The following is a 57,671-nucleotide window of genomic DNA, read 5'->3' as shown; positions in this document are numbered from 1 at the left end:
CGATTTTACATAAAATCGACAAGGTTATTGGCCATTGCCGGAATCAGAACGTTGGCGCCTTGGCAAAATATCAATTAATGGAGCGGTGCGTGGCGGATCTTACAGCCCATTTCACAGCGGAATATGAGAAGTTCTCAAAATTGCTGGCAAAAAGAAGCAATGACGAAAGTATAAAATATACTGTGCTTGGTCAATTTCCACAAAAAATTGTGGTTACCAACCCTCTTGCAATGAGTCTTACTGAATTTTTCAGTGTTTATGATAAACTGATCAGTATAATAAAATGGTTGTATCAGATAGATTGTTTTGAAACAAATTCCGCTTATTTTGCGAATGTTCGGCGGTATCAAAAAATAGCTAACAAGGAGTTGAGCGGGCTTTTGTTGTTTTTTTTTACTGAAAAAGTATAGATATATAGCCAATCAGTGGTTAAGCTGTCTTGATTAACACACGCTGACGTTCAAACTTGTTTTGGCCGCTACTGAGTAATCGCGTCTCCAACACCAGTTGGTGAAACATTTGCCAACGTTCGTGATTTTGGTTATATTACTGCCCATGATTTAACTTGTTAGAAAACAACTGTTTTATCATCAGTCCTTTCTTAAAGAAGGACTACCTACAGATTTTCCACTTGATAGTAAAAGGCGGCAAGATGATGTTTTATTGAATATGGCTTTAGTATCACAAGAAATAATTGGGGATTTTCCAGTGCCTGGAAAAAATAATTTTAACAACAGCCCCCCCCTAAAACTACTAAATTGCCACAGCCAGCGTCTTAAGGATTTAGAGTCAACAAAGACTCATTGAGAATAAAAATGCAAAAATCAGATACATTACATAAGCCTCAATATAAAGCATTAACATTTTTATCAATGATCTATATAACCCTAATACTCGCCGCAGATGTTTTAATATATAAATTAGCGCATGTGGGCTCACTCACTTTGACAGTAGGCTCTTTAGTCACACCGTTCTGGTTTGTGATGACAGATATTATAGCCGAAGTATATGGTTATCAAATAGCTAGAAGATTAATATGGTCCGGAATAGCCTGCGGTTTTTTATTCACAATGATTTGCGTAACGCTTATTCAATTTCCCTCACCTGAAACGTGGCCGTATCAACCAGCTTATGATCAGGTTTTAGGGAAACTGGTGCGTGTATTTATTGGTAGTCTTGCGGGTGTAATCATAGGAGCATTTGCTAATACTTACTTAATTACAAAGTGGAAAATATTGGTTCATGGGAAGTATTTTTGGTTAAGAACTATTGGTTCAAGTGCAATAGGTCAATTAGCGTTTACAATAATCACGCTTACCTATGATTTATTTGGTGTGTTACCACTCCATCAAATAGCCCAATTAATTTTCATTTCGTTTACTATTAAATTAATTTTGACAGCATTATTTGCCATTCCTTCATCTATTTTTGTTTATTACCTAAAAAAATTAGAAAACATTGATATTTATGATTACAAAACTAATTTCAATCCTTTTAAGCTGGAGTTAAAAACGGGCAGCAGGCTTCCATCTGTCGAATAATATATCAAAAACCTGTTTTGCCATACCCGAAAATCCACCGCACAAGCAATATTCGATGATATTGACTATATATTGATCGCCAATCATTTTTAGATATATTTTATGTGTTATTGATTTTGAGGTACCACCTCATAAAAACACTTGTTTATATAAATAATATTTGACAAGCATAGAATGATTGTGACAAATTACACGCCCAGTTGGCTCGGTTTTTTTATCTTACAAAATATGGAGTAAAGCTATGCATAATAATAATCCCAAAAGATATAGATCTAAATTTAACCCAGCAGGTTCAACTTACATTTCCAATTAATACTTAACCATTTTGCAGACCATTGCATAGTTTACATACGTGGTACAAGGTCGATGTCATTTCAAAAAAAAATACTTGGTTTTTATCTGATTACATCTCTTGGATTATCAATAATCGGTCTTGCAACATTTTTAAACATAGGGACCATTTTTCATAGTATCAGTTATTTAGGAATTGCACTTAGTTTGAGAACACTCTCATCTTGCATCTTGGGATACAAAGCCAATTATTTAATACAAAAAATAAATATACATAATTCATTTATTTTATCGTTTATATTGGGAGGTATTGCAATATTTAGTATTTATCTTGGATTTTACTATCATAATTTTATAATTCTTTTACTGGGCGTGATATTAATTGGTTTACCTACAACATTAACCGTCATTCTCTTAACTATCACTTTGAGAATATCATCTGAAAGTGGAGATATATTTCGAAAATATTCTGGAAGTAGAGAACTAATCTTTGGTTTTTCTCGACTTCTGGCATGTTTATTAGCACCTGTCCTTTTACTTAAAATGGGGATGAATAGACTCATTTTAATCAATTTAACAATCTATTTGATAGGGTTGAGTCTCTTTTTTGGCCTAGACCTAAAGCGATTTTCAAATGAAAAAATTTGCGATTCTCTTATAAAAATAAACCATCTTATATTAAAATCTAAAGATACTTGGATTTTTATTTGCCAAACAATAGCATCATTATCGTTGATTGCATTAATTCCATTGCTGGCATCTTCTGATCAAATCTCATTAACAAAGGAATTCCCACCTTTATTGCGACAATCGCTATGGTCTCTGGAAGCGATAACAATGATTCTCGGTAGTATCATTTATATCGTAGCAAGATGGTCTAGAAAAAGTGAAATAATTAAAGCCACATTAATGTTAAATAGCGTATTTCTCTTTTTAATTTTATATTTCAGACAACCTTTTATGATTGTTACCGTTGTCTTGCTAATCAGCATGACAATAATGCTTTCATTTTATATATTTAGGGATGATTATGTAATAACAGCAGGCAGTGATACCAGGCTGATAGAAGCCCATGCCGCATTTTCATCCGTGATGAAAGATTTAATTTGCACTATTTCACCCATAGTGCTTTCTTATGTGTTGATCAATTTCAGGCTTGATGTGGCAATTCTATCGATTTTAATAATTCAATTAGCTCTGTATCTCGGATATATATTACTGGCAAAAAACAAGGATAATCAATTACAGTCCGAAGTGACTTCCAATATTTGACAATTATAACTTATCAAGTTGTGCTTCAAATTGACTTATCTCATCGGCTTCGAGTTGACTTCGATACGTTGGATTTTTCAAAATACTTGTAATAATCTCTTTTGCTTTATCGATAGCTTTAATTTCTAAATAATACTCTATTAAATCTAGCCAAGGGCTAACTGCATCCTTATCAATTTTTGTAACTTCATATAATGAACTAACAGCCGCCTCATTATTTCCTAATAATTGCAAAGACTTCGCATAGTAGTAGGTGTGCATGCCAACTGCTGGTGGCCCTAATTCAGCTGCTCGTGCAAAATTAACGGAGGCTTCGTTGATACAATTTTGCTCTAAAAAGAAAAAGCCTAGTTCTCCATAACCAGTGGAGTCATAAGGATCTAACTTTATTATTTCTGTTAAATTGGATTTTGCCGCTTCGAAATGGTTAAATTGCCTATTCCATTTAAACTGCGATTGCAAGCAAGTATATAAGTTTTCTTTTGCTATCAATTCATCGCAACTATTACTTACATTTATATTTCTGGCAACAAATTCCGCCTGATCTAAAAATTGGCTCCTTAAATTAGTATCGAATTCTTCTACCATTGCTAAACCGCGATAAGCTACTGATTTACGAATTAACGTCCCAAAATCATTTTCCAGATCATTCTTTAATAAATCAATCAGTTTTTCACAACATATTTTTAGACATTCCTCATAAGACAATTTAAAGCGAAATCGATATGCTGCAACGATCACATAATTTAGTACTAATACCTGAACTCTTTTGCTTAAATTCGTGCCAGATAAAACTGCATTTGCGAGATTATTTAAATATCCATTTAAAGTTTCATCAGACTCAGCGATTCTAAAGTAAGCATTTAACCTTATTAATTCAAACTCAATAAAATCGCTTGGATTCATAAGTGACTGTATGTGATTTGTATCTAATGCATATATCTCACTGAATAAACCATATCTTAATAAGATATTGAGCCAGTTCAAAAAAAATCTTTGCTTGGATTTATTCTCATTAAGTAAATTAAAAGCATTATGCATACTTTCCACCAGCATATTTCGATGGGTGATTAAAAGTTCAGCAGCAGTATTTTCTTCGAGCAACAATAGCTCATCAAACAATTCTTTTTTCGGTACTCTTTGAGGAAGAATAATTTGTCTGTCAATATCAGAGTTCCCCCCAAATAGTTCAGCATAAAAAGTTGAATTTAGAGTTAGTTGACTATGTTTGATGCCTAAATATCCAGCCGTTATATTGGGATATCGAAATTTTATCATATTATAATTCATCTCTTATTTTATTGCTGTAATGATAGAATAGTATCCAAATGTTTTTTCCATCTGCGGATCTTTGAAACCAATGGTTTTTAATAAATCAAATAATTCATTTTTTGTGAATTGCTGTGATTTGTGATTTACAAACATTAATAAGTCAAAGCATGCGGTAGTTAATGGCGATATTTTATCATCATTTAATAACATTTCGTGTATATAAATTTTTGCCCCTACTGGCATTGAATTATAAGCATTCTTGAGAATTTCCTTACAGTGCTCTATAGGCCAATCGTGAAGGATTTGACTTAATAGCACCCCGTCAAAGCCAATAGGCCAGTGTTCTAAATTGAAAAAATTTCCGGGATGAATGACTATTTTATCTAATAAATCAACTTCTGCTATATATTTTTTAGTTTCACTACAAACAGCAGGAAGTTCAAAAACTGTGGCTGCACATTCAGGATACTCTTGAATAAATGCGATGCTAAAACATCCTGAACCACCACCAACATCCAAGAGTCTTTTTATGGATTTAAACAAACCACATTTTATTGCTCCTATAGATGGTGCAAAAATTGTAGCGTGCATTTTCTTTGTAAAGTTACTCGCTGCTTCAGGTGTGATTGAACCTTCTTTCCACATATCCGTGATTGCTTTTCCATCAAACAGCAATTGGTTTGATCCTGCGCGTATTGCTCCAATAATTTTTTTATATTCTTCACGATTGCGTTGAGCTTCTAATATCGCCCCCCAGTAAAATGGGCTTTCTGGAAGGAGATAAGTTTTTGAGGTTGGGGTTAGGTGAAATGTATTATTACTTTGATAAAGCAAGCCAAAACACACTAATGGCTTAACTATAATTTCTATCGACCGACTGTTTAGCTGTAGTGTCTGGGCTAATTCTGTTAGACTTCGGCTCTTATTGCTTAAGTTTACAAATAAGGCTAACTCATCAGCAACAGCTAGAGCAGATAGATGATATATCGACATCCATATATCCCACATAAAATTATCTTTGACATCAGGAAGGTTTATTTTTTTCATATCTTCTCTAATTTTTTTAAATTCAGGCACTGGTTTGTAGATTGAAATGGATTACATTTACATGCAAATTTCAATCTCATATATTATTTCTTTTATTTTCTCGTTTAGCTAATAACAATAATGCCCTTTCCTTTAGAATCGATTCAGCACCTTGTGTAAACTTAATATCATAAATATCTTTGATATCGATCTTTGAAAGTAATTTTTCATCATTAGCAAGTTCTTCGGCGGTTTTCATAAATTGAGTGCCTATCTTTAGATCTTCTATCGTAAAAAGATATTGTTGTAGCTTTTTATCGTAACGCTTTCCTGAAATTTTATATAAAGGTTCAACCTCAGATAATTTTAAAAATTCAAACAACTTTCCTTCGCCAGCTCTTCGTATCATCTCTGCATGGAACTTACTGAAATCATTAAGATCATAATTTTTTTGGAGTATGTCAGCTGCTGATAACTGTAATAAAACATTTTTATGAGAAATTTGTATGTTAAAGACTGTTTCACCAGGAATTGGAGATAAGGTTAAAATATCAACAATTTTAAAAGGTTTCATATGAAAATGATTCAGCAATGCTTTGTATTCATGCATTAATTTATTAATTATTGACATCAAAAAATTTTCACGAAGATTAACTTTATTGGAAGAAATGGGTTTATTACTCATAAGTATTTCCATCAATTAGCTCAAGAGGTCGTTTTCTTAACAGTTTTTTATATTCGACAACTACCCCTAGGATTTTATGTTCAGAAGTAAATATTGCGATATTATATTTTTGTGTCACAGGTTTTAAATACATTTGGCCCTCATCAAAAAGCACCTGTTTGAGCGTAGGTATTTTTTGCCCATCTTTGTGGATAATAATAAAATCACGATGTTCTACTTCAAGTTTCGGATCTACAAGCAAAGCTGTATCTTTTGAAAGACTCTCCCAATCATCTTCATCAACAATAAGTGCATAAGCATCTTTGCTGTAATCAAACTCTGTGGTGATAGTTGGACGAACTTTGCTGTCATTGAGAGGCCAAGTAATTGCTTCTTCCCAAGATATTACAGAAATATGGTGCAAAGTATTTGGGTTGATTTTATATGACCCAGATATTCGAGACTCTGGAAAGGGTTCATCACCCACAAGTTGGCTGATTGATAGGGAAAAATATTTAGCCAAAGGTGTAAGTGTAGAAAGCGTTGGGTTCGGGTCATTATTATTGCGAATTTTTTTTATGGTACTTGCAGGCAGCCCGATTCTCCTTGAAAGCTCCTCAGCATTTAGACGGGCTTCTTTCATTAGTAAATCTAAATTCGTCTTTAACTTTTCGGACATGAAAATTTGTAAGCCTTCGTTGTATTTTTAGCATTTTATAGTTTATTGCATAAATTGTCTACTAAGGATTGATAAATAAAGGTCGTTTTATTTTAAAAAACTATTGAAACGATATTATAATATCGTTATTATGCGATCCGGTAGTTAAGTGTCAATTGCCAGATACTACTGAGACAATTAACTATTTCTATCTCTTCTTATAGCTAAGGAAAAAAAATGAAGGATTTAAAACCTATATATATTGTGGGGAATAGACTGAAGAACTTTGCATGCTTTGACAATGTATATACTTTTGACGAATTTAAACAGTTTTACATTGACGTAGTCTCTGCAGAAACAAAAAGTATTGTTTATGAGGTAAGAGTAGGTCAGGGACTTAGTGATAGATGTATAAATAAAGTTATACAACTTTTAAATAGACCTGAAGCCAAAAATATATTTTTAATAAATTCATTCTTAATGAATTTATCCAGAGGAAGCAAATTAGAAACACATAAACACTTTGATAAAAATATAATGATCACAAGTCCATTATTGGATAACGACAAATATATCAGCTATTTGCACTTAGATGACGCCGCTGCTGAGATGAGTGATCACATTACAGGTCAGCACATACAAGGCATGGTTTTAATTGAATCAGCGAGACAGATGATTAATGCCGTAGCTGAAAAATTTCTAATTCCATCACATATTTCCAGTTTAAAAGGTTTTGTTTTAAATAGAATTGAATCAAATTTTAAACAATATGTTTTTCCTGTTGAAGTGAAATTATGTTTAGAAATACTAAATATAAAAAATGGTTTAAATGGTGATTTTAAAGCTGATGCTAAGCTAAAAGTTTATCAAAACAATATAGAGATGTGTTGTATTGAAATTTCATTTAGCGTTGTAGATAAAAAAATTCTTTCTGCAATCGAGCACAGCATGGCAGAAAAATCAATTTATCTAAACAGAGAGTGTTGTTCCAAAAATACGAGCGACGCTCTTTATGTAGCATAAAATTTGAATTTAAAAAATGGTAGGTTTAATTATGAATGGTAATAACAAATTAGCAACAAAATGGTTTTTAGTCTTTGTAGCTTTATTTGATTTTATGGGACTAGGTATTGTAGTAACAATCTTTCCACACTTAATGCTTAGCAAATCATCATCATTTTTGTCCACTTCCTGGTCATATAATGAACGTCTAGGGTTGCTTGGATTGTTTTTATCAGTATACCCATTGGGACAATTTTTTGGCGCAGCAATTCTTGGTAAGTTATCTGATATTTATGGACGAAGAAATATACTTTTTTCGACAGTTTTAGGAACTACGTTAGCCTTTATCGCAAGTGCGTTCTCTATATATATTGGCTCGGCAACTTTGTTGTTTTTGAGCAGAATAACTGCCGGGGTTTTTGCTGGAAATATAGCAATCGTACAAGCAAGTATGTCTGATATTAGTACGAAAGAAACAAAAACAAAAAATATAACTTTAATACAGGTATCTTTGGGTCTTGCTTGGGTTATCGGTCCACCATTAGGTGGCTGGTTGACTGAAATATCTATAGTTGGCTTTTCTGGATTCATGACACCATTTATATTGATGTCTTTAATTCTGGGTCTACTGTCAATATATACATTTTTTGGTTTTCAGGAAACTCTAAATGTTAAAAGCAACGATAAAGTATATATATTATCTGGTGTTAAACAAATTGTAGAAGCGTTTACTAATAAAAGAATGCGTGTTCCTTTTATAATGTGGACTGTATTTGTCGCTGGCTGGTGGTTATTTGAAGCATTTCTTCCAGCTTATCTATTGAAAGTTTTCAACTTTACACCGGGTCAAATAGGCAAGTTTTTGGCATCAATGGGTGCAACATATGCCTTTTTCCAGTTTTTAATAGTTCGTCCAGCCAGCAAATGGTTGAAGCCTGAGGTCATGGTTAAATACTCATTAATTATTTCAGGCCTGTCTGTTATTAGCATTTATTTTGCTCAAAACATAATAATGCTTCACGTTACAATTTCCTTATTTGTAGGCTCAATGGCATTTGCACTACCAGGCCTGATCAGCAGTATCTCTAATCTGGTTGATGAAAACGAACAAGGAAAAATTATGGGTACAATTAGCTCCATACAAGCAATGTCAACTGTCTTTGTAATGAGTTTGGGAGGACTAGTAGATAGTTTCGGTATCACTTCAACAGTAGTTGGAGGAGGTGTTTTATTATTAATTAGTTGGGCACTCTTTATTATTAGATTTCAATCACCAGCAGATAGTGATCCAATACATTGTAATCAAAAGGAATTAACTAATGAATGCTAACCAACAAGTACTTATCGCTGGAGCAGGGCCTGTCGGACTATTATTAGCTTGTAACTTAATGAAAGCTGGAATTAATGTGACGTTGATTGACAAAAACAAACAATGCTCAACCCAATCAAAAGCTTTAACACTTAACGCTGCGTCATTAAAGATACTGCGTTCTATAGGAATAGATAAAGAATTTTTAGCAAAAGGAAAAATCGTTAAAGATATTACAGTTTACTGGAATAATAAAAGGCTGATGCATATTGATTATCGGCATTTGCCATCAATTTATAAGTGCATTTTAAGTTTACCACAACCAGATACTGAATTTTTGTTATGCAAATATCTGGAAGAATTAGGTGGTTCTGTTTTAAGAGAAACAGAGCTTGTAAATGCTATAAATAATAAGTCATCAGTATCTGTTGAATTATCTAATGGCACTAAAAGTGAATTTGCTTATGTTGTTGGTTGTGACGGTGGCTCAAGCACAGTACGAAAGTTAGCTGGCCAAACATTTGAAGGTCATAATTACGGAATAGAATTTTTACTAATTGATGCAAAAATACAATGGGATGGCTTTATAAATGAAGTTCATTATTTTGTTAAAAAAAATGGATTTATAATCATTATTCCACTTGAAAATGGTTGCCATAGAATTGTTATAAAAGAAGATAGAAATTATAGCAAAGAAAAACTTCATATCAGATCCCAAAAAGAGTACCAGGAATTATTGGATACCTATGGGCCAGGGGATATTATTATTAAACAAATAGACTGGAGGTCAAGCGCTCCCTTTTATAACCGCATTACAAATAGTTTCCAGAACAACAGATTATTTTTAGCCGGCGACTCATGTCATTTATTTAGTCCTATAGGTGGGATGGGAATGAATACAGGTTTTCAAGATGCGTTCAACTTAGGTTGGAAATTAGCCGGAGTCATAAATAAGAAGTTAAACAGAACTATTCTCGGCACATATCATACTGAACGTAATAAGATTGCCAATGAACTTTTGGTTAGTACCGATATTACCACCTGTTTAATAACAGGAACAGGTGGCGAAAAGACACACGGAAAAAATTGGCTTCCAATAATGAGCAACCGTAACAGGATGAGGAGCTTATTGCCAATGGATTTTTCAGGGCTTTCACAACAGTATGATAATAATCTTATAAATATTGGAAGCAATCACCTTATTGGCAGCCATGTTCCATATATTGAATTTAATAATAATGGAATAAAAACATCAAGTTATGATTTAGCAGATGGTGTAACTGGAGTTCTGCTTGTTTTTGGTGATAAAAAAAATACGTTAATGCAGCGCCTTAATCAATACCCTTTAAATATTTATTTCTTGGAGCAATCAGAATATCCAAAATTCAAAGACTACAGTCTTATTGTTAAATGGAATGATGCTGTATTCATTAGACCGGATGGCTATATAGGCTGGCAAGGCTCAGTTGCTGATCCTGATTCAATTAATAATTATTTAAAAGTATTATACATTCAATTTAATGGAGAAAACCGTGCGTAGTAAAATACAAAAAATTATAATAGATGCAGTTGAGGACCTTAATCAATATTTAGAGGACAAACTGCCAGCTAAAGATGCAGATGAGTGCCAACTCTATGGTCAAAGTTCATCGATGGATTCCATTTCATTAGTAACATTAATTGCAAGCGTAGAGCAAAAAATTGAAGATAAATTTGGCGTATCCATAATTCTCGCCAGTGAAAAAGCAATGTCTATGCGCAACAGTCCTTTCCTGTCTATTGGTAAGCTTACTGATTTTACTTTAAGGCTAGTGCAGGAGAACACTAATGACTAAACCGATAACATTAGTCACAGGATCTCGTAAAGGGATCGGGAAACATTTAGCAGAGCATTATATTAAAAATGGTCACATTGTTATTGGTTGTAGTCGTTCTCCTGTGGACTGGGAACTTGAAAACTATCATCATTTTATAGCAGATGTGACAAACGAAAATGAAGTAAAAGCACTATTTAAATTTATAAGAAATAAATTTAGCAGGCTAGATAATCTGATAAACAACGCAGGAATTGCATCGATGAATCATGTGATGTTAACACCGTTAAAAACAGTTTACGACATATTAAATACGAACGTTATTGGGACATTCTTATTTTGCAGAGAGGCAGCCAAGTTAATGTCAAGAAAAAAGTATGGACGGATTGTGAACTTTACTACTGTAGCAACACCATTGAAGTTAGAGGGTGAAGCTATTTACGCTGCATCAAAAGCAGCAATTTATTCACTTACTGAGGTTATGGCTAGAGAGTTTGCAGAATTGAACATAACCGTGAATGCTATTGGTCCAACGCCCATCGATACAGATCTTATTCGCTCAGTTGCAAAAGATAAAATGGATAAACTGATTTCCAGACAAGCGATTATACGTAAAGGTACCGTTGAAGATGTTTCAAACGTAACAGATTTTTTCTTGAAAAAATCTAGCGATTTTATAACTGGGCAAAATATTTATCTTGGTGGTGTATAGAATGAATATTAAAGAACTAATTGACAATATGTTAAAAGCCAAAAGCATGCCAGCACTGATACACAATAAAAATTGTTATAATTATTCATGGCTTTTAGGTGAGGTAAAGAAACAACAACAATATCTGTATGCTAAAGGTATAACTAAAGGAGATGTAATTTTTTTAGAAGCAGATTATTCACCAAAATCCATAGTAATATTTTTAGCACTAATAACAATTAATGTAATTATTGTACCACTGACTAAAATAAAAATTTCAAAATACGATGAGTATAAAAATGATATCCAACCTGATTATGAAATAAAAATAGATGAAAATGATGTTCCTAATATAATAAAAACCAACCTGCGCTCAACCAATTCTCTGATTAACACAATTAGAAAAAGGAATAATCCGGGATTGATTATTATGTCCTCAGGGACAACTGGAAAAAGTAAAGCGATTGTTCATGACTTTATTCCTTTACTGGAAAACATTAAGCCCGCTTTAAGACCAGTACGCGTAATCTCCTTTCTACTCTTTGACCATATAGGTGGGATTAATACTATTTTAAATGCTTTTGCCAGTGGTAATTGTTTGATTATTCCTAAAGAAAGAACGCCTATGTGTGTTGCTGAACACATAGATGAATTTGATGTGAATGTATTGATTACCTCGCCGTCATTTTTAACTCTTATGCATTTAAATGGAATTTTTGATAAATATAAATTTAATAATTTAAGCCAGATTAATTATGGTAGTGAAGTAATGGCGGAGTCTCTGCTTAAAAAGTTAATTACTAAATTACCTAATACTAAGCTTAATCAAGCATATGGATTATCTGAACTTGGAGTAATAAAGACGCGGTCTATTAATAATAGCTCTACTTTAATTAAAATTGTTGACGATAACGTTCAATACCGAGTCAGGGACTCGAAACTTGAGATCAAGTCAAAATCATCAATGCTTGGTTATATTAATATGCCAAGCCCGTTCACATCAGATGGTTGGTTTATGACAGGGGATATGGTCAGCACTGATGAAGATGGTATGCGAATACTGGGCCGAGAATCAGATATTATAAATGTGGGTGGCGAGAAGGTTTATCCTTCAGAAGTCGAAGATGTTCTGCTTGAACTTTCTGACGTTGATGATGTTGTTGTGATCGCTGAAGAGAACCCTATCCTTGGTAACATAGTTGTTGCGAATATAAAGCTTAAAGAAAATGTTGATGAAGTTATATTTAAAAAAACTGCCAAAGGATTATGCCTTAAAAAACTAGCGAGGTACCAATTACCACACAAATACTGTTTTGTGAAATCAATTGAATATGGCGCTAGATATAAGAAACAAAGAAAAGCTATTTTTAAGGGGGTAAAATGAATAAGTTATTATTATTAAATGATCTATCTAAATTACTGATGTTAAATACTTGCGATTTACATGATGGGTATGACCTTGATGCAGATGGTAACTGGGATTCTTTATGCGTTGTTTCTACCGTTGGTGCTATCAGTATACATTATCAAGTAGCTGTCACAGGAGTAGAAATTATGGGATGCAAAAAATTGGTTGATATATTCAACCTTATACAAAAGAAGCTAGGACATAAATCATGAATGTTGTTTTAGAAGGATTAAAAATATCAGCCATTGCTGCAGTCATTCCCCAAGATCTACTTAAGATAGAAGACTTATACGATAAGTTTGGTCAAAATAATGTTGATAGAATATCTGCTAGTACAGGAATAGAATCAATAGGCATTGTTAAACGAGAAACGAATACATCAGAACTCTGTATTCAAGCGGCAAAAAAAATATTTTCATCATCCATCAAATCAGACAATATCGACGCAGTTGTTTTTGTATCACAAACTCCTGATTATGTTATGCCATCAACAGCATGCATCATACAAAACAAACTTAATCTTAAAAATGATATTGTAGCGTTTGATATAAATTATGGATGCTCAGGCTACATATATGGCTTGTATCAAGCCGCACTTTTAATATCATCAACCAGCTGTAGGAAAGTATTGCTTTGTGCTGGCGATACAATTTCCCGTTATATTGATCCTGATGATCATAAAGTAAGGATGCTTTTAGGGGATGCCGGAACTGCAACAATTATAGAAGAAGGTAATGATAGCTGGGCATTTGATATTCATACTGATGGCAGTGGATTTGATAAATTAATTATACCTAAAAATTCTGATTATACTGATGGAAATATTAATATGGATGGAGTGGCAGTGATGGAGTTTGCACTGCGTGTTGTACCTTCTTCAATTGATTCCGTTCTTAATATGAAATCTTGGAAAAAGGAAAAAATAAATAATTATTTTCTGCATCAACCAAATGAATTCATGCTTAAATATCTGCAAAAAAAAATGAAATTAAGCGAGCCGCAAGTACCTATAGCTGTTAAAAATTATGGCAATACAGGCCCAGCATCAATTCCATTAACAATATGTCACTATTATTCGAATTCAAATAAAAACTTAGGTGATTCAATACTTTCTGGCTTTGGGGTTGGATTATCTTGGGGATCAATTGCTTTAAACTTGAGTAATACTACTGTTTATAAACCATTTGCATATGAATTATAATGGGATTTAGAATGAGTTATAGCGTATTTTTTGACTTAGATGACACCATATTAAACTGCAAAAGCTTATGCGAGGTTCTAAAATATTACTATATTGAAACTTCACCTGATTTTCTAGCTGGCGAACAAGCTTACAAAAAATTTTTTGAACGTTTGAAATACTATGAGCTACAAACGAAATCCAGTCGAGCACAAATGAATAGATATTTTTACCAACAGTTTTCTTCTTTTAATGTATGCCAAATGCAACAAGTTAGTGTGGAATGGTTTTATAAAAACAGAAAGCACATAATTAATAAAAAGGTACACTCTGAAATGATCAAGCATCAAAGTAATGGTGCTAATATTGTAATCGTTACTGGCTCATTTGAGGATTGTGTTAGAACTATCGCTGACTTCTTTGAGATTCCCGATATCATTTGTAGTAAACTTGAGGTGGAAAACGGTTGCTATACAGGAAATATTACTGGTGATCCAGTTATCGGTAAAGGCAAACAAAGAGGTATTATTAATTATTCTGAATTACATCGACTTGATTTATCTGGGAGTTATGCATACGGTGATCATATCAGTGACATTCATATGTTATCACTTGTTGATAATCCAGTTGTTGTAGGTACCTCCAAATTACTGTTTCAAATCGCCGAGCAATTAGCATGGGAGCGAATATTGCCGGATTAGTAGCGACTACTGAGCCGGAAGATTAATGCCATAAAATCTTACATAATTACGAGTTATACACACTCGGCAACTAACTTATCTTTTCATCGGCGTCTGCGTCACTGAGGTTTTACCGCAGTGACGCAGACGAATGTATGCAAATTTTTCACATATAATCAATACATTAACACTGTTTGTTCAAGCGCGTCTCACGCGCTTGAACAAAAAATATCAATAAACTCTCTTGTCTGATACAGCCCTCTTTGCTACGCTGCACCAAAGCATAACTGATGAGCCTGTGCGATTCAGGTGAAACCAAACGGTCTTATGCGAAAGTCATCATCATTCCCTAATCTCATGGCGGAACGTTAGTCGGGAACTTCACCTCACCTGATTTATTTTAGGATCCTCTGCGGTACTTGCAGTACAACTCCCTCTCGGGATTTGAACCACACAATACACGTTTGTATTGACCTTCAATGCTCATTTATTTCGTCTGAAATTTGAGTCCCTTCAATCAATAAATACAAGGAGAAAACAATATAAGGAAAATGCAAGGTATTTTGAAGTTTAACTACTGATTTGCCCCTGAACTGAGCCTTGTGGCTTTATGCCAAGCATCACTTTTTAGTGAGCTGCTCTACCAACACTAAACTAAAAATCTGGGCAAATAGTGTTTCATGAGTTTAAAAATGAGAAAAAGTCAGTTACGCCAACAAGCCGATTGCTTCCTTAAATTGGATAATCGCGGATCTCATCGTGATAAATTATTCCGTCATTTTGTTATTCATAACATGATTGACTCGCTTTTCTCGATAGGCGATATCCCGCCAAAATGGCATGCGCTGACCAAAGATCACATTCATCACCTGGTTGCTCACTGGCACCGAAAAAAAATCAAGACTGCCACCATTATGAAATACATGACTGTAATACGATATTTCTTGCAAAGCATTGAGCACATCTTACCGGAAATTGACAACAAAAATCTGGGTCTGTCACGAAAAAATACATTACAAATTAATCGTAAAATAATGCTCGATGATTTGCAAAAAATATCTGACCCTATTGCCCGAACCCTGATCTGCCTCCAGGCTCAATTTGGCTTGACATTCAGCGAGGCTATACACCTCATACCCGAAATTCATATTCAAGAAAATGCGATTTGGCTAACTCGGGAAATTACATCAAACAGTCAGGATCGGATTGTACCGTTTCGAACGGATTTTCAGAAAACTATAATCAGGGATCTTTCTTCATTAACAAACAGTACCAAAAATTTGATATATGCATTCGGATACGATACTGTTCGTCACGCTTATAAATATGCGTTAAAAACAGAAAAACTATCCGTAAAAAAATGCTACCGTTACCTATACGCCCGCATGCTTCACGCGCAGCTCTCCCCTACCCTGAATCATTACCAATTGACGCTACTGATTATGCGCGAAATGGGCTTACGTTCCAGAACAACGTTATGGGGGTATTTGCGTGAGTAACTCGAAATTACGAAGTGCTAAATTTTCTATTAATGAGCTGATCAAATTATCGGCTCGGCAATCTTTCGCCAGTCAGGCGGACATGCGCCATATGTTGTATCGCTGCATCAAAGATCTACACGAATTAGGCTTTAAACTCAGCCATGTTAAAGGGTTAAAAGCCAAGCATATCTATGCTTTGGTGGAACACTGGAAACGCCAGGACAAAAACCCTGCGACAATTAAAAACTACATGTCCAAGCTCCGAAAAACGGCTATCTTGCTCGGCAATCCCAATCTGGTTAAACCATGCAATGATGATTATCAGATTGACAAAAGAACCTATATTCCGAGCCATAACAAGGCTATTCATAATCTGGATCTGACAAAATGTCAGGATCCGTATATTCGCCTCTCATTGGAGGGACAGGTGTTGTTTGGCCTGAGACGGGAAGAGTCTTTAAAATTTACGCTCAGTGAAGCGTGGCAAGGTAATACTCTGAAAATAATGCCCAGTTGGACAAAAGGTGGAATCGGTAGAACATTAACCATCATGAGTCAGGAGCAACGCCAGTGGCTGGAAAAAGTCTCTCGTCTGGTTGCAAGTGGCGAATCGCTAATCCCGAAAGAAAGGACATACAAACAACATCTGAGCCACTATCAGACCCAGACCAAGGCCATGGGAGTATGTAAACTACACGGTCTACGTCATGCCTACGCGCAACGCAGGTTTAAAGAACTAACCCTGTCCTTCGACCCTTACAGACAAGGCCTGGTCCCCCCCATTGCAGGTGGGAAAAAATACGCTGAAATGACTGCTATTGAAAAAGCAATGGACAGAAAGGCCCGACATATCATCAGTAGAGAGCTGGGACACTCCAGAATAGCGATTACCAAAATTTACTGTGGCTAATCTTGTTGAAGAGTAATTATAAATAACCGCATTGTGTTATAAAAAATATTTAAAACACGATTTGTTGTTTTTATTGAAAACAATAGTATAATACAAGCAACACAACTGACGAACCTGTGAAACTCAGGTGAAACCGCAAGGTCTTGTGAATAGCCATCATCATTCCCCAATCTTATGGCAGAACGTTAGTCGGGAATTCTGGTTTACCAATACCAACCATCCCTCAAGATGGAACCTCATTAAAACACCATGTTTTAAACCTGTTTGACATCATTTACTGACATATCTTGTTTGTGAAACCTGTGCAGCAACAACGTTCTTTAAAAATCAGGCGATTCAACCAGGTTTGTGGTGAAAAAGCATGTTCAATGCTGGAGAAACCGCCAGTATTGGGCGTTTATCTGGCTTTTTTCAAGGAGAAATACCCCATGCGGATACAGTGTGATAGTTTGAAATATGCTAGACTACTGGAAAAGAAAGGTGTTAAATCAAGCGAAGCGGATGGTTTTATGTCAACGCTGACCAAGATTGAAATCCTTAATATCTATAGTAAACATGAGGTCAATGGCATGTTAAGTGAAGCGGTTGAAAAAGTGTTTTCCAAGCAAGATGAAAAACTTGCTGAACAAAAACGCGAGTTCGATGCCCGAATGAAAGATATCTCGAAATATCATGAGCAACAGCTTCGTGATAATAAAGTCGAGCTATTGGCATCCCGGCGCTGGATGGTGGGTACGGTGATAACCGTTGGGTTCTCATTGGCTGCCTATTTGTCTGCGCTACTGCACTTCAATCACTAAACAAGACTATTTCATTTAATCAACCCACCTCGGGGAATTACTTTCCCCGTCCGGGTCGGTATTTCCCAGCTTTCAGGAGAACATACCATGCAACAAACACCCTCTGTTATCTTAAGAAAAGAACAAGCTCTTTTTGACCTGCTCTGCTGTGTGAACGAACTTCGTCAAATGAGAAGTGAATTATCCTCGCAGGATTGTGACCAAATCGATCAGGAAATAGAAAAGCTTCGCTTCACCTTCAAACAAATCTGATCTACCAAAACGTTATTTAACGACCAAACTACTCATCCGCACAACAGGAAAACAACTGCTCTGTGCGGCTATTTTCCTGTTGTGCGGATTTTTTTAACTTACAACTGGAGAACAAAATGACTGCAACGTTAAACAAAGTTTCGCTGATCGGCCACATTAGTGCGGAGCCAAAATCAATCACCACAAAAGGAGGCAACCTCTTCGCCACCGTTTCACTGGCTACCAACGAATCCCTTAAACGCAATGGTGAATGGGAGTCAGTCGTAGAATGGCATCAGCTTATATTTTTTGGATCCATGGTCAAAATAACAGAACATCTGCGCAAAGGGAGTCAGGTTTATATTGAGGGCAGAATTCGCTCGAATAACTGGACCGACAATGCCGGAAACACACAACGCTCAACCAGCATCGTTGTTACCAATGTTCAATTATTAGGCCATGCCAAAGCCAAAGAAGAAGCCACTAAAGAACCGGTATCCATGAGCGCTGAAACGCAGCTTGCACAAATGCGCGAAATATTGGAAACCAGCTCCGAAGAAACGCCTTTCTAAACACCACAATAACCCCAACGGGAGATTAATGCTCCCACCGGGGTTATTGATCTCCTGTAATTCAAGGAGACAAGAATGGATACCCCAAAAATCTACGTAGCGTGCCTGGCAGCATACAACAATGGCATTTTACACGGAGCATGGATAGACGCAGCACAGGATATTGATGAGATTAATGCCGACATTCAAAAGATGTTGGCGGATAGTCCCATTGAAAATGCAGAGGAATATGCGATCCATGATTATGAAGGTTTTGGTGGATTGAGCTTGAGCGAATATGAAGGCATTGAACAAGTCGTCAAAATCGCTGAGTTCATCACGGAACATGGAGAGCTGGGAGCAGCTCTTCTTGGTGATTACAGCATTGAGGATGCGGAAAAGATTCTAGAGGAACATTATCATGGAGTATATGATAGTGAGGTTGAATTCGCTGAACACATTTTTGAAGAATGCTATAACAACGCAATACCGGATAATTTATTGTTTTATTTCGATTACGAGGCATTTGCTCGTGATTTGTTTATAAACGATTATTTTTCAGTGGAGGTGGATGGTTATACACATGTGTTTTCTAACTACTAAGCCCCTTTTGGGGCTTTTTTATTATTAACGTCAATTAACTTGACATAATAAACACGTAATGATTAAATAAAAACACGATTCGTTTTATTTAATCAAGGAATTAAGTTATGTCTTCTTCAACTACTCAAGGCATCTCTAATGTGGGTTACACACATTCTACCAAAACACTCAACATCCTTGGAGCAGCTCAACTACTTGGTGCTCACAAAGAAACGATTCGACGCATGGCAGTATCAGGCGCACTTCCCAGTGTAAAAATTGGTCGCGGATGGCGTTTTATTGAACAAGATCTTGTGTTGTATATGCGTTCCAGGTATTCTGACCGTGTTACATCGCAAGGCGCTGTTACCAGGAGTGAGAAACAATGGCGCTTTACAAAAGAAACACGATTTGGTGGGTCAGCTTCACCCATAATGGACAAAGAGTACAACGAAGCACTGGGACTGCCAACAAGGTAGCCGCTCAGGAATATCACGATAAGTTTAAAGCCGAGCTTTGGAGTGTAACCAAACTTGAAAATAAACCCGTCTATTCCTGGCGCGATGCAGTTCTCCGCTGGTTAAATGAAAATCAAGCCAAGCGTAGTCTGGAAACCGACAAAGTGCATTTACGGTGGTTAGACAAACATCTGCGTAATTATCAGCTTCATGAGATTAATCGTGACCTTCTTGAGGAAGTTGCGCTTAAAAAGGAAGCTGAAGGTGTCAGTCAAACGACAGTAAACCGGGTTCTTGAAGTAGTAAGAGCTATCTTGAGTAGAGCATACCGTGAGTGGGAATGGCTTGATAAAGTTCCTGCTGTGCGTATGCGAAAAGTTGAAAAGAGCAGAATTCGCTGGTTAACGGTACCAGAAGCCAATCGCCTGTTAAACGAATTACCACCGCATCTGAAAGATATGGCGGCATTTTCTCTGGCGACTGGACTACGCGCATCAAACGTGACAGGCCTTCGCTGGCACGAGGTTGACATGCTGAAGCAGCATGCATGGATTCATCCAGATCAGGCAAAAACCAATAAAGCGATTTCTGTTCCATTGAATGACAATGCCATGGCCGTGCTTAAAGCTCGATCAGGCACTCATCCAGAGTTTGTTTTTACCTATAAAGACAAATCTATTCAACAATGCAATACAAAAGCCTGGACCAAAGCGTTAGATCGTGCGGGAATTAAAAATTTTCGCTGGCATGATTTAAGGCATACATGGGCGAGTTGGCATGTTCAGAATGGCACCAGTTTACAAGAGCTACAGCAGCTCGGTGGCTGGTCAAGTTTTGAAATGGTATTACGTTATGCGCATCTATCCGGTGACCATTTGCGACATGCTGCAAACAGGATTGGATCAATGGGTGTAACAGCTACATTTGGTGAACAGGCAAGAGTGTAGAAAAAAGTGTTACAAATTTGCTACACCTGCTTTTCTGAATCATCAAAAAAAAGCGTAAGTGCTTGATTATATGGTGCGCTCGGAGGGACTCGAACCCCCGACACCTTGGTTCGAAGCCAAGTACTCTATCCAGCTGAGCTACGAGCGCATTGGGGTGTGGTTTGAAAATGGTGGGCCGTATAGGATTCGAACCTATGACACAAAGGTTAAAAGCCTTCTGCTCTACCAACTGAGCTAACGGCCCATTACAACGAAAATCTTCTAAACATTCTGGTCATGAATGGGTTTGACCAAAATGGTGGGCCGTATAGGATTCGAACCTATGACACAAAGGTTAAAAGCCTTCTGCTCTACCAACTGAGCTAACGGCCCATTACTGGGTGGTACTTTCTTCTATGGGATGACTGCTATCAACCTGGTGGGCCGTATAGGGATCGAACCTATGACACAAAGGTTAAGAGCCTTCTGCTCTACCAGCTGAGCTAACGGCCCAAGAAGGCTGAAATGATACCGGATTAAGACGAAAATTCAAGCCCTTTCATGTGTTTTTTTTTGATTAATGTGTTCTCTCTGTATAAGGTCTTGTTACTGGCCAGAATTGTCCAGCCCTGGGTGCTCAGACTGAGAACCTGTTTGTCCAGCTCGCAGGTCGGGATGAGCAGCAGCAAAACATCGGCACCAAGGGCTCCGCAGCCTTTGGCGGCCAGAATGGATGGGTTGGATTTCAATTCATCCAGTTGCCGCAGCGTATGACCGGCGGTCAGGTGCAGGGAGCTTAGCTCCTGTTGCCAGGCATTGATGGTCGTGATCAGCTGCTCGCTGTCGGCTCGCTCGAATGCCTGTTTTGCATCCTCTGCCAGGAGAATCAGTTTGTGCAGGGATGGCAGTGTTGCTGCCTGCAGGTGATGATGCGTGGCCAGTTTGTGGCCGCTGTGCAGGAGCAGGAAGGACAGATCGTGGAAAGGCCAGTCGTAGCTGATGATCTGGTTATCGTTTCGGTTAATATAGACGCATTGCTGTTGTGACTGAGCCAGAACATCGTAGGCACTGGGGCGCAGGCCCTGGCCTGTCCAGGAGGACTGGTAATAGGCTTTCAGCATGGCCTCGAACTCAGGTTCCTGACCAGATAAATAGCAATCAGCCAGCCAGGCACCCAGAAATTGTGCGCTGGATGCGCCTAATCCACCCTGCCCCGCATAGGGATCTCGCCATAGCAGCCCCTGTGGATGCCGGCAGCGCGACCACCAGCGACCAGCCGGTGATTCGGGGTGGATGGCGGAAGGATAATCTCCACTGGTCAGGCTCAGTTCAAAACAGGGCGCTGTAGTCAGAACAATGGCGCCTGCACCGGCAACTGCGGCGTATTCCCCCAGCAGAAATGTTTTGGCCGGTATGCGCCACTTCATTCTGTTGCTGCCGCTTGTCGAATGGCTGCCAGCAGTTCGCGGGCGTTATTCAGACTGACCCGCTTGTTTTCAACCAGATAATTCTGCAGGCCTGTTTTCAGTTGTGGCATTTCCTGCTCGGAGGCTCCGGCTACCATCAGCAGGTTATCGATATGCAGCTTCATATGCCCTTGAATGATACCTTCAGTGCAAAGAGCCTTGATGGCCCCCAGATTCTGCACCAGCCCGACAGCGGCGATAACGCGCGACAGGTGATTGGCAGATTCAATACCCATCATCCGCAGACATAATCTGGCTGTTGGATGCAAAGCCGTTACACCGCCAACAGTACCAACGATGATCGGTGCGGTCAGCTGGCCAGTCAGGCAGCCATCCGCAAAACGCCAGCGGGTCAGCGCCCGGTATTGACCGGTGTGTGCGGCATAGGCGTGCATGCCGGCCTCTACGGCACGCCAGTCGTTTCCGGTGGCGATAAGTACGGGATCTATACCGTTCATAACCCCTTTGTTGTGAGTAGCAGCCCGATAGGGATCCGTTTCAGCAAAGATGGAGGCCTCCTGCAGACGCTCTCCCAGTTCGGTATCTACATCACGAATCACAACCTGAGCTGTTGTCAGTTTCTGATCGTTCAGATTAGACAAAATACACATGGTTACTAATTCACCACTCAGATTTTCAATGGGCGCCTTCAAATACTCCAGAACCTGATTAATGATGTTGGCACCCATGGCATCGCAGCTGTTCATGGTGAGATGGATAACCGCCATCACCCCACCATCGGGCCGTGGCAGGCGGCGAAGATGCAGATCAGCCACGCCGCCGCCTCGTCTGACCATATTTGCCGCGACGTCTTCGTTGGCTTTTTCAATTAAGAATCGTTTGTTTTCCTGAAAAACTGCTTCAAGCCGTTCGTAGTTGTTGACCCGGGCCAGCTGGATCTGGCCGATGATGCATTCGCCATCAACCCAGGTATTAATTTCACCCTGCTGCCGGATCCATTTTGCGGTTTTGGACAGAGCGGCAATGATGGACGTTTCTTCCACTGCCAGCGGAATGACATAGTCCTGACCGTCTATATGAAAGTTGGTCGCAACCCCCAGGGGCAGTTGAAAATAGCCGATCACATTTTCGATAAGCTTGTCAGCAAGGCCGGTGTCTGTGACGCCCCCATTGCGCAAATAATCCAGATCTTCGATGGTAAGAGCACCCAGCTGTATTAAGCGCTGGAACCGCTCACCGCGATCAAGACGGGAAAACCCCTGGAATAACTGGCCCGCCTGATTGCTTATAGGCATACTTTCTCCTTCAACTCGCTGATAACGCGGCTGCCTGTGCAAAACATGGCAACCCGCAGTTCGTATTCAATAGTCTTCATTAATTTGTAAACGCTGTCGGCACTGTTCATGGCGGCTTCCAGCATGGGCTTGGCGAAACCGATACTGCTGGCCCCGAGAGCCAGTAACCTGGCCGCATCCAGGCCATGGCGTACGCCACCGGAACCCCATATCTCGAAACGTGGCTTAAGAGCAGCGGCGTGTTCTACGCTGGTCACGGTATCAATACCCCAGTTTTTAAAGGTCTGAGCGGTTCTGGATTGTATGGACTCGAATGAGGCACGTGCGCCTTCGATGCGCCCCCAGTGTGTTCCACCAAGACCGCTGACATCGACTGCGGCAACACCTGTATCATTAAGACGTTTCAGGGTAGATGATGAAAAACCGCAGCCTGTTTCTTTCACTACGATGGGAATACTCAGGCTGTTAACCAATCGTTCAAGAGCCTGCCAGCAGCCCTTGAACTGTGGTGTTCCTTCGGGTTGAATGACCTCTTGCAACGGATTGCAGTGAATGATCAGTGCGCGCGCCTCTAATACGTCGGTCAAGCGTTGAATATCAGACAGGGATGCGGTCAGCAACTGCGCAATACCAAGATTACCGAGTAAATCAGCATGGGGAAAATCACGACGCAGCGGCAGCCATTCGGAAGCAGCGAGAGGATCAGATAATTCACGACGCTGCGACCCCACCCCCATATACCAGCCGCTCTGGGAGCAGGCTTCAATCAAACGACGGTTTATCGACTCAGCCCCCTTATGCCCGGCGGTCATGGAACTGACCAGAAAGGGGTTAGGAACGGCCTGCCCAAAACGGATGCTGTTGATTTGGATATCCTGAAAGTCCAGATCAGGCAGAGCCTCATGGATCAGGTTAACCCGGTCAAAGGCCTGGCGTTCATTGGCCTGGTTCACGGGCAGCAACGCCAGTTCGATGTGATCTTGTTTACGTTGCTCAAATTGGCTGTAATCGTCGTGCATGATCGGTTATCGCGCAGGGAAATATGCAGCATTTTATCACAAGACAGCGTTTTGGAGTATTGAAATTCGGATTAGCAGGTCAGATTCTATCTGCCCTGTTAAATTTATGAATAATTGACCATTTGTTTCTTCGTTAATATAATTGCGGTTTTTTTACCCAGAGAACACATATGCCAGACAAATTTTCAGAAAACACCTACGTGAAAAGCGATTTTTTCATCAGCGCGACGCAAGGCTTCCTGGGTGAGGCAAAAAGCACTGTAAAAACGCCTGCAAAAAAACCCCTCAGAATCCATCGACAAGAGCATCTTCCCTCCATTCTGCCTTATTTTATCGATGCCTCTACTTCAAAAAAAAGAGCGAGAACGAAGGCTCATCTTGAGCAGGGTGCCACCAAGGTTGCGAGATGCCCGGCTAAAATTGCCGTGTCGGATCGACCTGATGGAGAAGGAAAAGGTGCCCTTTTTGATCATCATAGATTACAAAAGGTAACAAGCCGTCCAACGCAGGTGATTACTCCTGGTGGAAGACTGCCCAGTCTGCTGAAATCACAGCTCAAGATGACGGCACACATCACATTGCCCTTTGGTGTTGAACATCACAAAATACATCGCCTGGTTCCAGAATCAGAAAATATCAACATCGCAGAATCTGGCCTGATCTACATACCGGGTGTATCAGCCGCTGAATATAAAACACAGGCCTACCAGGAGAGAATGTCCCTTGAAATGGACATCATCCGAGGTGCCCGCCTGCGTGGTCAGCCTGTTCTGGCTGTCTGCGGTGGATTATGGACTTTCTATAAGCAGTTTGGTGGGGACATCATGGCTGTTTCCGGGCACAATTATCGCGGAGGCATGCCTCATTTATCAAGAGTCGCACCTGAGGTGGTCAATAATAAGATGGTTCATCGAATCGAGGTAGCTCCGGAGGCCAGACTGACCCTGGCTGCGTTGAGCCTGTATCATACACCAGACATGCAACTGCCTGTGAACAGTGTCCATTCTTATGCCGCCGATCCCAGTAAGCTGCCTCCCGACCTTATCATCTCGGCTCGCTCGGTACGGGATGATACGCTTGCTCCCATTGATGGTCACTCCCCGGATAAACAAAAAATCAAACCAGACGACTGTATTGAAGCTCTGGAAAACAAACATCCAGGCGCGCCATTCCTGGCGGTTCAATGGCATCCGGAAGCCTTTGGAGCAACGAGTCCAGCCTGGCACTTTCCAGAAAAGCAGATGGACATGCTAATATACATGGCGGTCGCCGGGCAGACCTATACCCTGCGCAGAGCCCTGGTTAAGGAGTTCAATGCTTCGGGCGCAGCGGTAAGATCGAAACTGCGTAAAACGAAACAGCTGACAAACGGACATGAAATCATAAAAACCGAACGCCACTCTTATGAACAGTTCCGGCTGTATAAAAGCTTTTCAAAACAACCAGTAAGACATAAGGAAGAGCTGCGCAGGGAAATAAAAATGAAAGAAAATTATGTGCTCGAAAAAGAGCCGAAAAGGAGAACGCAAAGCATGCTGCGGCCAAAATAATTTCGTTTTTTATCATTAGCTCTTTGCCGTGTGGATGCGTTTCGTATTATCCTAGGCTATTTCCTGAACGCATGGCGATTATGACCAAAAACAACGCACAATTTGTCGAGAGCGACGATGGCTATTTGTGCCGGGGTTCCTGGTCGGTTACCGAGTTAGGCTCGCTGTCGTCGAGCCTGGCCCGAGAACCTCTTCCAGAAGCGGAACGAGTCACGCTCAGTGGCAGGCAGCTTGAGCATTTCGACAGTGCGGGCGCGATTGCTCTGGCCGGCTACCTGCTCAGGCTGGAGCAACAGGGCAAAGACGTCAGCCTGATTGATTTTTCCGAACGGCAGTTATCCCTGCTGGAACTGGTTAAGTCAAAACAGGACGTGCTGGACTATCAGGTCCCCCCTCCTAAACGGCATGGTCTGCTGTATCTGTTGGGCGTGCAGGCTGTGGAAAAATTTAAGCAGACCAGTGGATTCGTCACGCTTCTGGGTGATTTATTTCAGAACCTGGTCCTCACGCTGGGCAATTGGCGGCGTTTTCGCCTGCCCAGTATTGTGTCCAATATCAATACAGCCGGTATACAGGCCTTGCCCATCATCGGTCTGCTGTCGTTCCTGATTGGCATCGTGCTCGCCTATCAAATGGGTTTGCAGCTGCAGACTTACGGCGCCAATATTTTTATCGCCTACCTGTCCGGCATGGCTATTTTTCGTGAATTTGCGCCTCTGATTACCGCCATTATTGTGGCCGGTAGAACCAGTTCGGCCTTTACCGCGCAGATTGGCAGCATGAAGGTCAATGAGGAAATTGACGCGGTGCAGACCATGGGTCTGTCCCCTACGGAATTACTGGTATTGCCTAAGGTTCTGGCCATGCTTATCGTGTTTCCTTTGTTGATATTCTGGGCCGATTTTTTCAGCATCCTCGGTGCCATGTTCATGGCCAAAGCCATGCTGGGCGTGGATCATTTTGATTTCCTGAGTCGATTAAAAGAATCCGTGGGGCTGCGGCAGCTGATGCTGGGTTTATATAAAGCGCCGGCCTTTGCTCTCATCACCGCGCTGGTTGGCTGTTATCAGGGATTCATGGTTCAGCCTAACGCCGACAGTGTCGGTCAGCTCACCACCCGCAGCGTGGTCCAGGCGCTCTTTCTTATCATCATCGCAGATGCCATATTCTCCATTGTGTACAGTTGGCTGGACCTTTAGCTATGAGTGAACCAATAATCGAGATTACGGGTCTGAAGAACTACCTTGGCAATCAATGGGTACATTCCGATGTTAACCTGACGGTTAATCAGGGTGAAATCGTTGCGGTCATCGGCGGCAGTGGCAGCGGTAAAACCACTATTTTTCGCTGTCTTTTAATGCTGTTAAAACCCACTGCCGGGCACATCAAAATATTCGGCAGGGACCTGTCAACCCTGTCAGAGCAGGAAGCAACCCGACTCCGGCAGCGCTGGGGCATGCTCTTTCAGCACAGCGCCCTCTTTTCGGCCTTAACGGTTCAAGACAATATCATGTTCCCCATGCGTGAGTTTACGTCTCTGGATAACAGCTTCATGCAGGAGCTGGCCATGCTCAAGCTGGCTCTGGTAGGATTACCTAAAGAATCGGCCGGTAAATTTCCTTCGCAGCTGAGTGGCGGGATGCAGCGGCGCGCAGCCGCAGCGCGGGCCATTGCCATGGATCCGGAGCTATTGTTTCTGGATGAGCCCACAACAGGCCTTGATCCCCACAGCGCTCGAAGATTTGACGACCTGGTTCTGTTTTTACGTGATACGTTGAACTTAACAGTGGTCATGATCAGTCATGATATAGAATCGTTAAGACGCATCACCGACCGGGTGGCCTTTATCGGGGATGGTAAAGTGCTGGCCGTTGCGCCTCTGGCGGAATTAATGCAAAATCCTCATCCAATGATTGTGGATTATTTTAGTAATGTAACCTGATATAGTAATTATTTATCACTGCATGGAGTCTATTTTTGGAAGCAAAAACCAACTATACCCTGGTGGGGCTGGCTGTACTGATCCTGACAGCAGGCCTGCTGATAACGGCTTTATGGCTGTCGGTTGGGTTTGACCAAAAAAGCTACAGTAATTACGTTGTTCTTATTCGCGAAGCTGTTTCAGGTCTGAGCGAAGAATCGCCGGTGAAATTCAACGGCGTTCAGGTTGGCTCCGTATCCAAAATTTCGCTGAGCCGCACCGATCCAAGGCAGGTCCGCCTGCTGCTTAAAATTGTGGAAGGCACGCCGATTACGATCAGCACCACTGCCACCTTGATTTCTCAGGGCATTACCGGCACCACATACGTCGGCCTGTCGGCCAGTTCATCTGATTTGACGCCGCTGAAAAAACTGCCTGATGAAAAATATCCAATCATTCCCAGTAAGCCTTCTTTGTTCCACCAGCTCGACAGCGTACTCAAAGAAGTGTCTGAAAGCGTTAAAACCGTGAGTATGAAATTAAATAACGTGCTGGACAAAGAAAACATTTCCAATTTCAAGACGTCTCTTTCCAATCTGCGAACCTTTACCGATGTGGTTGCCAGACATGAAAAAGACATCAGTGAAAGTCTGAAAAATCTAAACGCGGTCAGCGCCGAACTACCTGCCGCCATACGTCAGATGAGCAGCGCCGGCAAGCAAATCTCAAGCACGATGAAGTCTGGTGAAACAGCCATCAATAAAATTTCCCAGCAGACCATACCGCCTGCGGTCAATCTGCTGAATAAATTAAACAATATCGCGGCAAATCTGGAAAAGATAAGTGCCCAGATGCGACAGAACCCGGCCATTGTGATACGTGGCACAACGGCACCGACCCCTGGGCCTGGAGAAAGAAAGTGAAGACACTGGCTAAACTGATTCTACCCTGCATTTTGCTGTGCCTGCTTGCCTGCTCACCTATCAAGCCAGCCGTATCCTATCAATACAAACTGGGCAGCTTCAGCGGTAAACAGCTGGCTACACGCGCCAGCCAGCATTCCATCCTGATCACGCAGCCGGAAGCCGTGGCAGGTTACCAGACGGAGCAAATGCTCTACGTTAAAAAAACCTTTGAAATCAGTTCATTCGCCAACAACGCCTGGATCAGCGCCCCCGCGGACATGTTGTTCCCCTTGATTTTACAAAGCATACAGCGCTCAGGTTATTTCTATGCTGTTGCCTCCAGCCCAACCTCGGATCAGACCGATTATCGCCTTGATACGCAATTAATCGAATTACAACAGAATTTCCTGCAACACCCCAGCGAAATCCGCTTGACGGTCAAAGTGGTTTTAACCCATGTTTCCGATAATCGCGTTATCGCCTCCCGCGTTATCAGCCAGCGAATCCCCTGCCCGATGGATACACCCTATGGCGGTGTGATTGCGGCTAATCAGGCAGCCGAGCGCTTCACGGCTGAGTTGACGCGCTTTGTAGTAAGCGAATTAAAACGCGGCTAAACGGCCTGTGTTATACTTTAATCATGTATTTCACTGTGTAATAACGCCATGATATCTGATGAAGACAAGGCCTTGTTTCGGCAGGCCGTGCTGGCGACCAGGCCACTTAAAAAAAATCCAGGAATACCGGCATCAGAAAGTCGCCCGGCACCACGTAACAAAACTGGACAGCCCCGCCCCGGACCTGAAACCGCAGACCATAAAGAGGTACAGGAGCAGGAGTTATACCTGTCGAGCTACTATCCTGAAGAGGTCCAGTCTCACTGCGTTCTATCCTACAGCGGTCATCAGATTCCACCTAAACGCATGCGTGAATTGAGGCAGGGACAGATTCGCTGGGAAGCAAGACTGGATCTGCACGGCTTCCGACCCGACGATGCGCAACGGGTTTTACTGTCGTTTATCCGACAGCAAATGGCCCAGCATCATCGCTGCCTGCTCATTATCCATGGCAAAGGCAGCCTGAATGGCGAAGCCCCCGTATTAAAAAATCTGGTCAACCACTGGCTGCCACAGATCCCACAGGTACTGGCCTTCCACAGCGCTCACCCCAGAGATGGCGGTACGGGCGCCATGTACGTGCTATTAAAACGAAACCGAGGTTAACAGCCAGTCTTCCCTGTCTAAAGATGTTTTTTGCAAAGACTTAAGTGACGATCGATTGAATTTCTGCTCATAAAAGAGTACTATCTGTGCAAATTTTTGAATTGTGTAACCATGAGCAAACAACCTATTATTATCGGAATTTCAGGCCCTTCTGCCTCAGGCAAAAGTCTTTTAGCCAATACTATCGTCAGTGAACTCGGTTCGGATCAGGTGGCGGTCATCTCTGAAGATGCATATTATAAGGACAATGGGCACCTGCCTTTTGCCGAGCGGGAAAAAATTAACTATGATCATCCCAATGCCTTTGATCATGCCCTGCTTTGCGATCATTTGCGGCAGCTGCAACAGCTGAAGACGGTCGATATCCCAATTTATTCGCACTCAAAACATCTGCGTATGCCGGAAACCCGGCGTATTGGCAGTCACGCCATTATTATTATCGAGGGTATTCTGCTGTTCAGCGACAAAGCCCTGCGCGAAGCCATGGATATTCGTATTTTCATGTCTACGCCTCTGGACATCTGTCTGTTACGCCGTCTGAAACGTGACGTCGTTGAACGGCATCGTTCGTTTGAATCCGTGGTACATCAATACGAAACAACCGTACGCCCGATGTATTTACAGTTTATCGAGCCATCGAGCCGATATGCCGACGTGATTGTTCCCAGAGGGGGCGAAAATCGCATTGCTATCGACATGATCCAGGCTAAAATGCGTGAACTACTTGCGACTCATCAGAAAGACCAAAGGAGATGACATGGGATTTTTACAAGGTAAAAAGGCACTGATTGTTGGCCTGGCCAGCAACCGTTCAATCGCTTACGGAATAGCCAAAGCCTTTCATGAACAAGGCGCTGAACTGGCCTTTACCTGGCAAAACGAAAAACTGCAGAGCCGTGTTGAAACCATGGCAGCCGAATTTGGTTCCACATTGACCTTTCCCTGCGACGTGTCGTCTGACCGGGAAATTCAGGCAGTAATGGACCAGCTGGGTCGTCACTGGCCACAGTTTGATATTCTGGTTCATTCCGTAGCGTTTGCGCCCGCTGATCAAATCAGCGGTGATTTTGTTGAGTGCAGCACCCGCGAAGGATTTCGCATTGCCCACGACATCAGCGCCTACAGTCTGGTTGCCTTAACCAAAGCGGCCATGCCACTGATGCAGGACAGTCAGGGTTCCATTCTGACCCTGAGTTACTACGGCGCTGAAAAAGCGGTACCCAATTACAACGTCATGGGCGTTGCCAAGGCAAGCCTGGAAGCAACGGTACGTTACCTGGCTGCCAGCCTCGGCCCCAAAGGCATACGCGTCAACGCGATTTCAGCGGGTCCCATCAAAACGCTGGCTGCTGCAGGCATTAAGGACTTTCGTAAGATGCAGCATGCCTATGCGGAGAGCACCCCCCTGAAGCGCAACGTCACAGCCGACGAAGTGGGTAACACCGCCGCGTTCCTGTGTTCAAACCTTGCCTCAGGTATTACCGCGGAAGTGCTGCATGTGGATGCCGGCTACCATGCGGTATCCATGATGAATTTGGAATCATAAGATAAAACAGTAAACACAGGGGTGCCTTGATGCGTGCATTGAGGCTGAGAAAGACCCTTATAACCTGCACTGGGTAATGCCTGCGAAGGGAGTGTGAAAACAGGAGCGTTTTGAACGCTCAGGATCAGGGCGTATGCCCTCCCCCTCATCCCCAACCCTTCTCCCCCAGGGGAGAAGGGAGCGTTTTTGGTATTTCTGTTACCCGGTGCCTTTGATATTTTCTGGAGGCACTGATGTTTAAATTAATGCTGGAAAAAAGCGCAGATACGCTTTCAGCCATCTACAACCATTCTTTTAATCAGCAACTGCAGCAAGGCACATTGGCTAAACGCGTTTTCTATCATTATCTAGAACAGGACGCCTTGTACCTGAATGCCTTTGCGAAAGCCTTAAAGGGCCTCGCCAGACGTCTGGATGACCCGCAGCACCAGCAGCAGTTCCACAGCCTTGCCGCGGACACCCTGCAGGCAGAGCAGGATTTGCATACCCGTTATTTTCAGGCGCCAACGTCACCCCGCTTTTTTTCATCTTCAAGGCAGACCATCGATAAAATCCAGGTGATTGAAGCCTATACTCAACACCTGCTGCAAACGGCAAAGCACGCTCCTGTTGAGGTAGCCATGGCGGCCTGTATCCCTTGTTTCTGGGTTTACAGAGAACTGGGTATTCAGATGAGCGAGAAAGAGCGCGTGCCGGATAATCCCTATCAGGATTGGATTGATACCTATTCCTGGCCAGGATTTGTTACCGCAACAGAAGCCCTGATAATCACGGCCAGCTCACTCTGTGACGAGGTCAGCTGCCCGGAGCGGCAAAGAGCAATTCTCCTGGCCTTTCAGCAATCGGCAGAATATGAATTACAATTTTTTGACGAGGCACGGCTGGTAGACGAGCATGACTGCGCATTCCCGATTCAACAATAACAGCAGCCATGTTAAAATTGGAGCTATGATGCAGGATAGAAGCAACGAAGACATGAAGAAGATCATTCAACTAAGCGGCGGTGACACGCTCGTTATTTCCAAAGCGCATATTGAAGACGCGGCTCCCGTTATTGATTATCTCAATAGGGTTGGTGGTGAAAGTGATTTTCTTACCTTTGGGGCAAATGGTTTTCCGCTGACCTATGAACAGGAAGAAGAAATCATTGCAGACTGTCTGAGCACGAATCAGTGCCTGATGCTGGTTGGAAAAATTAATCAACATATTGTTGCACAACTCTTTCTCGAACGCTCCAGAAATCCTCGTCTTGATCATATCGGTGAAATTGGTATCACGGTTGCGCAAGCCTGGTGGGGGCAATCAATCGGTACTCATCTGCTCCAGTCAGCGATTGTATGGGCGGGAGATAATCAAATTTCGAAACTGCAGCTTCACGTAAGATCAGATCACGATTCTGCCATACATTTATACAAAAAGCAGGGGTTTTGTATTGAGGGAGTGATAACGCGGGCAATCAAAATTAATGATCAGTATTTTGATAATTATGTTATGTCACTGGCTATAAACAGGCATGATATGGAATAAATCATAAATAAGCTCAGACTCATTTCAAGTGTGAACACGGGTGCGCCGCGATGTTGCGAACAATATCATTGAAACCTGCTGGCGGCCGGTATTGGTGCACCTTCCGGGGAAGACGACACCATACTGCACGCCAGCATGGTTATCTGGATTGCTGTTACATGGGCTATATTAATCGTCGAGCAGGCCCAGCGATTTCACCATGTCACGCTCCTGACGCAGCTCGTTTAATGTTGCGTCAAATTTTTCCTGAGCGTAGGCGTTGAAGGGCAGTCCTTCAATAATCGATACGCGGCCATTATCACGGCGGCATGGATAAGAGAAGATCAGACCTTTATCTACGCCGTATTCACCATTAGAAGGCATGCACATGGAGAATGACTCGCCAGCGGCAGTGTCGTTAACCAAGTGGCTGACGCCCTGAATAATGGCATTGGCTGCAGACGCTGCAGATGACAGGCCACGCGCCTTGAGAATCGCCGCTCCGCGTTGCTGTACGGTTGATACAAACGTATCTTTCAGCCAGGCTTCGTCGTTGATGACAGCTGCAGCCGACTGACCATTGATTTTGGCATTATAAAAATCAGGATACTGAGTAGCAGAATGGTTACCCCAGATGGTCATTTGACTGACATCTGTAATCGCCACACCGGCTTTGGTCGCCAGCTGAGTACGGGCACGCAGCTCGTCCAGCGTGGTCATGGCATGGAAGCGGTTGTTGGGGATATCGCGCGCATGGTGCATGGCAATCAGGCAGTTGGTGTTGCAGGGGTTTCCGACAACAAACACATTGACATCCTCTGCGGCGTGGTCGTTAATGGCCTGCCCCTGCTGAGTGAAGATACCGCCGTTGATCTGCATCAGATCCGAGCGTTCCATACCGGGTTTACGCGGTACGGATCCGACCAGCAGCGCCCAGTTTGCGCCACTCATGGCTTCATTCAGGCTGGAGGTGCAGACAATTTTTTTCAGCAGCGGAAACGCGCAGTCGTCCAGTTCCATGGCCACGCCGTGCAGAGCAGGCAGTGCTGGCTCAAGTTCCAGTAACTGCAGTTCCACTTCGGTTTTGGGGCCGAACATTTGTCCCGATGCAATACGAAACAACAGGGCATATCCGATTTGACCGGCGGCACCGGTAACGGCTACTTTAACTCGATTTGTCATTATTTTTTTTCCTCTTTTAACCACTGTTTAACTAATAACAGCGCAGCAATACTGCGCGCTTCTGAAAAATCAGGCCTTAGCAGCAAGTCATCACTCGCCGCCAGGGGCCATTCAATCACATCGGGCGGTTCGGGCTCGTCACCTGGCAAAGACGAGGGGTACAGGTCACGGGCCAGTACCAGATCAAGTCTGGCACCAAAATAACCCGGTGCGAGGGTCATGGATTTCAATGAATGAAAGCGCCTCGCAGCCATGCCAACTTCCTCCTGCAACTCCCGATTGGCCGCTTCAAAGGGCGATTCCCCCCTGTCAACCAGTCCTTTTGGAAAACCCAGCTCATAAGCGTCCGTACCGGCGCCGTATTCACGCACCAACAGCAGCGATTCGCCTGCCGTGACAGCAACAATCAGTACGGCACCGTGGCCGTGACTGCGAATACGTTCGTAAATTCGCTGTGTTCCATTCGAAAAGTGCAAATCCAGTTGTTCAATCGTAAACAAATTCGATTTGGCAACCACTGTTCTTTTTTTGCAAACCGGCTTTTCACGCATCATCATGACCTGGATTAAAGTTTTTTCAAGCGGTTCAAAGTATAGCATGATACTATTGCACTCTTTAACAAACCAGCCCGAATTGAAAATAACGATGTTGCCCACCGCTCTCTATATCCACGTTCCCTGGTGCATACGTAAATGCCCCTATTGCGACTTTAACTCACATAAAAGCCCGGAAACCCTGCCGGAGCTGCAATACATTGACGCCTTGCTTGCTGATATGCGCGCCGATCTCGAGGTCTTCCCTGCACGCGAAATCAGCAGCGTATTTATTGGTGGAGGCACTCCCAGCCTGCTCTCGGCTGAGGCTTATGAGCGTTTGTTTATCGAATTAAAAAATCTGCTGCCCTTTGCTCCCAATATTGAAATAACCATGGAAGCAAACCCAGGCACGGTAGAGCAGCAACGCTTTGCCGACTACCGGCAGCTTGGCATTAACCGCCTGTCGCTGGGCATCCAGAGCTTTAATCCGGCGCATTTAAAAACGCTGGGGCGCATCCATGATGACAGGCAGGCACACAAAGCGATTGAGGCGGCCCGCCTGGCGGGTTTTGATAACCTTAATCTCGACATCATGCACGGTCTACCGGGGCAGACGCTGGCAGAAGGTCTGAAGGATTTGAGTCAGGCCCTGGCACATCAACCCGAACACCTGTCCTGGTATCAGCTGACCCTGGAACCTAACACCGTTTTTTACAAGCAACAGCCCGCTTTACCCAGCGACGATGACTGCGATGAGCTGGAGCAGGCCGGTTTTAAACACCTGCAGGAAAATGGCTTTGAACGATATGAAATTTCTGCCTTCTGCAAACCAGGGCGCGCAGCGCAGCATAATCTGAATTACTGGCTGTTTGGTGACTATTACGGCATTGGCGCTGGAGCGCATGGCAAACTGAGTGTGTTGGAACAGGGCAGGCTGCAGGTCTGGCGAACGAGAAAACAACGTCAGCCGAAGGACTATCTGCAGGCTGACAAGGCGTTTCTGGCCGAAAGCAGCGTGGTCGATGCCGATTCACTGCTGTTTGAATTCATGCTCAACGTCACGCGACTGCAGCAGCCCATCGACAGGCAACTATTCACAGAAAGAACGGGTCTGGCTTTTGACAGACTGGAAAGCAGACTGAATCTGGCGATGGCAAAAGGGCTAATCATCCCTGGAGACAGAACCTGGCAAATCAGCGACCAGGGTCGTCGATTTACCAACGATCTCCAGGGGCTGTTTTTACCCGATTAACTCTTCCACATCGATCTTTTGCAGATAATCGTGGTAGGACAAAACGCGCTCCTGATTGATTTCGAAGAGCGCCGGCTCGCTGACGTGAGCATAAACATAATCGTCACTCTCCGGTACCGGGAAAGCCGGAACGAGACGTGACGCAATATTTTTCCAGGTCAGCGGGGTATCATCTGCCTGCCAGAAGCAGGGAATTTTTTCACCATCAGCCAGCTGCGCCAGCGTTGCCTCATCCGCACCGTGCGCTTGCCCCATGCTGTGAAACAGACGCTGCTCCAGTGCGTTTTTCACCACCAGAAAACTGACTCTGGCATCATCATCCAGCAAAATCAGGCTACCGGATTTATCGGCCTGATAAAACTCAACAATCCCCTTATCCTGGCAAAAACGGCGGAAAAAACTCACAAAGGCCTTGTCTTTGTAACAGGCTGGCGTGTCGAGTGACAGGCTTCGTTCAATTGTTTGCGACATATCCTGAAAATACTGCCACTGCAGCTCGTAGATGCTGCGTGTGATTAATTCTGCGGCATGAGGATCGCTTTTATGAATGTAGCGATGAATCAAGCCTTCATTGAACGCTTCAATGGCCAGTTTTTCATCCGCCTTACCGGTCAGCAGTATTTTCCGGATGTGGCTGTTATTGATACGGCGACAGAATTCCAGACCATCCATGCCCGGCATGGCGTAATCGACCACCACAACCGATACGTCAGCGAAACGCTGGGGATTGTAGAGGTCGGCATGCAAAGCCAGCAAAGCCGGATTGCCTTGACCCGACTGTTTATATTCCTTGTATTCCCAAAGGCAGCGCTGGCTGATGAGCTGACGCTCTCCCTGAGTATTTTCAATGTGCTCCATGGCATCAAAAGGGGAGTCATAAATTCGATAGGCAAGGGACTCATCCAGTTGCAGCACAAAATTAAGCAGAAAATCGCGGCTGTCGTCGACAAATAAGGCCGTGCCTGGAAAATAACATACCGGAATTGAGAATGATTGCATAACTCCTCCTGAGCAAGCGTTCCTGAACAGCACTCGTCTCACAAACTTCTTTGTGAAGAGTATCTCGAATACAAGGTATCACTATATGCATAAAATATCGAGCAATACGCGGGTATGTTTATAAAAATCCTCCTCTGTACTGGACAAAAACTCCGGGCTGTCATTCCCGCGCAGGCGGGAAACTATCCTGAAGCTGGCCACGAGCCCGATTTGACCATAGCTCCCCGCCTGCACGGGGAGGACGGGGTAACTCCAGATGAAATCGCCCTGAAAAATCGTTGCAGCTAAACCGACATTAATATTCCCTTAATCATTTGTCGTTATAATGCATGGAATTTTTCGGTCTTGAGAGGATGTTGATGGACAATCCAGATGTGATTTTTATTGGTGCCGGTCCGGTTGGATTATACACCGCAATTCAAGCCAGACTGCATAACCCGGCTCTCCAGATCAAAATGTTTGAACGCAGCGATAGCTACACGCGCAGCCATATGCTGAAAATTAATCGGCGGTCTTACCGGGGAGCGCATCAAGACGAGCGCCTGCAGAGCATATTGCAGACCCTGCATGGTTCTGTGCGTACCACTGAGATTGAAGCACGGTTTCGTGAACTGGCCATCCAGCTGGGTATCGATATTGAATATGGAAAAAAAATCGATGATGTAAAACAGCTGGCCCACGACTACCCCACTGCCAAAACCATTGTTGGCTCGGACGGAGCCAGGAGCGGTGTGCGCCAACAGGTGTTTAATGACCGTAAATCCGTTGATAAGACAATGCAGACGATTATTGAAGTCAAATACGATGTTACCGGTGACGCACCCAGGCTTACTAATTACCAGTACCTCGAAGGCCTCACCCAGATACCGCACTTTGTCACTGAAAACATAGGCCGGAACAGAGACGGCAAGACACCGGTATCCTTGTTTTTCTTTGCTGACAGGCAAACCGGTGACGAAATCCGCGAACTGGGCACCCCACGTGCTCCCGCTGGTCTGCCTCATATCAAAGCCGGTAGCAGGCGAATGACCAGCCTGGCCAACAGCATCCACCCCTGGCTTGCGCTCCGCGCGTCCTATGGTGAAAAAAGAGTGTCTGGAAGTGAAAAAATTGCGGCGGTTGATCTCAATGTCTATAAGAGTGAGCACTTTACTCATCTCGATAATGGCGTTCGCTACGTGCTGATTGGCGATGCGGCGATGGGCGTTCCTTACTTTCGTGCATTAAACGCGGGATTGACTGGTGGGAACATGGCCGCCCGTTTGATTGCAGACCAGGGCGTCGGTAATCAACACAACAATGCTGATTTTGAACAGGAAATGAATAATCTTGCCCGTCAGGAAATGCAGGGCGCTTTCTGGAAAAATCAAGCAGTCAAAGTCGGTCGCTTCTCTCGATTCTTTGTCGGAAACTCGTCCAGAGCCTCAAGTGCAGCCACCATGCCTACCAAACAGATAGAGGCCATGCAACAGGCGCGTGTAACACCGATCTCTTTTTATCGTCGCCATTCGCGCAAATTTTTAGCCCTGGCCATTTTTGCCGGTGTCAGCGCCATTCTGATTGGGACGGGTGGCCTGGGAGCGCTCAGCATCATCGGTGCGATTGCAGCAGGTGGTTTAACGGCTCTCGCAGCCGTTGTGGCTTACAAGACCGTTACCAGCATTATTCGATATTCACGAAACATAAAAAACAGACTGGCTCAAGAGCCGATAGCAGAGCCATTCGATCCTGGCTCCGATTTATCTGCGGGTGAAGAGGAAAAACTTACCGCATCAGGTCAGACTGGTTATGGGACACTTCGGGATTTTGACTCCGACGACACGAGCGATGATGAACCGGACATTTTCCCCGCGTTACCGGGCACACCATCTTTATCCTGGCAACGACGCCCATCGGTCAGCTCAACAGTTCAGGACCAAAGTCAGTCTCCCACTCCCTAAAGCCATGCGCAGGGTGGACATAGAAGCGATGTGTTCACCCCGCCTCTGGCCTCTGTCCTGCCCCCTTTTTCATTCGACCTGACTAAAATAATCTAATATCATCGACTTACTTCCTAACAACCCCCGCATTGCGTCAGGAGTATCATGATTGTTATTTTCGTCCATGGATGGAGTGTTACTCATACGGATACCTATGGCGATCTTCCGCAGTGGCTTGAGCGTCAGGGCATGGACGGCAGATTGGATATTCAGGTGGGTAATATCTACCTGGCGCGTTACATCAGCTTTGTGGATAGCGTAACCGTTGATGACATTGCCCGCGCCTTTGATCAGGCCGTTCGGGATGAACTCGGTAAAACACTGCGCGATGGCCAACGCTTTGCCTGCATCACCCATTCGACGGGTGGGCCTGTTGTTCGTAAGTGGATGGATTTGTATTTCAGGAACAGGCTGGCAGAATGTCCCTTAAGCCATCTGATTATGCTGGCTCCGGCCAACCACGGCTCTGCCCTTGCTCAGCTTGGAAAATCGCGCCTGAGCCGCATTAAGAGTTTTTTTGAAGGCGTGGAACCCGGTCAACAGGTGCTGGACTGGCTTGAGCTCGGCAGCGATTTGAGCTGGGAGCTGAATGAGAGCTGGCTTGATTACGATGGTACTGCACACGGTGTTTATACCTTTGTACTGACCGGACAGAAACCTGATCGCCAGCTTTATGATGCGCTGAACTCCTACACAGGAGAAGCCGGCTCAGATGGCGTGGTCCGCGTAGCCGCTGCCAATATGAACTACAGCCTGCTGAGCCTGCATCAGACCGGCACCAACGGCGACAGTCTGGTTGTCGCCAACATGAAACGCACGAAACCTACCGCCTTTGGTGTTCTGCCAGACTGCGCTCATTCAGGTAAAAAACTGGGTATTCTTCGCAGTATTACGATGAGCAATGCCGCCAGTCATCCTGTGGCAACCTGGGTTTTGCGCTGCCTGCAGGTCAAAAACGGCGATGCCTATCGCCGTCTGACAAAAGAACTGGAACAGCTGACTCAGGACACACAGAAAAATGAACGGATAGAGGCTGCAAAAATCCTGTTCCATAAGCGTGAGTTTATCACCAACCGTTATGCCATGATTGTTTTCAGGCTGATTGACGACCGGGGTAATCATCTGACGGATTACGACCTGTATCTGACAGCTGGCCCCAGGTTCAGCGACAAGGCGCTGCCACAGGGGTTCTTTGTCGATCGCCAGAGAAATCTCAGCAACCGGGGAAAACTGACTTATTTTCTTGACTATGATGTGATGGAGGCGGGCATTAATACGCCGCAAATGCAGGGCAGGCTGGGTTTTCGTATCAAAGCGTACCCGGAGGAAAGCAGCCAGGCCCTGGCCTGGTACAGGTCGCTCGATTTTCATTCCTCACTCGCAGACGTTAACAGAATTCTTCATCCGAATGAAACCGTCATGGTTGAAATCAGAATGCAGCGACGAGTAGACAGAACCGTCGCGCGCATCAGCAACAGCCTGGTGCCAGCCAGAATCAGCGCGAAACCGATGGGTAAAAAAGCGGAATGACGGCTCAGAATAATTCCCGGATTACGGCTTTGCCTAATCCGGGAATCACCCCACTTCCGGGAAAGTCAACATAAACTGCGTATACCGCCCTTCCTCTGCTTCGCAGTAAATATCGCCGCCAAAGCGATGCATAACCATTTTACAAAAAGACAATCCAAGCCCCGTTCCCATAAACGTGGTGGTGTAAAAATGATTAAAGAGCCTGGCCACCTGCTTCTCAGACATACCCAGAGCCGTATCCCTGAAATAAAGAATATTACCGCGCTCGCCACTGGCCACCCAAATGGAAATCTCCCCTTTTTGAGCCGCATCAATGGCATATAAGGCGTTTTTTAACAGGTTAAACAAAATGTGCTGCATCAACAGTTTTGAACCCGTAAAGCTGAAATCCCCCTGCCAGGACACCAGATTTTTCTGCTGCTGTGATTTGAATGGGTAGCGCGCCATGGTTTCTGTCAGGCAGTCCGCCATGGAGCAGGTTTCCAGATGGCAGTTTTTCAGTGCATTATCGTGCCCGGCCTTAATCAGCAGCATATCGATAATGGTATTCGCGTAATCGCTCTCATTAATAATGCGCTGGTTGATTTCGCCGACCTGTCGCATCCGGGATTCGCGCAGGGGATGCTCTATCAGCCCCTGATCTCTGGCCATCAGCCAGGCACTTAGAAGCTGAGGGGTATGCTGCGCCATGGCCTGCGCCCCGCTTTTTATCCCCAGCAAAGGCGTTCGCAGTTCATGAGCAATCATGCCGGCCGCAGCGGCCATGCCCGCCAGACGCTGCTGTTGCAGCAGGGTTGTCTTACGATTCAGGGCGGTGGCGGCGATCACCACCAGACTGATAATAATCAGCATTTCCACATGCTCTTCGCCAAAGTAAATAAAGGTTGAGCTGGCGTAATGAACGACAAACGCGAGCAACCAGCCAGGGATGAGAAAAATCAGGAGCCCAGGCAAATCCATCAGCAATAGCATCAACAGAAACACGCTGCACAGCAGAGACAGAGCAGAAATCACACTGGCCTGACTCATCAGGAAAAAAAAGGCGAAGAAGAAAGAGAGACAGAACATCAGCGATACAAACCAATACCAAGGCAGATACGGCTTGAGACGGGCTGGCCAGTAGGGAACCAGAAGAAGACCCAGACCAGACAGACACCCAGCCATGCTCAAGGGAAGCGACTCCCAGGTCTGGGGGTAGCATTCCGTCCATAAATACCAGGACAGGGGGAAGCCGATAAAAAAGATAAAACCAACTTCCTGAGCATGATGCTCGGCATTAGCCAGACTGCGCTGTAAGGCCTGTAGAATAAACTGAATACATGTTGACAGTGCCTGTCTCATGAGCGGACAAATCCTTGATCGGCTTAGACTCAAGGATTGTTCGGATTGGGCCGGCTTGTCAAGAGAGCCGGCCACAATGACAAAGCCCGTACGTCATTACGCATCAGCTCATTCTCTCGCCCTGCGGGCAGCCTTTACCCAAAGGCATTAATTCCGGTAATGTGTCGTCCGAGCACCAGGGTATGTACGTTGTCGGTACCTTCGTAGGTAAACACCGATTCCAGATTGAGCATGTGACGAATCACATGATATTCCAGGCTGATGCCATTTCCACCCAGCAGATTCCGGCAGCTGCGCGCGATCTGTAAGGCTTCACGGCAGGCGTTGCCCTTGGCCAGAGAAATCATCGTGGGTGTTTCCCGCCCGGCTTCTTTCAGGCGGCCAATCTGCAGGTTGAGGCATTGAGCCTTGATAATTTCCGTATACATCGAGGCCAGATCCTTTTGAATCAGCTGAAACGATGCCAGTGGTTTACTGAACTGCCTGCGTTCGAGCAGATACTCTCTTGTAATATCAAAGCAGGCCATGGCTGCCCCCATAGCCCCCCAGGCGATGCCGTAACGTGCCTGACCAAGGCAGCTCAGAGCAGCGCCAAGACCTTTATCACTGCCGGGCAGCAGGTTTTCATCCGGGACGAAGACGTTATCAAACACCAGCTCTCCGGTAATCGAAGCGCGCAGCGACATTTTCTGTTTGATTTCCGGCGAGGAGAATCCTTCAAAACTGCGCTCAACGATAAAGCCACGAATACCCTGTTCAGTGCTTGCCCAGACAATCGCAAGGTCAGCTATGGGCGCGTTGGTAATCCACATTTTGGCGCCATTCAGGCGCCAGCCACCAGGCACTTTTTTGGCGTGTGTACGCATACTGGCCGGGTCAGAACCAGAGTCAGGCTCAGTCAGGCCAAAGCAGCCAATCAACTCGCCGCGGGCCATGGCCGGCAGGTAACGTTTGCGCTGCTCTTCATTACCATAACGAAATATAGGGTACATGCACAGCGAACTCTGCACGGAAACAAAGCTGCGCAGGCCACTGTCACCCCGTTCCAGCTCCTGGCACACAAGACCATAAGCCACATAAGATGCCTCTGCTCCACCGTATTCAGCCGGCAGGGTCAGACCCAGCAGTCCCAGCTCGGCCGACTGCCTGATCAACTGCCGGGGAAAATCAGCGTGTTCAAACGACTCCGCCATCAAAGGGGTAACATCGTGCGAGACAAAACGCGCCACACTGTCACGAATCATCCGCTCATCGTCATGCAATTGTTCATCAAGAAACAGCAAGTCGTCCACAATCCTTCTCCTTTTTAACGGAATGTAATGCCAATACGGCCGCGACGATGCTGTCGCGGCTCGGTAACAGATACTGCCAGGCCGTGCCTAATGGAATAAAGCAATCTTCCCCGGTCAGGCGTTTTACCTTCAGATCGGGCGATGCTTTTTCCATAAGCAGAGTCATCAGGCCCTCGCTCAGAGATGCGCTTTTTCGCCCTTCGTCCACAATCAATACCCGCTTCGCCGTTGCGACTTCCCGCAATATTGCCTCTTCGGGCAAGGGACTTAACCAGCGCAAATCAACCACTCGACAATCCATCGCATGACTGTTTTTCAACACCTGCGCCGCCTGGCGGGACAGGTAATAACCGTTAGCATAGCTCAGGATCACCGTTTCAGCATCCGCAGGACCAGACACGCCCACCTCACCGACCTCGATCCGCGCCTCGGGTGCCGGGTAATCAAACAGCCAGGCATTATCACCCGGCTCGTGTAAATCCTTGGTCATATATAGGGCGATAGGCTCAAGAAACACCACCACCCGACCCTGCTCAGCCGCCAGCCTGACGCAGGTACGCAGCATTTGCGCGGCGTCCGGCCCGTTGGATGGGCAGGCTACCAGAACACCCGGTAAATCGCGCAGCACAGCAATGGAATTGTCGTTATGAAAGTGCCCGCCAAATCCTTTTTGATAGGCCAGAGCCGCAATACGAATGACCATGGGGTTTTGATATTGGCCGTTGGAAAAGAACGACAGCGTCGATGCTTCGCCACGCAGCTGATCCTCGGCATTGTGCAGATACGCCAGAAACTGTATTTCAGGGACGGGGATAAACCCATTGTGCGCCATACCAATGGCAGTGCCCAGAATAGTGGTTTCATCAAGGATAGTATCGAACACGCGGCGTTGGCCAAAACGTGACTGCAGATCGGCGGTGACCCGATATACGCCACCCTTCCGGCCGACATCTTCACCAAAAATCAGCATATTGGGATGCTGCAGCATCAGATCGGTCAGAGCAAAATTAATATGCTGGCATAAATTACGTTTCATGGACAACTGGTTCATCATCGAACCAAAGGCTTTTGCCCGCTGCGCCGCTGTTACCGCCGGATAAACTGCTTGTTTTGTTGGCCTGGGCAGCAGAGAGGACATAATTTCAGCGGCGCTGCCGAGCCTTGGCAGATTGATCACATCCAGCGCCTTCGCCTCTATGAGCGCGCGATTGTTCCGATAAAGATCCAGCATGGCCTCCGGGCTCATCCAACCGGCTTCGTACAACATGCGGGCCGAATGCAGCAGTGGATCATCCGCTTCGGTCTGCTCAATCTGCGCCTGGCTCAGGTATTGCGATTCAATATCCGAACCGGCGTGTCCCAGCAGACGGACGCAGCGCATGTGCAGAAAGACCGGCTGCTTTTTCACGCGGGCCAGATACTCTGCCTGCCTGGCTTTGAGCATCACATCAGCCATATTCAGGCCATCGCAGCTCAGGTAATGCAGACCTGGCCGGGATTTGATGGATTGCTCTATCCAGCCAGTCGGAGTGGGTACGGAGATGCCGATGCGATTGTCTTCACAGATCCAGATCAAGGGCAGGGGATACCCCTGACTGGCCAGCCAGGAACAGGCGTTGAACGACGTCTGCGCTGACGCATGATTAGCAGACGCATCCCCAAATGAGCACAAAATCACTGAATCAGAAGCCAGCCGGCTGTGAATGGCCAGCTCTCTGGCACGGGTTATCGACACAGCCGCTCCCAGAGCCTTGGGCAAGTGCGAGGCAATGGTGGAGGTTTGCGGCGGTATGGTCAGAGGCAGGCTGCCGAATACCTTATGACGACCGCCGGCGATAGGATCGGCGGCTGCGGCAACCAGCGACAGCAGCACATCACGCACGCCGTCAAGGCCAGCCAGCTGTTTCGAACGCTGTACGAAAAAAGCTCCGCTGCGGTAGTGCAGAAAAGCCATGTCACTGTGGCGAAACACCTGGCCAAACACAGTATTTCCTTCATGACCGCTGCTGCCAATAGTGTAGTAAGACAGGCTTTTTTCTTTCAGTTCACGGGCAATCAAGTCCAGCAGACGGGATTTAATCTGTGAATCAAACAAGTCAATAGCTGTTTTTTTATCCATCACCTCAGCAAGTGACGGACCTTCGGATTTGGCTTCTGGAAATCTGGCCTCCCTGATCCGGCGGAGGTATTGCTCATCCACCACACTGGCTCTGTCTAACATCGTTCTGTCCCTTTTTCAGAATCCCTGATTGCAGAGCAAGGATGTTAGCATAAGAAATATAGCCATTCTATCCGGGGTGGTAAATTATCAGCATTCCGTTATACTCCGCCGAAAAATTGTCTTTTTTTTGACTGGAGCAAACACAGCCATGATAATCGACACCCCGGAACTCGCCCAAAAACTGTATCGCGCCTTACTTCTCGATGCCGAGAAGCAGATCTGGCTTAAAGACTCACTCATCAAGCTGGAAGACGGAAGTGAGTTCATGTTACCCGTTCAGGTGTTTAAACGCGAACGCCAACCAGGAAAGGAGGGAGTCCGGTTTGAATTTATCAATCATGAACAGCGAATGGGCGAGGGGGAATTCGGGCGTAATTTTCTGATTGCCGGGACACTGCAGGCGGATCAGTTTAAGTCAGCGGGACGCCTGGACAAACACGGACAGAGCAAAGAGCGGCTTGTCAAAATTCAAGTCCATGATGCCAGGTATCCCCCCGCTCTGGCCTCCAGCGAATACAGACAGGCGCGCAAATCGAATCACTTACACATCAAGCGCCCTGTCTTTCATCGTACTGACCCGAGGCAGGCTTTAAGCTATACCGTGATGCGGCGCATGCCAGGGTGTGAGCTGTTGCGCGTTATTTCAGATGATATCCGGCTGCCGGAAAAAAAACTGTCCCTTAAACAACGTTTTGAACTAAGCATCGCGCTGCTGCAGGCATTAAAAACGCAAGTGCATGATCATGGTATTATCCATCGGGATATCAAACTGGAAAACATATTCGTCAACATGGACGCAGATCCCATCAGTGTCAGTATCCTTGACTATGGTCTCGCTGTAAATGCTGCAAACCCTGGCTTCTCCCCGGCAGGAAATATGTTTTTTGCAGCGCCCGAACAGTTTCGCAGTCGGCCTGAGACATTCACACAGTCGCTGGATGTCTATGCCATGGCACGCATTGTTGCCTTGATTTTCCGGGTGAGTAAGCACAGTTACCGGGAATATAAACCGAGGCGCAGTATCGATGATATGTTAGGCGGCCTGTTCTATGGAATTGACGACATCAGCGATGTCCAGAAAACAGGTATCCGTAAGCTGCTGGAGCTCGGCCTGCAGGCGAATCCAGGGCGGCGCCTGTCGCTGGAATCCTTCCTCGCCGAATTACAAAAGCTGAGTACTCCTCAGGCGGAACCCGCCCCCTCCGAGGCCAGCACGTCTTCGTCAGGCGGATTTATGCCTGCCCTGGCAAGTCTGCTGTCATTTTTTTCTACTGCTCCGGAACCAGCACTCGCTCCTAAACCACCTGCGATGGAGGGACCCGCTCAGTCATTGCGAACAGAGTGAAGCACGCCTGGCACAGGCTGCTGAATTAACCTACAATTTAATCAATACAAAAAAAACAGGGTGCGCTATGAAATGGATAACACTGCTTTCGATTTTACTCGGCCTCTCCGCCTGTTCGCATCTGGAAACCGAGCTGACGGAAAACCCGCAGGTTGTTGCAGCCCCCATGCACAACAGTACAGCGCCCTTCTCAAATCAAATGCCTTATGATGTCACTGATACCATGATCAACCATTATTAGAGCGTCGAATGATTTAAAAAAACACATGCACTTCCAATGAAGTGCCACATTGAACCAACATCCATCACAACGACGTAGGTTGGGCCTTGGCCCAACATGGTATTGGCATCCAGCTAATTGTTGGGCCAAGGCCCAACCTACAGCTGCTACCCAGGGCGGAATGAGGATAGAGCTCTAGCTTACCGCTTCACGGATAGTCCATACCCGTTTGGAAGACGAAGGCAGCGATGGCACATCCACCCATAAAACCAGAGGTGCTGTCGATGACTCAGGGCGGGTGCTGGATGACAGAGCCACGGAAAACGGGTATTTTTTTCTCAGTGTCTGCAAAGCCGACAGCACAGTAGACGCCTGCTCCTGATTATCGTTTAACACCAGCTCACGGGAACGATAAATGACTGTCACATTCTGACCGCTCAACGCCTGTTTGACAGCAGCCTCCAGACGTCGCCATTTGGCCTGTCTGCCACGCTGCTGCTCAGCCTGCGTAGGATTAAGCTGGAACTTGACGCGAGAATGAGGCGCAAAGACCTTGGCCCAGGTATTATTGCCTGGCTTTTGCTGCAGGAAATAAGCACACAGGGCATCTACCAGATAGCGATAGCGGCCAGAAACAGACAGCTTGGTGCCTGGCAGATTATTAATATAAATGGAAAAAGCCAGCGTGTGCGCATTAGCGGTGTATAAATAACCGGACAGACTGACCACACCGGTCATGGTGCCGGTTTTGGCACGGACCAGATCCTGTTGATCCGGTTTTTTAAATCGACGCTGCAAGGTGCCATCGCGCCCGGACACCGGCAGAGCGGCAATATATTCATATGCAAGAGGAAAACGATCGTAGAGAAAACGAAGCAGGCTGGTTGTCTGGCTGGGAGTCAGTAAATCGTAACGCGACAGACCAGAACCGTCTGTCAGTACGGCCTTTTGCAGATCAATACCGGTCTGTTGCTGCAGGAATTTTTTGATAATGCCCTGGGCTTCTGCCCAGTTAACCGGAGCACCATTCAGCTTATCAGCCGCATGCAGAAACAGGCTGTCAGCGTAAAGATTATCGGAGGGCTTCAGCGTATCGGCCATCAGCTGGGCTACAGGCTTTGACGTGTCCGAAGCCAGCAGCATGGTGCCAGCAGGCGCCTTGCCCAGTAACACCTTGCCATCCAGCACAATCGCCAGTCGGTTTAACTGCTGATTCACCAGACCCTGGGCATAAAGCAGCGGATTACGAATTGCCAGTTTCTGCTGAACAGCCCATTGTCCTGTATTGACGCAGCCACGTACGCTTAATTTGTTCTGATCATCCAGGGCAAAATCGACACCGCAGCGCGCGCCTTTTTCTTTGGTAGTGACCTGATTGTTTACTTCAATGCTGTTACTGTCATCGTCGACTTCGACAATAGCCTGTTCTCCAGCCTTCTCGGCTGGATTAACCGTAACATCCATCCGGTTGGCATCAATCATCAGTGGCGCCAGCGGCGCACCGTAACTGTACGCCAGATCCTGAGTCATCCAGCCCGGTGCATAGGGATTCACCGAGGCGTGGCTGCTGTCGATCACCACGTTGCCTTCAATACGGTTGATGTTCCAGGATTTCAGGGAAGCCAGAAGGTTGGCCAGACGCTCACGGCTGAAGGAAGGGTCACCTGGCAAATGCAGGTAGAGAGAGCCTTTCAACACGCCGTCTTTCAGCTGGGCAGAACTGATGCTTAGCTGGTTATTAAAGCGATAATCAGGCCCCAGAACCATCAGGGCTGCGGCGTCAGAAAACAGCTTCATGTTACTGGCCGGGATAAACGTACGCGACTGATTGCGATGAAACAGCACGGTTCCCGTGGTCAGGTCCACCACTTCGATGCCAATATTAATACCCGGATCGACCTGATTGATTAATTTATCGGCCCCGCTTTGAATAGTAGCCTGAGCCAGTCCCAGACCCACAGACCACAACAACACGCTCGATACGATCCGTTTCATGAAGGTGATTTCCTTGAGAAATAGAGTTCAATCATAACGCAAGCCCATGCGCTCAAGAAGCCCTGCCAGGGTATCATTGTCGAAAAATTTCATTTGCAGCCAGCCACCCTGCCCTTTTTCGCTGATAATCTGCACGGGCGCGCCGATTTGTTCGGACAGAATGGTCTGCAGGCGCTCAACATCACGATTGCTTTCGCGCGTATTGTCGCCCGTCTTAACCGCGCGGACTTTGTTTTCCAGCGCACGCACAGACCAATCGTTTGCAACAACCTGGTGCGCCAGATCCATTTGGACGGTCTGTGCCAGACCAACCAGCAGACGCGCATGCCCCAGGCTTAAAGCGCCTTCGCAGATTTTATCCTGCACCGCCGGACACAGCGTTAACAGGCGTAATATGTTAGCCACATGACTGCGGGACTTGCCAACCAGGCTGGCAATTTCATCCTGCTGAAAATGAAATTCATCGCAAAGCTGACGGTAGCCTCGCGCCTCTTCAATAAGATTTAACTCCTGGCGCTGAATGTTTTCCACCAGGGTCAGCGTGGCGGCCTGTTCGTCGCTGTAATCGCCAGTCAGGCAGGGAACCTCATGCAGACCAGCCAGCATGGCAGCCCGCCAGCGTCGCTCCCCGGCAATGATTTCATAGCGCTCAGGCGCGATGCTTCGGACAATTAAAGGTTCGATCAGTCCCTGGTTTCTGATGGACTCAGCCAGCTCATTGAGTGCTGTCTGATCAAAATGGATTCTGGGCTGGTAGCGGCCACGCTGCAGGCAATCGATGGGCAACAGCCTGTACTGGCTGGTCATGATGGTTTCGACTCGCGTTTCCGCAGTACGCTGTAGAAAAAGCCGTCGCAATCAGCCTGTCCTGGCAAAATCTGCCAGCCATGCCCGGTAAACTGCCCCCAGGCGTGATCAGCGCTGACCAGTTCACAGTCGGTGTGGTTACGCATAAAATGCGCGATTTGATCGTCGTTTTCTCTGGGCATAATCGAACAGGTCGCATATACCATCAAACCACCAACCTGAAGCAGAGGCCATAATTGCTTCAACAGGTCAGCCTGCAGGGTGGCAATACTGCTGATATCTTCCTCGCTGCGTAATAATTTGATGTCTGGATGCCGGCGGATAACTCCGGTTGCGGAACAGGGCGCATCCAGCAGGATGCGATCATAAGGCCGGCCATCCCACCAGCTTTTCGTCTGCAGAGCATCGGCCTGCAGCACGTGAGCCTGTAGATCAAGACGGGCCAGATTCTCGCGCACACGCTGCAGGCGCTGTTCATCCACGTCCAGAGCCACGCATTCGGCCAGGCTGCTTTCATGCTCCAGAATATGGCAGGTCTTACCACCCGGTGCGCAACAGGCGTCCAGCACCCGCTGGCCTGGCTGCAAATCGAGCAGCGTCACCGCCAGCTGGGCGGCCTGATCCTGAACAGAAACGTCGCCATCTGCAAAACCGGGTAAATCCTTTACGTCACAGGGAACGGCGAGGGTAATGCCATCCGGCGAATGGGCATGGGCCTCGGCGTCGATACCCGCTGCGCGCAAAACAGCCAGGTATTCATCCCGGCTCTGATGCCTGCGGTTCACCCTCAGGCTCATGGGGGGGTGCTGATCGTTGCCCTGCAGAATCATACTCCAGTGCTCTGGCCAGTCGGCCTTCACCCGGCTGATAAACCAGTCAGGGTGACCGTAGACAAAATCAGGCTGTTGTTCCAGGGCGCTGATGATAGCCTGACGCTCCCGGCAGAAACGCCGCAATACAGCATTGACAAGACCCTTTGCCCAGCTTTTTTTGATTTTGTCTACCAGGGCGACGGTTTCCTGCACCGTAGCGTATTCAGGTTTGTCCATAAAATGCAGCTGGTACAAACCCATTAACAACAGCAGCCAGAGATCCAGGGTCTGCGGTCGTCTGTCGACCAGGTGATCGGCCAGAGCCTGCAATCGATAATAATGGCGGCACACACCAAAACAGAGCAACCGGCTAAACGGAGTCAGCTCCTGCTCCGCCTGCAACAGGTGCGTCAGCGGTTTTTTGTCCTGCACAACCCTGATCATCAGGCGCAGGGCCTGCAAACGCTCGTTTTTACTCATTGCAAAACCATATCAGGGTGCAGGTTATCCCGACGGGCATTGAGCCAGTCGGCGACCGACAGAACCTTGCCGCCAGGAAACTGTATACGCTGTACGCGCAGCGCCTGATCTCCTGCGGCCACCAGCAGCCCCTGTTTATCGATAGCGAGCACCGTACCAGGCTGAGCATGGTGTTTTGCCGCTTCGATCCGCGCTTCGTGAATACGCAGCACCTCATCACCGGCATGAGTGTACGCAATCGGCCAGGGGTTAAAGGCACGAATCAGGCGATCGATCGCAGCAGCCGGAAGAGACCAGTCAATCTGCGCCTGTTCTTTGGTGATTTTGCCGGCATAGGTGGCCAGTGTTGAATCCTGTGGCTGGGGTTTTGCGCAACCATTAGCCAGATCATCCAGTGTCTGCAGCAATGGCCCGGCAGAGATGGCAGCCAGTCTGTCATGCAGGGTTCCTGCGGTTTCATGCGGATCCAGTGTGCAGGAAACCTCACACAGGCTGTCGCCGGTGTCCATGCCCGCGTCCATCTGCATGATGGTCACACCGGAACGTTCATCCCCGTGCAGCAACACATGCTGAATGGGTGATGCGCCACGCCAGCGCGGCAGCAGAGACGCATGTACGTTGACACAGCCAAGCTTTGGAACAGCCAGTACCCTTCTGGGTAAAATCAGGCCGTAGGCTATGACTACCATGACATCGGCCTGCAGGGCACGTAAAGTTTCAACGCTGTCGTCGTCTTTGAAATTGACGGGTTGATAAACAGGCAGATCGTGAGCCACCGCCCATGCTTTGACAGCAGAGGCCTGCAGCCTGCGGCCACGCCCGGCCGGTCTGTCCGGTTGTGTATAGACCGCCACCACCTCGTGCCGGGACGAGACCAGTGCCTCAAGGCAGGGCAAGCCAAATTCCGGCGTACCGGCGAAAACGATGCGTAAGGCGCTCATGCTTTGTTCTGACGTTTGAATTTATCCAGCTTTCTGCGTGCCATGGCACGTTTCAGGGGCGAGAGCAAATCAACAAACAACCTGCCATTCAGGTGATCGATTTCATGCTGAAAACACTCGGCAAGCAGGCCTTCACCCGTGATATCAAAAGAATTACCCTGTCTGTCAAGCGCACGAACCGTTACCTTACTGGCACGGACAACCGTATCGTAAGCGCCTGGCACGGACAGACAGCCTTCCTGAAATTCAGCACTGCCTTCAGAATGGATAATTTCAGGGTTGATCAGCACCAGCTGCTGTGATTTATCGCCGCTGACATCTATCACCGACAGGCGTTTATTCACGCCAATCTGCGGAGCGGCCAGACCAACGCCATGGGCGTCGTACATGGTTTCAAACATGTCATCAATCAACTGCTGCAGGGCATCGTCGAAGGTTACAACCGGCCTGGAGACCAGTCTGAGACGGGGATCGGGCAGGTAAAGAATTTTTCTGAGGGCCATAAGAATCTGTATCAAAACATATAATGCGTGGTATTATCCTCGATACGTTGTGCTGCTGCAAGCGTCTGGCTCAATCGGCCTGAATTAACATTTTTAAGCGTTTACAGCCACCTGTTTATGGCGAGGCTATTGTAACAAGGACAGAACAATGCGATGCCTGATGATTATTATCCTGATTCTCATATCCTTCATCAGCCAGGCACTGTCTCTGCGAGACGATCTACCCAAACGCTACATCGTGCAGCCGGGCGACACCTTATGGGAAATCGCCAGTAAATACCTTGATAATCCCTGGGAATGGAAAATTCTCTGGCACGCCAATCCCAGAATACACAACCCCAACCGCCTGTATGCCGGCGATGTGATTGAGCTGAGATATTACCAGCGCAAACCCTATCTGCACGTGTTGTCCAATGGCACCATCAAGCTCTCCCCTTTTGTACGGCCATCGCCCATAGGTAATGCCATTCCTGCCATTCCGCTGATGGATATCAAGCCCTTTTTAAATGCCTCGCTGATTATGGACCAGGATCGCCTGCTCAACGCTCCCTACGTTGTCGCCTACAAGCGAGAGCGCATGCTGGGTGGCCAGGGAGACGAACTTTACGTGAAAAAGCTGCATCCCAGTAAAACCATGCCCAAAGGGGCGACCATCGCCTATGCAGTCTATCGTCCAGGCCCTCCCTATACGGATCCCTTTACCGGGGAGTTACTCGGTTATAAAGCCAGCATCATCGGTTACGCCGAGCTGATGGCTGGCGGCGAGCCCGCTACCATTCTGCTGACTGAGATCACCGAGGGGGTAAAAATCCGGGATCGGGTGATGTTAAACGATTACCCCGAGTTTGATCTGTATTTTGAGCCCTCTGCCCCGCTTTACCCGGTCGAAGGTCGAATCATCGAACTGCCTCCTGCCTATACCCGGGGTGCTGTCGGGCTGGTTGCCGTCATTAATAAAGGGCAGAATGCAGGTCTTGAAGCCGGTAATGTTCTGGCCATCTATTCCCCGCGCCGCGTGGTTCAGGATCCCATGAGACTGGATAAGTCCATCACCCTGCCGCGAGAACGTGCGGGCGACATGCTGATCTTTCGTACTTTTTCCAAAACAAGCCTTGGACTGGTGGTTCGCTCCAACCAGGCCGTGCATTTAAGGGACATTGTTACCAACCCATGAAAAATAAAGTTTATTTTCTGGCTCTGAACCGTATCAACGGCGTAGGGCCGCGCGCTGTGATGAAATTACTGAAACGATGGCCAGAACTAAAGGAAATGTTCGACCTGTCGAAGCAGGCTCTCGAAGAGGCAGGCCTGCCTGCCCGTCTCGCCGCCGCAATCAAGGCTTTCGATATGAACGAGGTAGAAAAGGATCTGCTCTGGGAGCAGCAGGAAGACCATCACCTGTTAACCTGGGAAGACGCTCATTATCCCGCCCTGCTGAAGGAAATCCACGATCCGCCCACGGTTCTGTACGCCGCCGGTAATCTGGCCTGCCTGCAAAAGACCCGGATTGCCATGGTCGGAACTCGCAAGCCTTCGGTCAGCGGTCAGGAAACCGCACGGTATTTTGCCAGAGAACTCGCCTCACATCAGCTCTGCGTTGTGAGCGGCCTTGCTCTGGGTATCGATTCCGAAGCGCATGCCGGCTGCCTTGCCGCCCAGGGCAGCACCATAGCCGTAATGGGAACCGGAATCGACCAGATATACCCACGCCGAAATCAGCGGCTGGCAGAAAAAATTCGTGAAAACGGGTTGCTTTTAACCGAGTTTTCACTAAAAACCAGTGCAAACGCTGGACATTTTCCACGCAGAAACCGTATAATAAGTGGTCTTTCATTGGCCACTTTGGTTGTTGAAGCTGCAATTAAAAGTGGTTCTCTGATTACCGCCCGCCTGGCGCTCGAGCAGAATCGTGACGTTCTGGCCATACCCGGCTCGATCCACAATCCTCTGTCGCGCGGCTGTCATCATCTGCTGCAGCAGGGAGCGAGGCTGGTCACATCAATCCAGGATATTTTTGATGAACTGGGGATAGACAAGACGCAAAACATCACGCAACATGCGCGTCCATCCCTTGCCACGGATAGCAAAAACCTTGTAAAGTGCGTTGGATTTGATGTGTCCAGCGTAGATCAGATTATCCAGCGCAGTGGTTTGAGCGTTGAAGACGTATCCTGTGAGCTGGCTGAGCTGGAATTACAGGGATTCATTAAAGCAGTTCCCGGTGGTTATACGCGTAGTGTGCCCCTCGAGAGCAGTATATAAGGTGGTCTTTATGAATGACAATTTATTTGAAATGCTGATGGATTTTTTTGAAAAAAGCCTGTCGCAGATTTCGGAAGGCAAAACCGGAAATACTGATGCCGAGGCAGAAAACGATGCATCCGGCGACGCTGCCGATGATCATTCGTCGCTGACGGTTCGACCCGCTCATGCCGAGTCCATCCGGGTTTTTACCCGCGAAGAGCAGTTCAAATTCACGAAGGCAAGCTATCAGTTCATCAGCCGCATGCTGCTCTGGGGAGTTATTGCCAGCGAAAACATGGAATTGATTATTGATCAGCTGCTGTTTTCGGAATCGCGCTTTGTAACGCTTGAAGAAACCAAATGGACGATTCGCAACGTCCTGGCAGAACAACTGGACGCTAATCAGCAGGCGTTCCTGGACTTGGTATTATATCAACAAGAAGACAGACTGCCGCTGCATTGACAGTTAATGGCAAACCACAGGAAAGGGTCAATTTTTTATGAGCAAAAATCTGCTAATCGTGGAATCACCCGCGAAAGCCAAAACGATTCAGAAGTATCTGGGCAGCGATTACGACGTGCTGGCCTCCTACGGGCATGTCCGCGATTTACCGGCAAGAAAGGGCTCGGTCAACCCAGATAAGGATTTTGCCATGACGTACAGCGCGATTGAAAAAAACGCCCGTCATATTGAATCGATAGCAAAAGCCCTGAAAAATGCTAAAGCCCTGCTTCTCGCAACCGACCCTGATCGCGAAGGAGAAGCCATTTCCTGGCACATTTACGAACTGATGAAAGAGCGCAATCTGCTCAAAGACAAACCGGTGCATCGAATTTTTTTCAACGAGATCACCAAATCCGCTATTCAAGAGGCCATCAACCACCCGCGAACCATCTCCATGGATCTGGTGAACGCGCAACAGGCAAGACGTGCCCTGGATTATCTGGTTGGTTTTAACCTGTCGCCGCTGCTGTGGAAAAAAATCCGCCGCGGCCTGTCGGCTGGCCGTGTACAAAGCCCTGCCCTGCGCCTGATTTGTGAACGGGAAGACGAAATTGAACGTTTTATTGCCCAGGAATACTGGCGTATTATCGCTGATTGCCGACATGAAAAAACAAGCTTTGCGCCCAGACTGACGCATTATCAAAATGAAAAGCTGCAACAGTTTACGGTCAACAATGCCGAACAGGCTCACAGCATACGTGAGGAGCTGATAAGACAGGCCAACGGCTTTCTGCTTGTTGAAAATATTGAGAAGAAGCAACGCAAACGCAAACCAGCAGCCCCTTTTATTACCTCAACCGTGCAACAGGAAGCCGCCCGAAAACTGGGTTTCACCGCACGAAAAACCATGATGGTAGCGCAGCAGCTGTATGAAGGTATCGATATTGGTACCGGAACTGTGGGCTTAATTACCTATATGCGTACGGACTCGGTCAGTCTGGCTGGCGAAGCGATTGACGAGATACGCGAATTTATAGTTGAGCGTTATGGCCGGGACAATTGCCCGGACACCCCGCGCGCTTACAAAACCAAATCCAAGAATGCCCAGGAGGCACATGAAGCCATTCGCCCGACGTCCATCAAGCGCACGCCGGAAATGGTTCAGTCATCTCTGACTTCTGACCAGTTCAAACTGTACAGTCTGATCTGGAAGCGCAGCATCGCCAGCCAGATGGCAGACGCACTGATCGACACCGTTGCCATCGATCTGAGCTGCGGAGCCGGCAATATGTTTCGCGCCAATGGTTCTACCATCGCGTTTCCCGGCTTTCTCTCGGTCTACGAGGAAGGCCTGGACGATTCAGCCGACGATGATCAGAATTCCGTCATGTTGCCGGGTCTGAGCGTTGGCGAAAAAGTCAGCGTGACCGATATTGCGGCTAACCAGCATTTTACCGAGCCGCCACCGCGTTACTCAGAGGCCTCGCTGGTTAAGGCGCTGGAAGAGTACGAAATTGGTCGTCCCTCCACCTACGCGGCGATCATCCATACCCTGCAGCAGCGTGAATACGTCACCGTGGAAAACAAGCGCTTTATTCCAACGGATGTAGGTCGTATCGTTAATCGTTTTCTCACCAGCCATTTTACGCGCTACGTAGATTACAAATTTACTGCTCAGCTCGAAGACACACTGGATGCCATTTCACGTGGAGAAAAGGAATGGATCCCTGTTCTTGGTGAGTTCTGGAAACCCTTTGTGCAACAGATTCACGATATTGATGAAAGTGTTCAGCGTAAGGATGTGACCACCGAAATTCTCGAAGACAAATGCCCTAAGTGCGAAAAACCTCTGTCTATTCGACTTGGCAAGCGCGGGCGATTTATTGGCTGTACCGGTTATCCGGAGTGTGATTTTACCCAGGATTTGAATGCGCAGGACGGTGAAAAATCGGAGCCGGATGTGGTCGAAGGCCGGGTCTGTCCGGACTGTTCCGGAGCACTGCACATCAAGGCTGGCCGCTATGGGCGTTTTATTGGATGCAGCAATTACCCTGACTGCAAACATATTGAACCTATCGAAAAACCAGCAGATACTGGCGTAACCTGCCCCAAATGCAGCAAAGGCAATATTCTGCAGCGTAAGTCACGCAAGGGTAAAATCTTTTATTCCTGCGCCAATTATCCTAAATGCGATTACGCCCTGTGGAACGAACCCATAAACAAACCCTGCCCACAGTGCTCCTGGCCTATCCTGACTGTCAAGGAAACCAAGCGCAGTGGAAAACAGATCCTGTGCCCCAAAGAAGGTTGCGGGTACGTAGCCAGCGACGAGTAATAACCAAATGCTCCCTTCTCCCTGGATGAGGGAGTAGCCCGGTGAGAAAGTGGAATATCAGAGCTACGATCTG

57 protein-coding genes, 4 tRNA genes and 1 riboswitch (1 of these 62 running past the window's edge) are annotated in these 57,671 nt (G+C 45.9%); of the genes, 39 read left to right on the top strand and 22 right to left on the bottom strand.

Translation table 11 applies throughout. The features are described from left to right. The 3 genes from ACQUTA_RS08545 to ACQUTA_RS08535 form a co-directional block, all read left to right on the top strand. Positions 1-410, top strand: partial view of an AcaB family transcriptional regulator gene (locus ACQUTA_RS08545; protein ID WP_444987818.1) — the 3' portion only. The gene continues 91 nt to the left of window position 1, outside the view; only the last 410 of its 501 coding nucleotides appear in the window; its start codon lies off the left edge, out of view; the stop codon is at positions 408-410. A gap of 405 nt (positions 411-815) precedes the next feature. Next, positions 816-1,541, top strand: a complete 726-nt coding sequence (locus ACQUTA_RS08540; protein WP_444987817.1) for a queuosine precursor transporter — start codon at positions 816-818, stop codon at positions 1,539-1,541. Between the two features lie 366 nt (positions 1,542-1,907). Further along, a complete protein-coding gene (locus ACQUTA_RS08535) occupies positions 1,908-3,104 on the top strand; it encodes a hypothetical protein (RefSeq protein ID WP_444987816.1) in 1,197 nt (398 codons plus the stop codon). A 3-nt stretch (positions 3,105-3,107) separates the two neighbouring features. Here ACQUTA_RS08535 and ACQUTA_RS08530 read toward each other — a convergent pair whose 3' ends face one another. The 4 genes from ACQUTA_RS08530 to ACQUTA_RS08515 form a co-directional block, all read right to left on the bottom strand. After that, positions 3,108-4,382, bottom strand: a complete 1,275-nt coding sequence (locus ACQUTA_RS08530; protein WP_444987815.1) for a tetratricopeptide repeat protein — start codon at positions 4,380-4,382, stop codon at positions 3,108-3,110. 15 nt (positions 4,383-4,397) lie between these two features. Next, positions 4,398-5,423: a methyltransferase gene (locus tag ACQUTA_RS08525; protein WP_444987814.1), complete on the bottom strand. Its 1,026-nt coding sequence runs from the start codon at positions 5,421-5,423 to the stop codon at positions 4,398-4,400. 76 nt (positions 5,424-5,499) lie between these two features. Then, positions 5,500-6,087, bottom strand: coding sequence for a hypothetical protein (locus ACQUTA_RS08520; protein ID WP_444987813.1), 588 nt, complete (start codon positions 6,085-6,087; stop codon positions 5,500-5,502). Beyond that, positions 6,080-6,745, bottom strand: coding sequence for a helix-turn-helix domain-containing protein (locus ACQUTA_RS08515; protein WP_444987812.1), 666 nt, complete (start codon positions 6,743-6,745; stop codon positions 6,080-6,082). The genes ACQUTA_RS08520 and ACQUTA_RS08515 overlap by 8 nt, the downstream gene beginning before the upstream one ends. Positions 6,746-6,961: 216 nt before the next feature. Between ACQUTA_RS08515 and ACQUTA_RS08510 the strand changes: the two genes are divergently transcribed. The 17 genes from ACQUTA_RS08510 to ACQUTA_RS08430 all read left to right on the top strand — a co-directional run bounded on the left by ACQUTA_RS08510 (position 6,962) and on the right by ACQUTA_RS08430 (position 20,768). Then, positions 6,962-7,747: an AfsA-related hotdog domain-containing protein gene (locus tag ACQUTA_RS08510; protein ID WP_444987811.1), complete on the top strand. Its 786-nt coding sequence runs from the start codon at positions 6,962-6,964 to the stop codon at positions 7,745-7,747. Positions 7,748-7,778: 31 nt separating this feature from the next. Continuing rightward, complete coding sequence (locus ACQUTA_RS08505) at positions 7,779-9,056, top strand: MFS transporter (protein WP_444987810.1); 1,278 nt, start codon at positions 7,779-7,781, stop codon at positions 9,054-9,056. Further along, positions 9,046-10,575, top strand: coding sequence for an FAD-dependent monooxygenase (locus tag ACQUTA_RS08500; RefSeq protein ID WP_444987809.1), 1,530 nt, complete (start codon positions 9,046-9,048; stop codon positions 10,573-10,575). The genes ACQUTA_RS08505 and ACQUTA_RS08500 overlap by 11 nt, the downstream gene beginning before the upstream one ends. Continuing rightward, positions 10,568-10,870, top strand: a complete 303-nt coding sequence (locus tag ACQUTA_RS08495) for a hypothetical protein (RefSeq protein ID WP_444987808.1) — start codon at positions 10,568-10,570, stop codon at positions 10,868-10,870. The genes ACQUTA_RS08500 and ACQUTA_RS08495 overlap by 8 nt, the downstream gene beginning before the upstream one ends. After that, positions 10,863-11,561 carry an SDR family NAD(P)-dependent oxidoreductase gene (locus tag ACQUTA_RS08490; protein ID WP_444987807.1) on the top strand — a complete coding sequence of 233 codons (699 nt, stop codon included), beginning with the start codon at positions 10,863-10,865 and terminating at the stop codon, positions 11,559-11,561. The genes ACQUTA_RS08495 and ACQUTA_RS08490 overlap by 8 nt, the downstream gene beginning before the upstream one ends. Position 11,562: 1 nt before the next feature. Further along, positions 11,563-12,924, top strand: a complete 1,362-nt coding sequence (locus ACQUTA_RS08485; protein WP_444987806.1) for an ANL family adenylate-forming protein — start codon at positions 11,563-11,565, stop codon at positions 12,922-12,924. Next, positions 12,921-13,160, top strand: a complete 240-nt coding sequence (locus ACQUTA_RS08480) for a hypothetical protein (protein ID WP_444987805.1) — start codon at positions 12,921-12,923, stop codon at positions 13,158-13,160. Before ACQUTA_RS08485 ends, ACQUTA_RS08480 begins: the two co-directional genes overlap by 4 nt. Beyond that, a complete protein-coding gene (locus ACQUTA_RS08475) occupies positions 13,157-14,149 on the top strand; it encodes a ketoacyl-ACP synthase III (protein ID WP_444987804.1) in 993 nt (330 codons plus the stop codon). The genes ACQUTA_RS08480 and ACQUTA_RS08475 overlap by 4 nt, the downstream gene beginning before the upstream one ends. An 11-nt stretch (positions 14,150-14,160) precedes the next feature. Further along, entirely contained in the window at positions 14,161-14,829 is a 669-nt protein-coding gene (locus ACQUTA_RS08470) for an HAD-IB family hydrolase (protein ID WP_444987803.1), read from the top strand. A gap of 671 nt (positions 14,830-15,500) precedes the next feature. Then, a complete protein-coding gene (locus ACQUTA_RS08465) occupies positions 15,501-16,307 on the top strand; it encodes a hypothetical protein (RefSeq protein WP_444987802.1) in 807 nt (268 codons plus the stop codon). Further along, entirely contained in the window at positions 16,300-17,199 is a 900-nt protein-coding gene (locus tag ACQUTA_RS08460; RefSeq protein ID WP_444987801.1) for a phage integrase N-terminal domain-containing protein, read from the top strand. Before ACQUTA_RS08465 ends, ACQUTA_RS08460 begins: the two co-directional genes overlap by 8 nt. A 287-nt stretch (positions 17,200-17,486) precedes the next feature. Beyond that, a complete protein-coding gene (locus ACQUTA_RS08455; protein ID WP_444987800.1) occupies positions 17,487-17,999 on the top strand; it encodes a hypothetical protein in 513 nt (170 codons plus the stop codon). A gap of 87 nt (positions 18,000-18,086) precedes the next feature. Beyond that, positions 18,087-18,251 carry a hypothetical protein gene (locus ACQUTA_RS08450; protein WP_444987799.1) on the top strand — a complete coding sequence of 55 codons (165 nt, stop codon included), beginning with the start codon at positions 18,087-18,089 and terminating at the stop codon, positions 18,249-18,251. Between the two features lie 116 nt (positions 18,252-18,367). Continuing rightward, positions 18,368-18,802: a single-stranded DNA-binding protein gene (locus tag ACQUTA_RS08445; RefSeq protein WP_444987798.1), complete on the top strand. Its 435-nt coding sequence runs from the start codon at positions 18,368-18,370 to the stop codon at positions 18,800-18,802. A 75-nt stretch (positions 18,803-18,877) separates the two neighbouring features. Next, entirely contained in the window at positions 18,878-19,384 is a 507-nt protein-coding gene (locus tag ACQUTA_RS08440; protein WP_444987797.1) for an antirestriction protein ArdA, read from the top strand. A gap of 107 nt (positions 19,385-19,491) precedes the next feature. Further along, on the top strand, positions 19,492-19,842 hold the full coding sequence (locus ACQUTA_RS08435; RefSeq protein WP_444987796.1) for a helix-turn-helix domain-containing protein: 351 nt from the start codon (positions 19,492-19,494) through the stop codon (positions 19,840-19,842). Further along, entirely contained in the window at positions 19,749-20,768 is a 1,020-nt protein-coding gene (locus ACQUTA_RS08430; RefSeq protein WP_444987795.1) for a tyrosine-type recombinase/integrase, read from the top strand. Before ACQUTA_RS08435 ends, ACQUTA_RS08430 begins: the two co-directional genes overlap by 94 nt. 71 nt (positions 20,769-20,839) lie before the next feature. On the opposite strand, the gene ACQUTA_RS08425 is transcribed toward ACQUTA_RS08430, so the two are convergent. From ACQUTA_RS08425 to fni, 7 genes are all read right to left on the bottom strand, one after another. Further along, a tRNA-Arg gene (locus tag ACQUTA_RS08425) sits at positions 20,840-20,916 on the bottom strand. Between the two features lie 20 nt (positions 20,917-20,936). Beyond that, positions 20,937-21,012 (bottom strand) — tRNA-Lys (locus ACQUTA_RS08420). Positions 21,013-21,064: 52 nt separating this feature from the next. Continuing rightward, positions 21,065-21,140: transfer RNA gene (locus tag ACQUTA_RS08415), tRNA-Lys, on the bottom strand. A 44-nt stretch (positions 21,141-21,184) separates the two neighbouring features. Beyond that, positions 21,185-21,260 (bottom strand) — tRNA-Lys (locus tag ACQUTA_RS08410). A 23-nt stretch (positions 21,261-21,283) separates the two neighbouring features. Then, a complete protein-coding gene (locus ACQUTA_RS08405) occupies positions 21,284-22,174 on the bottom strand; it encodes a hypothetical protein (RefSeq protein ID WP_444987794.1) in 891 nt (296 codons plus the stop codon). Next, positions 22,171-23,469, bottom strand: a complete 1,299-nt coding sequence (locus tag ACQUTA_RS08400) for a hydroxymethylglutaryl-CoA reductase, degradative (RefSeq protein ID WP_444987793.1) — start codon at positions 23,467-23,469, stop codon at positions 22,171-22,173. The genes ACQUTA_RS08405 and ACQUTA_RS08400 overlap by 4 nt, the downstream gene beginning before the upstream one ends. Then, positions 23,460-24,488 (bottom strand): type 2 isopentenyl-diphosphate Delta-isomerase, encoded by a 1,029-nt coding sequence (gene fni, locus ACQUTA_RS08395; protein WP_444987792.1) that lies wholly within the window; start codon positions 24,486-24,488, stop codon positions 23,460-23,462. Before fni ends, ACQUTA_RS08400 begins: the two co-directional genes overlap by 10 nt. Positions 24,489-24,658: 170 nt before the next feature. On the opposite strand from fni, the gene ACQUTA_RS08390 reads away from it, so the two are divergent. From ACQUTA_RS08390 to ACQUTA_RS08345, 10 genes are all read left to right on the top strand, one after another. After that, positions 24,659-26,038: a gamma-glutamyl-gamma-aminobutyrate hydrolase family protein gene (locus tag ACQUTA_RS08390; RefSeq protein WP_444987791.1), complete on the top strand. Its 1,380-nt coding sequence runs from the start codon at positions 24,659-24,661 to the stop codon at positions 26,036-26,038. 80 nt (positions 26,039-26,118) lie between these two features. After that, positions 26,119-27,237, top strand: coding sequence for an ABC transporter permease (locus tag ACQUTA_RS08385; RefSeq protein ID WP_444987790.1), 1,119 nt, complete (start codon positions 26,119-26,121; stop codon positions 27,235-27,237). 2 nt (positions 27,238-27,239) lie between these two features. Further along, complete coding sequence (locus tag ACQUTA_RS08380) at positions 27,240-27,980, top strand: ABC transporter ATP-binding protein (protein WP_444987789.1); 741 nt, start codon at positions 27,240-27,242, stop codon at positions 27,978-27,980. A gap of 35 nt (positions 27,981-28,015) precedes the next feature. Continuing rightward, positions 28,016-28,882 carry an MlaD family protein gene (locus ACQUTA_RS08375; RefSeq protein ID WP_444987788.1) on the top strand — a complete coding sequence of 289 codons (867 nt, stop codon included), beginning with the start codon at positions 28,016-28,018 and terminating at the stop codon, positions 28,880-28,882. Beyond that, positions 28,879-29,481, top strand: a complete 603-nt coding sequence (locus tag ACQUTA_RS08370; RefSeq protein ID WP_444987787.1) for an ABC-type transport auxiliary lipoprotein family protein — start codon at positions 28,879-28,881, stop codon at positions 29,479-29,481. Before ACQUTA_RS08375 ends, ACQUTA_RS08370 begins: the two co-directional genes overlap by 4 nt. A 48-nt stretch (positions 29,482-29,529) precedes the next feature. Continuing rightward, entirely contained in the window at positions 29,530-30,087 is a 558-nt protein-coding gene (locus ACQUTA_RS08365) for a Smr/MutS family protein (RefSeq protein WP_444987786.1), read from the top strand. A gap of 111 nt (positions 30,088-30,198) precedes the next feature. After that, positions 30,199-30,843, top strand: coding sequence for a uridine kinase (gene udk / locus ACQUTA_RS08360; RefSeq protein ID WP_444987785.1), 645 nt, complete (start codon positions 30,199-30,201; stop codon positions 30,841-30,843). A gap of 1 nt (position 30,844) precedes the next feature. Then, complete coding sequence (locus ACQUTA_RS08355; RefSeq protein ID WP_444987784.1) at positions 30,845-31,633, top strand: enoyl-ACP reductase FabI; 789 nt, start codon at positions 30,845-30,847, stop codon at positions 31,631-31,633. A gap of 7 nt (positions 31,634-31,640) precedes the next feature. Continuing rightward, a riboswitch (TPP riboswitch) is annotated at positions 31,641-31,741 on the top strand. A gap of 125 nt (positions 31,742-31,866) precedes the next feature. Beyond that, positions 31,867-32,556: a TenA family protein gene (locus ACQUTA_RS08350; protein ID WP_444987783.1), complete on the top strand. Its 690-nt coding sequence runs from the start codon at positions 31,867-31,869 to the stop codon at positions 32,554-32,556. Beyond that, positions 32,528-33,160 (top strand): GNAT family N-acetyltransferase, encoded by a 633-nt coding sequence (locus ACQUTA_RS08345; RefSeq protein WP_444987782.1) that lies wholly within the window; start codon positions 32,528-32,530, stop codon positions 33,158-33,160. Before ACQUTA_RS08350 ends, ACQUTA_RS08345 begins: the two co-directional genes overlap by 29 nt. A gap of 168 nt (positions 33,161-33,328) precedes the next feature. Here ACQUTA_RS08345 and ACQUTA_RS08340 read toward each other — a convergent pair whose 3' ends face one another. Both ACQUTA_RS08340 and nudE read right to left on the bottom strand, forming a co-directional pair. Continuing rightward, the gene (locus ACQUTA_RS08340) at positions 33,329-34,321 is read right to left on the bottom strand and encodes a malate dehydrogenase (protein ID WP_444987781.1); all 993 of its coding nucleotides are present in this window, start codon (positions 34,319-34,321) and stop codon (positions 33,329-33,331) included. Then, complete coding sequence (gene nudE / locus ACQUTA_RS08335; protein WP_444987780.1) at positions 34,321-34,920, bottom strand: ADP compounds hydrolase NudE; 600 nt, start codon at positions 34,918-34,920, stop codon at positions 34,321-34,323. The genes ACQUTA_RS08340 and nudE overlap by 1 nt, the downstream gene beginning before the upstream one ends. Before the next feature lie 46 nt (positions 34,921-34,966). Here nudE and hemW point away from each other — a divergent pair, with 46 nt between their 5' ends. After that, entirely contained in the window at positions 34,967-36,109 is a 1,143-nt protein-coding gene (hemW, locus tag ACQUTA_RS08330) for a radical SAM family heme chaperone HemW (protein ID WP_444987779.1), read from the top strand. On the opposite strand, the gene ACQUTA_RS08325 is transcribed toward hemW, so the two are convergent. Then, on the bottom strand, positions 36,098-37,108 hold the full coding sequence (locus tag ACQUTA_RS08325; RefSeq protein ID WP_444987778.1) for a response regulator: 1,011 nt from the start codon (positions 37,106-37,108) through the stop codon (positions 36,098-36,100). The genes hemW and ACQUTA_RS08325 overlap by 12 nt on opposite strands. A gap of 359 nt (positions 37,109-37,467) precedes the next feature. Between ACQUTA_RS08325 and ACQUTA_RS08320 the strand changes: the two genes are divergently transcribed. Further along, positions 37,468-39,048 carry an FAD-dependent oxidoreductase gene (locus ACQUTA_RS08320; RefSeq protein WP_444987777.1) on the top strand — a complete coding sequence of 527 codons (1,581 nt, stop codon included), beginning with the start codon at positions 37,468-37,470 and terminating at the stop codon, positions 39,046-39,048. 144 nt (positions 39,049-39,192) lie between these two features. Continuing rightward, positions 39,193-40,617, top strand: coding sequence for a phospholipase PlaB (gene plaB, locus ACQUTA_RS08315; RefSeq protein WP_444987776.1), 1,425 nt, complete (start codon positions 39,193-39,195; stop codon positions 40,615-40,617). 45 nt (positions 40,618-40,662) lie between these two features. On the opposite strand, the gene ACQUTA_RS08310 is transcribed toward plaB, so the two are convergent. From ACQUTA_RS08310 to ACQUTA_RS08300, 3 genes are all read right to left on the bottom strand, one after another. Then, positions 40,663-41,958 (bottom strand): sensor histidine kinase, encoded by a 1,296-nt coding sequence (locus ACQUTA_RS08310; RefSeq protein ID WP_444987775.1) that lies wholly within the window; start codon positions 41,956-41,958, stop codon positions 40,663-40,665. A 134-nt stretch (positions 41,959-42,092) separates the two neighbouring features. After that, positions 42,093-43,250, bottom strand: a complete 1,158-nt coding sequence (locus tag ACQUTA_RS08305; protein ID WP_444987774.1) for an acyl-CoA dehydrogenase family protein — start codon at positions 43,248-43,250, stop codon at positions 42,093-42,095. Continuing rightward, positions 43,228-45,471 carry a thiamine pyrophosphate-dependent enzyme gene (locus ACQUTA_RS08300; protein ID WP_444987773.1) on the bottom strand — a complete coding sequence of 748 codons (2,244 nt, stop codon included), beginning with the start codon at positions 45,469-45,471 and terminating at the stop codon, positions 43,228-43,230. The genes ACQUTA_RS08305 and ACQUTA_RS08300 overlap by 23 nt, the downstream gene beginning before the upstream one ends. Positions 45,472-45,619: 148 nt before the next feature. Between ACQUTA_RS08300 and ACQUTA_RS08295 the strand changes: the two genes are divergently transcribed. Together ACQUTA_RS08295 and ACQUTA_RS08290 are read left to right on the top strand one after the other, a co-directional pair. Continuing rightward, positions 45,620-46,816, top strand: coding sequence for a protein kinase domain-containing protein (locus ACQUTA_RS08295; protein ID WP_444987772.1), 1,197 nt, complete (start codon positions 45,620-45,622; stop codon positions 46,814-46,816). A 67-nt stretch (positions 46,817-46,883) separates the two neighbouring features. Then, on the top strand, positions 46,884-47,057 hold the full coding sequence (locus tag ACQUTA_RS08290) for a hypothetical protein (protein ID WP_444987771.1): 174 nt from the start codon (positions 46,884-46,886) through the stop codon (positions 47,055-47,057). Positions 47,058-47,231: 174 nt separating this feature from the next. Here the strand turns inward: ACQUTA_RS08290 and dacB are convergent, their stop codons facing one another. The 5 genes from dacB to def are packed head-to-tail and all read right to left on the bottom strand — an operon-like array spanning position 47,232 to position 52,574. Beyond that, positions 47,232-49,031, bottom strand: coding sequence for a D-alanyl-D-alanine carboxypeptidase/D-alanyl-D-alanine endopeptidase (gene dacB / locus ACQUTA_RS08285; RefSeq protein ID WP_444987770.1), 1,800 nt, complete (start codon positions 49,029-49,031; stop codon positions 47,232-47,234). Between the two features lie 27 nt (positions 49,032-49,058). Next, positions 49,059-49,838: a ParB/RepB/Spo0J family partition protein gene (locus ACQUTA_RS08280; RefSeq protein ID WP_444987769.1), complete on the bottom strand. Its 780-nt coding sequence runs from the start codon at positions 49,836-49,838 to the stop codon at positions 49,059-49,061. Further along, positions 49,835-51,130 carry a 16S rRNA (cytosine(967)-C(5))-methyltransferase RsmB gene (gene rsmB / locus ACQUTA_RS08275; protein WP_444987768.1) on the bottom strand — a complete coding sequence of 432 codons (1,296 nt, stop codon included), beginning with the start codon at positions 51,128-51,130 and terminating at the stop codon, positions 49,835-49,837. The genes ACQUTA_RS08280 and rsmB overlap by 4 nt, the downstream gene beginning before the upstream one ends. Then, the gene (gene fmt / locus ACQUTA_RS08270) at positions 51,127-52,071 is read right to left on the bottom strand and encodes a methionyl-tRNA formyltransferase (protein WP_444987767.1); all 945 of its coding nucleotides are present in this window, start codon (positions 52,069-52,071) and stop codon (positions 51,127-51,129) included. The genes rsmB and fmt overlap by 4 nt, the downstream gene beginning before the upstream one ends. Then, on the bottom strand, positions 52,068-52,574 hold the full coding sequence (gene def / locus ACQUTA_RS08265; RefSeq protein WP_444987766.1) for a peptide deformylase: 507 nt from the start codon (positions 52,572-52,574) through the stop codon (positions 52,068-52,070). Before def ends, fmt begins: the two co-directional genes overlap by 4 nt. A 148-nt stretch (positions 52,575-52,722) precedes the next feature. Here def and ACQUTA_RS08260 point away from each other — a divergent pair, with 148 nt between their 5' ends. From ACQUTA_RS08260 to topA, 4 genes are read left to right on the top strand one after another with little or no spacing between them, the layout of a single operon-like run. After that, a complete protein-coding gene (locus ACQUTA_RS08260; protein WP_444987765.1) occupies positions 52,723-53,748 on the top strand; it encodes a LysM peptidoglycan-binding domain-containing protein in 1,026 nt (341 codons plus the stop codon). Beyond that, positions 53,745-54,836: a DNA-processing protein DprA gene (gene dprA, locus ACQUTA_RS08255; RefSeq protein ID WP_444987764.1), complete on the top strand. Its 1,092-nt coding sequence runs from the start codon at positions 53,745-53,747 to the stop codon at positions 54,834-54,836. Before ACQUTA_RS08260 ends, dprA begins: the two co-directional genes overlap by 4 nt. A gap of 10 nt (positions 54,837-54,846) precedes the next feature. Next, complete coding sequence (locus tag ACQUTA_RS08250) at positions 54,847-55,281, top strand: DUF494 family protein (protein ID WP_444987763.1); 435 nt, start codon at positions 54,847-54,849, stop codon at positions 55,279-55,281. Positions 55,282-55,318: 37 nt separating this feature from the next. Then, entirely contained in the window at positions 55,319-57,598 is a 2,280-nt protein-coding gene (topA, locus tag ACQUTA_RS08245) for a type I DNA topoisomerase (protein WP_444987762.1), read from the top strand. The last annotated feature ends 73 nt before the right edge of the window (positions 57,599-57,671 follow it).

It is taken from the genome of Legionella navarrensis (assembly GCF_052527415.1).
Note: the sequence above shows the minus strand (reverse complement) of the source record. Positions and strands in the feature narration are given on the sequence as shown.

Excerpts from the sequence above, each read along its gene's own strand:
- ACQUTA_RS08320 (WP_444987777.1), top strand. The coding sequence starts at position 37,468 with ATGGACAATCCAGATGTGATTTTTATTGGTGCCGGTCCGGTTGGATTA.
- hemW (WP_444987779.1), top strand. The coding sequence starts at position 34,967 with ATGTTGCCCACCGCTCTCTATATCCACGTTCCCTGGTGCATACGTAAA.
- ACQUTA_RS08400 (WP_444987793.1), bottom strand. The coding sequence starts at position 23,469 with ATGCCTATAAGCAATCAGGCGGGCCAGTTATTCCAGGGGTTTTCCCGT.
- ACQUTA_RS08540 (WP_444987817.1), top strand. The coding sequence starts at position 816 with ATGCAAAAATCAGATACATTACATAAGCCTCAATATAAAGCATTAACA.
- ACQUTA_RS08525 (WP_444987814.1), bottom strand. The coding sequence starts at position 5,423 with ATGAAAAAAATAAACCTTCCTGATGTCAAAGATAATTTTATGTGGGAT.
- ACQUTA_RS08450 (WP_444987799.1), top strand. The coding sequence starts at position 18,087 with ATGCAACAAACACCCTCTGTTATCTTAAGAAAAGAACAAGCTCTTTTT.
- rsmB (WP_444987768.1), bottom strand. The coding sequence starts at position 51,130 with ATGAGTAAAAACGAGCGTTTGCAGGCCCTGCGCCTGATGATCAGGGTT.
- ACQUTA_RS08295 (WP_444987772.1), top strand. The coding sequence starts at position 45,620 with ATGATAATCGACACCCCGGAACTCGCCCAAAAACTGTATCGCGCCTTA.
- ACQUTA_RS08445 (WP_444987798.1), top strand. The coding sequence starts at position 18,368 with ATGACTGCAACGTTAAACAAAGTTTCGCTGATCGGCCACATTAGTGCG.
- ACQUTA_RS08485 (WP_444987806.1), top strand. The coding sequence starts at position 11,563 with ATGAATATTAAAGAACTAATTGACAATATGTTAAAAGCCAAAAGCATG.
- def (WP_444987766.1), bottom strand. The coding sequence starts at position 52,574 with ATGGCCCTCAGAAAAATTCTTTACCTGCCCGATCCCCGTCTCAGACTG.
- ACQUTA_RS08430 (WP_444987795.1), top strand. The coding sequence starts at position 19,749 with ATGGCGCTTTACAAAAGAAACACGATTTGGTGGGTCAGCTTCACCCAT.
- fni (WP_444987792.1), bottom strand. The coding sequence starts at position 24,488 with ATGCACGACGATTACAGCCAATTTGAGCAACGTAAACAAGATCACATC.
- ACQUTA_RS08405 (WP_444987794.1), bottom strand. The coding sequence starts at position 22,174 with ATGAAGTGGCGCATACCGGCCAAAACATTTCTGCTGGGGGAATACGCC.
- ACQUTA_RS08350 (WP_444987783.1), top strand. The coding sequence starts at position 31,867 with ATGTTTAAATTAATGCTGGAAAAAAGCGCAGATACGCTTTCAGCCATC.
- fmt (WP_444987767.1), bottom strand. The coding sequence starts at position 52,071 with ATGAGCGCCTTACGCATCGTTTTCGCCGGTACGCCGGAATTTGGCTTG.
- ACQUTA_RS08520 (WP_444987813.1), bottom strand. The coding sequence starts at position 6,087 with ATGAGTAATAAACCCATTTCTTCCAATAAAGTTAATCTTCGTGAAAAT.
- ACQUTA_RS08345 (WP_444987782.1), top strand. The coding sequence starts at position 32,528 with ATGACTGCGCATTCCCGATTCAACAATAACAGCAGCCATGTTAAAATT.
- ACQUTA_RS08250 (WP_444987763.1), top strand. The coding sequence starts at position 54,847 with ATGAATGACAATTTATTTGAAATGCTGATGGATTTTTTTGAAAAAAGC.
- ACQUTA_RS08260 (WP_444987765.1), top strand. The coding sequence starts at position 52,723 with ATGCGATGCCTGATGATTATTATCCTGATTCTCATATCCTTCATCAGC.
- ACQUTA_RS08440 (WP_444987797.1), top strand. The coding sequence starts at position 18,878 with ATGGATACCCCAAAAATCTACGTAGCGTGCCTGGCAGCATACAACAAT.
- ACQUTA_RS08530 (WP_444987815.1), bottom strand. The coding sequence starts at position 4,382 with ATGATAAAATTTCGATATCCCAATATAACGGCTGGATATTTAGGCATC.
- topA (WP_444987762.1), top strand. The coding sequence starts at position 55,319 with ATGAGCAAAAATCTGCTAATCGTGGAATCACCCGCGAAAGCCAAAACG.
- ACQUTA_RS08280 (WP_444987769.1), bottom strand. The coding sequence starts at position 49,838 with ATGACCAGCCAGTACAGGCTGTTGCCCATCGATTGCCTGCAGCGTGGC.
- ACQUTA_RS08435 (WP_444987796.1), top strand. The coding sequence starts at position 19,492 with ATGTCTTCTTCAACTACTCAAGGCATCTCTAATGTGGGTTACACACAT.
- udk (WP_444987785.1), top strand. The coding sequence starts at position 30,199 with ATGAGCAAACAACCTATTATTATCGGAATTTCAGGCCCTTCTGCCTCA.
- plaB (WP_444987776.1), top strand. The coding sequence starts at position 39,193 with ATGATTGTTATTTTCGTCCATGGATGGAGTGTTACTCATACGGATACC.
- ACQUTA_RS08500 (WP_444987809.1), top strand. The coding sequence starts at position 9,046 with ATGAATGCTAACCAACAAGTACTTATCGCTGGAGCAGGGCCTGTCGGA.
- ACQUTA_RS08300 (WP_444987773.1), bottom strand. The coding sequence starts at position 45,471 with ATGTTAGACAGAGCCAGTGTGGTGGATGAGCAATACCTCCGCCGGATC.
- ACQUTA_RS08515 (WP_444987812.1), bottom strand. The coding sequence starts at position 6,745 with ATGTCCGAAAAGTTAAAGACGAATTTAGATTTACTAATGAAAGAAGCC.
- ACQUTA_RS08355 (WP_444987784.1), top strand. The coding sequence starts at position 30,845 with ATGGGATTTTTACAAGGTAAAAAGGCACTGATTGTTGGCCTGGCCAGC.
- ACQUTA_RS08340 (WP_444987781.1), bottom strand. The coding sequence starts at position 34,321 with ATGACAAATCGAGTTAAAGTAGCCGTTACCGGTGCCGCCGGTCAAATC.
- ACQUTA_RS08470 (WP_444987803.1), top strand. The coding sequence starts at position 14,161 with ATGAGTTATAGCGTATTTTTTGACTTAGATGACACCATATTAAACTGC.
- dacB (WP_444987770.1), bottom strand. The coding sequence starts at position 49,031 with ATGAAACGGATCGTATCGAGCGTGTTGTTGTGGTCTGTGGGTCTGGGA.
- ACQUTA_RS08365 (WP_444987786.1), top strand. The coding sequence starts at position 29,530 with ATGATATCTGATGAAGACAAGGCCTTGTTTCGGCAGGCCGTGCTGGCG.
- ACQUTA_RS08380 (WP_444987789.1), top strand. The coding sequence starts at position 27,240 with ATGAGTGAACCAATAATCGAGATTACGGGTCTGAAGAACTACCTTGGC.
- ACQUTA_RS08385 (WP_444987790.1), top strand. The coding sequence starts at position 26,119 with ATGACCAAAAACAACGCACAATTTGTCGAGAGCGACGATGGCTATTTG.
- ACQUTA_RS08505 (WP_444987810.1), top strand. The coding sequence starts at position 7,779 with ATGAATGGTAATAACAAATTAGCAACAAAATGGTTTTTAGTCTTTGTA.
- ACQUTA_RS08310 (WP_444987775.1), bottom strand. The coding sequence starts at position 41,958 with ATGAGACAGGCACTGTCAACATGTATTCAGTTTATTCTACAGGCCTTA.
- ACQUTA_RS08465 (WP_444987802.1), top strand. The coding sequence starts at position 15,501 with ATGAGAAAAAGTCAGTTACGCCAACAAGCCGATTGCTTCCTTAAATTG.
- ACQUTA_RS08475 (WP_444987804.1), top strand. The coding sequence starts at position 13,157 with ATGAATGTTGTTTTAGAAGGATTAAAAATATCAGCCATTGCTGCAGTC.
- ACQUTA_RS08480 (WP_444987805.1), top strand. The coding sequence starts at position 12,921 with ATGAATAAGTTATTATTATTAAATGATCTATCTAAATTACTGATGTTA.
- ACQUTA_RS08325 (WP_444987778.1), bottom strand. The coding sequence starts at position 37,108 with ATGCAATCATTCTCAATTCCGGTATGTTATTTTCCAGGCACGGCCTTA.
- ACQUTA_RS08490 (WP_444987807.1), top strand. The coding sequence starts at position 10,863 with ATGACTAAACCGATAACATTAGTCACAGGATCTCGTAAAGGGATCGGG.
- ACQUTA_RS08535 (WP_444987816.1), top strand. The coding sequence starts at position 1,908 with ATGTCATTTCAAAAAAAAATACTTGGTTTTTATCTGATTACATCTCTT.
- ACQUTA_RS08390 (WP_444987791.1), top strand. The coding sequence starts at position 24,659 with ATGCCAGACAAATTTTCAGAAAACACCTACGTGAAAAGCGATTTTTTC.
- dprA (WP_444987764.1), top strand. The coding sequence starts at position 53,745 with ATGAAAAATAAAGTTTATTTTCTGGCTCTGAACCGTATCAACGGCGTA.
- nudE (WP_444987780.1), bottom strand. The coding sequence starts at position 34,920 with ATGCTATACTTTGAACCGCTTGAAAAAACTTTAATCCAGGTCATGATG.
- ACQUTA_RS08510 (WP_444987811.1), top strand. The coding sequence starts at position 6,962 with ATGAAGGATTTAAAACCTATATATATTGTGGGGAATAGACTGAAGAAC.
- ACQUTA_RS08290 (WP_444987771.1), top strand. The coding sequence starts at position 46,884 with ATGAAATGGATAACACTGCTTTCGATTTTACTCGGCCTCTCCGCCTGT.